57 protein-coding genes (2 of these 57 running past the window's edge) are annotated in these 54,590 nt (G+C 69.1%); 21 read left to right on the top strand and 36 right to left on the bottom strand.

Translation table 11 applies throughout. The features are described 5' to 3' along the window. Positions 1-2,499, bottom strand: partial view of an alanine--tRNA ligase gene (gene alaS / locus EDM04_RS08780; protein ID WP_123621196.1) — the 5' portion only. Its footprint begins 282 nt before the window's first position; 2,499 of the gene's 2,781 nt are visible here — the first part of the coding sequence; it begins with the start codon at positions 2,497-2,499; its stop codon lies beyond the left edge, outside the window. A 172-nt stretch (positions 2,500-2,671) separates the two neighbouring features. On the opposite strand from alaS, the gene EDM04_RS08775 reads away from it, so the two are divergent. Genes EDM04_RS08775 through EDM04_RS08765 form a run of 3 tightly spaced genes read left to right on the top strand, consistent with a single transcriptional unit; the run spans position 2,672 to position 5,100 of the window. Then, on the top strand, positions 2,672-4,540 hold the full coding sequence (locus EDM04_RS08775) for an ATP-binding protein (RefSeq protein ID WP_241154881.1): 1,869 nt from the start codon (positions 2,672-2,674) through the stop codon (positions 4,538-4,540). 51 nt (positions 4,541-4,591) lie between these two features. Next, positions 4,592-4,870, top strand: a complete 279-nt coding sequence (srp19, locus tag EDM04_RS08770; RefSeq protein WP_004049838.1) for a signal recognition particle subunit SRP19 — start codon at positions 4,592-4,594, stop codon at positions 4,868-4,870. Between the two features lie 2 nt (positions 4,871-4,872). Then, positions 4,873-5,100, top strand: a complete 228-nt coding sequence (locus EDM04_RS08765; RefSeq protein ID WP_123621192.1) for a Gar1/Naf1 family protein — start codon at positions 4,873-4,875, stop codon at positions 5,098-5,100. A 1-nt stretch (position 5,101) separates the two neighbouring features. On the opposite strand, the gene EDM04_RS08760 is transcribed toward EDM04_RS08765, so the two are convergent. The 13 genes from EDM04_RS08760 to purE all read right to left on the bottom strand — a co-directional run bounded on the left by EDM04_RS08760 (position 5,102) and on the right by purE (position 16,657). Further along, on the bottom strand, positions 5,102-5,416 hold the full coding sequence (locus tag EDM04_RS08760) for a hypothetical protein (RefSeq protein ID WP_123621190.1): 315 nt from the start codon (positions 5,414-5,416) through the stop codon (positions 5,102-5,104). Positions 5,417-5,516: 100 nt separating this feature from the next. Further along, positions 5,517-7,028, bottom strand: a complete 1,512-nt coding sequence (locus tag EDM04_RS08755; protein ID WP_123621188.1) for an NADH-quinone oxidoreductase subunit N — start codon at positions 7,026-7,028, stop codon at positions 5,517-5,519. Then, the gene (locus EDM04_RS08750) at positions 7,021-8,550 is read right to left on the bottom strand and encodes a NuoM family protein (protein ID WP_123621186.1); all 1,530 of its coding nucleotides are present in this window, start codon (positions 8,548-8,550) and stop codon (positions 7,021-7,023) included. The genes EDM04_RS08755 and EDM04_RS08750 overlap by 8 nt, the downstream gene beginning before the upstream one ends. Beyond that, positions 8,550-10,592, bottom strand: a complete 2,043-nt coding sequence (nuoL, locus tag EDM04_RS08745; RefSeq protein ID WP_123621184.1) for an NADH-quinone oxidoreductase subunit L — start codon at positions 10,590-10,592, stop codon at positions 8,550-8,552. Before nuoL ends, EDM04_RS08750 begins: the two co-directional genes overlap by 1 nt. Before the next feature lies 1 nt (position 10,593). Beyond that, positions 10,594-10,914, bottom strand: coding sequence for an NADH-quinone oxidoreductase subunit NuoK (gene nuoK / locus EDM04_RS08740; RefSeq protein WP_123621182.1), 321 nt, complete (start codon positions 10,912-10,914; stop codon positions 10,594-10,596). Further along, a complete protein-coding gene (locus EDM04_RS08735; RefSeq protein ID WP_123621180.1) occupies positions 10,914-11,270 on the bottom strand; it encodes a hypothetical protein in 357 nt (118 codons plus the stop codon). The genes nuoK and EDM04_RS08735 overlap by 1 nt, the downstream gene beginning before the upstream one ends. Then, entirely contained in the window at positions 11,267-11,533 is a 267-nt protein-coding gene (locus EDM04_RS08730) for an NADH-quinone oxidoreductase subunit J (protein WP_004049822.1), read from the bottom strand. The genes EDM04_RS08735 and EDM04_RS08730 overlap by 4 nt, the downstream gene beginning before the upstream one ends. A gap of 49 nt (positions 11,534-11,582) precedes the next feature. Then, on the bottom strand, positions 11,583-12,044 hold the full coding sequence (locus EDM04_RS08725) for an NADH-quinone oxidoreductase subunit I (protein WP_123621178.1): 462 nt from the start codon (positions 12,042-12,044) through the stop codon (positions 11,583-11,585). Position 12,045: 1 nt separating this feature from the next. Continuing rightward, on the bottom strand, positions 12,046-13,119 hold the full coding sequence (locus tag EDM04_RS08720) for an NADH-quinone oxidoreductase subunit H (RefSeq protein ID WP_123621176.1): 1,074 nt from the start codon (positions 13,117-13,119) through the stop codon (positions 12,046-12,048). Next, a complete protein-coding gene (locus EDM04_RS08715) occupies positions 13,119-14,783 on the bottom strand; it encodes an NADH-quinone oxidoreductase subunit D (RefSeq protein ID WP_123621174.1) in 1,665 nt (554 codons plus the stop codon). The genes EDM04_RS08720 and EDM04_RS08715 overlap by 1 nt, the downstream gene beginning before the upstream one ends. Continuing rightward, entirely contained in the window at positions 14,780-15,478 is a 699-nt protein-coding gene (locus EDM04_RS08710) for an NADH-quinone oxidoreductase subunit B (protein WP_123621172.1), read from the bottom strand. Before EDM04_RS08710 ends, EDM04_RS08715 begins: the two co-directional genes overlap by 4 nt. Next, positions 15,478-15,894, bottom strand: a complete 417-nt coding sequence (locus EDM04_RS08705; RefSeq protein WP_123621170.1) for an NADH-quinone oxidoreductase subunit A — start codon at positions 15,892-15,894, stop codon at positions 15,478-15,480. The genes EDM04_RS08710 and EDM04_RS08705 overlap by 1 nt, the downstream gene beginning before the upstream one ends. Positions 15,895-16,039: 145 nt before the next feature. Beyond that, on the bottom strand, positions 16,040-16,657 hold the full coding sequence (purE, locus tag EDM04_RS08700) for a 5-(carboxyamino)imidazole ribonucleotide mutase (RefSeq protein WP_123621168.1): 618 nt from the start codon (positions 16,655-16,657) through the stop codon (positions 16,040-16,042). Positions 16,658-16,780: 123 nt separating this feature from the next. Here purE and EDM04_RS08695 point away from each other — a divergent pair, with 123 nt between their 5' ends. Beyond that, complete coding sequence (locus tag EDM04_RS08695; protein ID WP_123621166.1) at positions 16,781-18,001, top strand: PQQ-binding-like beta-propeller repeat protein; 1,221 nt, start codon at positions 16,781-16,783, stop codon at positions 17,999-18,001. Here EDM04_RS08695 and EDM04_RS08690 read toward each other — a convergent pair. Next, entirely contained in the window at positions 17,984-18,190 is a 207-nt protein-coding gene (locus EDM04_RS08690) for a hypothetical protein (protein WP_241154880.1), read from the bottom strand. The two genes, EDM04_RS08695 and EDM04_RS08690, sit on opposite strands and share 18 nt — an antisense overlap. An 83-nt stretch (positions 18,191-18,273) precedes the next feature. Between EDM04_RS08690 and EDM04_RS08685 the strand changes: the two genes are divergently transcribed. Together EDM04_RS08685 and EDM04_RS08680 are read left to right on the top strand one after the other, a co-directional pair. Further along, on the top strand, positions 18,274-18,543 hold the full coding sequence (locus tag EDM04_RS08685; RefSeq protein ID WP_123621164.1) for a type II toxin-antitoxin system HicB family antitoxin: 270 nt from the start codon (positions 18,274-18,276) through the stop codon (positions 18,541-18,543). A 1-nt stretch (position 18,544) separates the two neighbouring features. After that, on the top strand, positions 18,545-18,796 hold the full coding sequence (locus EDM04_RS08680) for a type II toxin-antitoxin system HicA family toxin (RefSeq protein WP_123621162.1): 252 nt from the start codon (positions 18,545-18,547) through the stop codon (positions 18,794-18,796). A gap of 18 nt (positions 18,797-18,814) precedes the next feature. Here the strand turns inward: EDM04_RS08680 and purK are convergent, their stop codons facing one another. The 5 genes from purK to aglJ all read right to left on the bottom strand — a co-directional run bounded on the left by purK (position 18,815) and on the right by aglJ (position 24,790). Further along, complete coding sequence (gene purK / locus EDM04_RS08675; protein ID WP_123621159.1) at positions 18,815-20,002, bottom strand: 5-(carboxyamino)imidazole ribonucleotide synthase; 1,188 nt, start codon at positions 20,000-20,002, stop codon at positions 18,815-18,817. 612 nt (positions 20,003-20,614) lie between these two features. Continuing rightward, a complete protein-coding gene (locus tag EDM04_RS08670; protein ID WP_123621157.1) occupies positions 20,615-21,349 on the bottom strand; it encodes a hypothetical protein in 735 nt (244 codons plus the stop codon). Between the two features lie 66 nt (positions 21,350-21,415). Next, positions 21,416-22,585 (bottom strand): cell division protein FtsZ, encoded by a 1,170-nt coding sequence (locus tag EDM04_RS08665; RefSeq protein WP_123621155.1) that lies wholly within the window; start codon positions 22,583-22,585, stop codon positions 21,416-21,418. A 27-nt stretch (positions 22,586-22,612) separates the two neighbouring features. Continuing rightward, positions 22,613-23,776: an AI-2E family transporter gene (locus EDM04_RS08660; RefSeq protein WP_123621154.1), complete on the bottom strand. Its 1,164-nt coding sequence runs from the start codon at positions 23,774-23,776 to the stop codon at positions 22,613-22,615. Between the two features lie 81 nt (positions 23,777-23,857). After that, positions 23,858-24,790 carry an S-layer glycoprotein N-glycosyltransferase AglJ gene (gene aglJ / locus EDM04_RS08655; protein WP_123621153.1) on the bottom strand — a complete coding sequence of 311 codons (933 nt, stop codon included), beginning with the start codon at positions 24,788-24,790 and terminating at the stop codon, positions 23,858-23,860. Between the two features lie 138 nt (positions 24,791-24,928). Here aglJ and EDM04_RS08650 point away from each other — a divergent pair, with 138 nt between their 5' ends. Further along, the gene (locus EDM04_RS08650) at positions 24,929-25,309 is read left to right on the top strand and encodes a hypothetical protein (protein WP_123621151.1); all 381 of its coding nucleotides are present in this window, start codon (positions 24,929-24,931) and stop codon (positions 25,307-25,309) included. 36 nt (positions 25,310-25,345) lie between these two features. Here EDM04_RS08650 and EDM04_RS08645 read toward each other — a convergent pair whose 3' ends face one another. Then, complete coding sequence (locus EDM04_RS08645) at positions 25,346-25,705, bottom strand: response regulator (protein ID WP_123621149.1); 360 nt, start codon at positions 25,703-25,705, stop codon at positions 25,346-25,348. A gap of 166 nt (positions 25,706-25,871) precedes the next feature. On the opposite strand from EDM04_RS08645, the gene EDM04_RS08640 reads away from it, so the two are divergent. The 6 genes from EDM04_RS08640 to EDM04_RS08615 all read left to right on the top strand — a co-directional run bounded on the left by EDM04_RS08640 (position 25,872) and on the right by EDM04_RS08615 (position 30,464). Then, the gene (locus tag EDM04_RS08640) at positions 25,872-26,903 is read left to right on the top strand and encodes a phosphate uptake regulator PhoU (RefSeq protein ID WP_123621147.1); all 1,032 of its coding nucleotides are present in this window, start codon (positions 25,872-25,874) and stop codon (positions 26,901-26,903) included. Positions 26,904-27,005: 102 nt separating this feature from the next. After that, positions 27,006-27,188: a hypothetical protein gene (locus EDM04_RS08635; protein ID WP_123621145.1), complete on the top strand. Its 183-nt coding sequence runs from the start codon at positions 27,006-27,008 to the stop codon at positions 27,186-27,188. Between the two features lie 51 nt (positions 27,189-27,239). Further along, complete coding sequence (locus EDM04_RS08630; RefSeq protein WP_007998354.1) at positions 27,240-27,467, top strand: hypothetical protein; 228 nt, start codon at positions 27,240-27,242, stop codon at positions 27,465-27,467. Between the two features lie 84 nt (positions 27,468-27,551). Next, positions 27,552-27,980, top strand: a complete 429-nt coding sequence (locus EDM04_RS08625; RefSeq protein ID WP_123621143.1) for a CoxG family protein — start codon at positions 27,552-27,554, stop codon at positions 27,978-27,980. Continuing rightward, positions 27,977-28,783: a carbon-nitrogen family hydrolase gene (locus EDM04_RS08620; RefSeq protein ID WP_123621141.1), complete on the top strand. Its 807-nt coding sequence runs from the start codon at positions 27,977-27,979 to the stop codon at positions 28,781-28,783. The genes EDM04_RS08625 and EDM04_RS08620 overlap by 4 nt, the downstream gene beginning before the upstream one ends. Positions 28,784-29,459: 676 nt before the next feature. Beyond that, positions 29,460-30,464: a presenilin family intramembrane aspartyl protease PSH gene (locus EDM04_RS08615; RefSeq protein ID WP_123621139.1), complete on the top strand. Its 1,005-nt coding sequence runs from the start codon at positions 29,460-29,462 to the stop codon at positions 30,462-30,464. 396 nt (positions 30,465-30,860) lie between these two features. Here EDM04_RS08615 and aroA read toward each other — a convergent pair whose 3' ends face one another. After that, positions 30,861-32,264: a 3-phosphoshikimate 1-carboxyvinyltransferase gene (gene aroA / locus EDM04_RS08610; protein WP_123621137.1), complete on the bottom strand. Its 1,404-nt coding sequence runs from the start codon at positions 32,262-32,264 to the stop codon at positions 30,861-30,863. A gap of 140 nt (positions 32,265-32,404) precedes the next feature. Between aroA and EDM04_RS08605 the strand changes: the two genes are divergently transcribed. After that, positions 32,405-32,944: a multiprotein bridging factor aMBF1 gene (locus EDM04_RS08605; protein ID WP_123621135.1), complete on the top strand. Its 540-nt coding sequence runs from the start codon at positions 32,405-32,407 to the stop codon at positions 32,942-32,944. Positions 32,945-32,986: 42 nt separating this feature from the next. Here EDM04_RS08605 and EDM04_RS08600 read toward each other — a convergent pair whose 3' ends face one another. Further along, a complete protein-coding gene (locus EDM04_RS08600) occupies positions 32,987-33,406 on the bottom strand; it encodes a disulfide bond formation protein B (RefSeq protein ID WP_123621133.1) in 420 nt (139 codons plus the stop codon). Beyond that, positions 33,403-34,182 carry a DICT sensory domain-containing protein gene (locus EDM04_RS08595; protein WP_123621131.1) on the bottom strand — a complete coding sequence of 260 codons (780 nt, stop codon included), beginning with the start codon at positions 34,180-34,182 and terminating at the stop codon, positions 33,403-33,405. The genes EDM04_RS08600 and EDM04_RS08595 overlap by 4 nt, the downstream gene beginning before the upstream one ends. A 147-nt stretch (positions 34,183-34,329) precedes the next feature. Here EDM04_RS08595 and tpiA point away from each other — a divergent pair, with 147 nt between their 5' ends. The 5 genes from tpiA to EDM04_RS08570 all read left to right on the top strand — a co-directional run bounded on the left by tpiA (position 34,330) and on the right by EDM04_RS08570 (position 39,635). Continuing rightward, the gene (gene tpiA, locus EDM04_RS08590) at positions 34,330-34,974 is read left to right on the top strand and encodes a triose-phosphate isomerase (RefSeq protein WP_123621129.1); all 645 of its coding nucleotides are present in this window, start codon (positions 34,330-34,332) and stop codon (positions 34,972-34,974) included. A 202-nt stretch (positions 34,975-35,176) separates the two neighbouring features. Then, positions 35,177-37,114, top strand: a complete 1,938-nt coding sequence (gene dnaK / locus EDM04_RS08585; protein WP_206424443.1) for a molecular chaperone DnaK — start codon at positions 35,177-35,179, stop codon at positions 37,112-37,114. 85 nt (positions 37,115-37,199) lie between these two features. Continuing rightward, positions 37,200-38,369 (top strand): molecular chaperone DnaJ, encoded by a 1,170-nt coding sequence (gene dnaJ / locus EDM04_RS08580; protein WP_123621125.1) that lies wholly within the window; start codon positions 37,200-37,202, stop codon positions 38,367-38,369. A gap of 53 nt (positions 38,370-38,422) precedes the next feature. Then, a complete protein-coding gene (locus EDM04_RS08575; RefSeq protein WP_123621123.1) occupies positions 38,423-38,743 on the top strand; it encodes a cupin domain-containing protein in 321 nt (106 codons plus the stop codon). Positions 38,744-38,843: 100 nt separating this feature from the next. Beyond that, complete coding sequence (locus EDM04_RS08570; RefSeq protein ID WP_123621120.1) at positions 38,844-39,635, top strand: AMP-binding protein; 792 nt, start codon at positions 38,844-38,846, stop codon at positions 39,633-39,635. A 27-nt stretch (positions 39,636-39,662) separates the two neighbouring features. Here the strand turns inward: EDM04_RS08570 and EDM04_RS08565 are convergent, their stop codons facing one another. The 5 genes from EDM04_RS08565 to EDM04_RS08545 are packed head-to-tail and all read right to left on the bottom strand — an operon-like array spanning position 39,663 to position 45,874. After that, positions 39,663-40,997, bottom strand: a complete 1,335-nt coding sequence (locus EDM04_RS08565; RefSeq protein WP_123621118.1) for an ABC transporter ATP-binding protein — start codon at positions 40,995-40,997, stop codon at positions 39,663-39,665. Further along, positions 40,990-42,060, bottom strand: a complete 1,071-nt coding sequence (locus EDM04_RS08560; RefSeq protein ID WP_123621116.1) for an ABC transporter ATP-binding protein — start codon at positions 42,058-42,060, stop codon at positions 40,990-40,992. The genes EDM04_RS08565 and EDM04_RS08560 overlap by 8 nt, the downstream gene beginning before the upstream one ends. Then, positions 42,060-43,244, bottom strand: coding sequence for an ABC transporter permease (locus EDM04_RS08555; RefSeq protein WP_123621114.1), 1,185 nt, complete (start codon positions 43,242-43,244; stop codon positions 42,060-42,062). The genes EDM04_RS08560 and EDM04_RS08555 overlap by 1 nt, the downstream gene beginning before the upstream one ends. 14 nt (positions 43,245-43,258) lie before the next feature. Next, the gene (locus EDM04_RS08550; RefSeq protein WP_123621112.1) at positions 43,259-44,233 is read right to left on the bottom strand and encodes an ABC transporter permease; all 975 of its coding nucleotides are present in this window, start codon (positions 44,231-44,233) and stop codon (positions 43,259-43,261) included. A 42-nt stretch (positions 44,234-44,275) separates the two neighbouring features. Beyond that, the gene (locus EDM04_RS08545) at positions 44,276-45,874 is read right to left on the bottom strand and encodes an ABC transporter substrate-binding protein (RefSeq protein ID WP_241154879.1); all 1,599 of its coding nucleotides are present in this window, start codon (positions 45,872-45,874) and stop codon (positions 44,276-44,278) included. Between the two features lie 414 nt (positions 45,875-46,288). On the opposite strand from EDM04_RS08545, the gene EDM04_RS08540 reads away from it, so the two are divergent. Next, complete coding sequence (locus EDM04_RS08540; protein ID WP_123621110.1) at positions 46,289-46,786, top strand: NYN domain-containing protein; 498 nt, start codon at positions 46,289-46,291, stop codon at positions 46,784-46,786. Between the two features lie 34 nt (positions 46,787-46,820). Here the strand turns inward: EDM04_RS08540 and EDM04_RS08535 are convergent, their stop codons facing one another. The 6 genes from EDM04_RS08535 to dapA are packed head-to-tail and all read right to left on the bottom strand — an operon-like array spanning position 46,821 to position 53,052. After that, positions 46,821-48,020 carry a M20/M25/M40 family metallo-hydrolase gene (locus EDM04_RS08535; protein ID WP_123621108.1) on the bottom strand — a complete coding sequence of 400 codons (1,200 nt, stop codon included), beginning with the start codon at positions 48,018-48,020 and terminating at the stop codon, positions 46,821-46,823. Continuing rightward, positions 48,017-48,952: a diaminopimelate epimerase gene (gene dapF / locus EDM04_RS08530; protein WP_123621106.1), complete on the bottom strand. Its 936-nt coding sequence runs from the start codon at positions 48,950-48,952 to the stop codon at positions 48,017-48,019. The genes EDM04_RS08535 and dapF overlap by 4 nt, the downstream gene beginning before the upstream one ends. Then, complete coding sequence (gene lysA / locus EDM04_RS08525) at positions 48,949-50,358, bottom strand: diaminopimelate decarboxylase (protein ID WP_123621104.1); 1,410 nt, start codon at positions 50,356-50,358, stop codon at positions 48,949-48,951. Before lysA ends, dapF begins: the two co-directional genes overlap by 4 nt. Further along, a complete protein-coding gene (locus EDM04_RS08520) occupies positions 50,355-51,194 on the bottom strand; it encodes a 2,3,4,5-tetrahydropyridine-2,6-dicarboxylate N-succinyltransferase (protein ID WP_123621102.1) in 840 nt (279 codons plus the stop codon). The genes lysA and EDM04_RS08520 overlap by 4 nt, the downstream gene beginning before the upstream one ends. A gap of 53 nt (positions 51,195-51,247) precedes the next feature. Next, positions 51,248-52,057 (bottom strand): 4-hydroxy-tetrahydrodipicolinate reductase, encoded by an 810-nt coding sequence (dapB, locus tag EDM04_RS08515; protein ID WP_123621100.1) that lies wholly within the window; start codon positions 52,055-52,057, stop codon positions 51,248-51,250. Then, a complete protein-coding gene (dapA, locus tag EDM04_RS08510; RefSeq protein ID WP_123621098.1) occupies positions 52,054-53,052 on the bottom strand; it encodes a 4-hydroxy-tetrahydrodipicolinate synthase in 999 nt (332 codons plus the stop codon). The genes dapB and dapA overlap by 4 nt, the downstream gene beginning before the upstream one ends. 308 nt (positions 53,053-53,360) lie before the next feature. On the opposite strand from dapA, the gene EDM04_RS08505 reads away from it, so the two are divergent. Next, entirely contained in the window at positions 53,361-54,290 is a 930-nt protein-coding gene (locus tag EDM04_RS08505) for an HD domain-containing protein (RefSeq protein ID WP_123621096.1), read from the top strand. Between the two features lie 46 nt (positions 54,291-54,336). Here the strand turns inward: EDM04_RS08505 and EDM04_RS08500 are convergent, their stop codons facing one another. After that, a protein-coding gene (locus tag EDM04_RS08500; protein WP_123621094.1) for a hypothetical protein crosses the window boundary here: on the bottom strand, positions 54,337-54,590 show its 3' portion. 148 nt of this gene lie beyond the right edge of the window; only the last 254 of its 402 coding nucleotides appear in the window; the start codon falls outside the window, past its right edge; its stop codon occupies positions 54,337-54,339.

Here is a 54,590-nt window from a genome sequence, read left to right as displayed (position 1 = left end):
GTCGAGCCGTTGGATCACCGCGGTGACGCCGCCGACGTCGACCTCCTCGGCGTCGGCGCCGCCGGAGGCGCGAGCCGCCGCCAGCTCCTCTTTGAGCGACTCGATCTCCTTGCCCCGCGCCTTCCACTCGTCGAAGAACCGCTCGGCCGTCTCGGGCACGTCGAGCGGGTCGACGTCGAGCGCGTCGGCGGCGTCGTACAGCGCGTCCTCCGTGCGCTGGGTCGCCTCGATCGCCGCGCCGCCCGCGGCGAACACGATCCGCTCGACGCCGTCCTGGACCGGCTCCGTCTTCAGCACCTTCACCGCGCCGATCTCGCCGGTGCGCTCGGCGTGGGTGCCGGCGCAGGCCTGCACGTCGGCGTCGCCGACGTGGATCAGACGGACGTTCGTTCCCGGCGGGACGCCCCCCTGGTAGAGGTCGAAGCCGTGCTCGGCCTCCGCCTCGTTGCGGTCGGGCCACTCCTGTTTGACCGGCACGTCGTCGCGGACGAGCTCGTTGGCGACGCGTTCGATCTCTTTGACCTGCTCGCGGGTGATCCGCTCGAAGTGGCGCACGTCGAGGCGGGAAGAGTCGATCCCCTTCTGGGCGCCCGCCTGCCGGACGTGATCGCCGAGCACCTCGCGGGCCGCGTGGCCGATCAGGTGGGTCGCCGTGTGGTGCGCGCGGAGCCGGTCGCGGCGGTCGCCGTCGACCTGGCCCTTGACGAACTCCCCCTTGCCCGGGTCGGCGTCGGTGCGGTGGAGCACGACGCCGTCGCGCTCCTGGACGTCGACCACGTCGACGGTCGTCTCGCCGGCCGTGAGCTGGCCCCTGTCGGCCGGCTGGCCGCCGCCCTCCGGGTAGAACATCGTCTGGTCCAAGACCACGTCGTACCCCTCGTCGCGCTCGAACACGTCGAGGACGACCGCCTCGAACTCGGTGCGGCCCTGGTCGTCGTAGAACAGCTTCTCCGTCTCGGGGAGGTCGCCGAAGCGGTCGTCGCGGTCCTCCCCCGCGTCCTCGCCGTCCTCCTCCTCGTGGCGGTCGGCGACGAGCGCGTAGAAGTCGTCGGGCACGTCGACGGTCGCGCCGCGCTCGGCGGCGATGTCGGCGACCATGTCGGGCTGGATGCCGTGGGAGTCGTACAGCTCCAAGAGCGCCTCCGTGGGGATCGGCTCGCCCGTGCCGGCGTACTCGTCCGCGAGCGACTCCACCTTCCGGGAGCCGCGCTCGAGCGTCTTGCGGTACTTCCGCTCCTCGGTGCGGACGATCTCGCGGATCGTGTCGCGGTTCTCGTAGCCGAGCCGCTCGGCCTGCATGTCGACTAACTCGTCGAGCGGGGCGTCGACGCCGACCTCGTCGACGAGCCGCTTCGTGCGCCGCAGCACCATCCGGGCGAGGTAGCCGGTCCCGACGTTCGAGGGGACGATCCCGTCGCCGAACATGTACGCGAGCGTCCGCGAGTGGTCGGCGATCGCGTAGATCGATTCGAGCGGTTCGACGAGCTCGCGGAGCCGGTCGACGTCGACGTCGAGCCGGTCTGCGATCTCGCCGCGGGCGTCCTCCACGTCGTCGACGTCGTCGATGTCGAGCCGACCGGAGAGCTTCGCGGCGCGGTGGACCAGTTCCCGTTCCTCCTCCGTGCGTTCGATCCCCGCGTTCTCCTTCAGGAAGTCGATCGCGTCGGGGTAGACCGCCTCGTACACCGTCGCGGTCCCCTGACTCATCCACGTCCACCGCTCGAGCCCGTACCCGGTGTCGACGATGTACGTGTCCATGAACGAGTACGTGTGCCCGTCCTTCATCTCGTAGTCGCCGTCGGGGTCCCGCTCCATACACATGAAGACGAGCGTCGCCAGCTCGGCGCCCTTGTAGATGACCTCGATCGCGGGACCGGCGTTTCCGCCGCCGACCCACGGGTCCTCGATGTAGGTGATCTCCTCCAGATCCGCGCCCAGACTCTCGAACAGCTCGTCGCAGTACTCGACCGTCTCGTCTTTCCAGTACACCTCGCCGTGGTAGGCGTACTCGCCCTCGTCGACCTCCTCGCGCGTGTTGAACGCGTGGTGGGCCATCATCTCGAAGGCCATCGTGTGCCGGCCCGTCTTGCCGACGTTGTCGATGTCCTGCATCCGGATGCAGGGTTGCGAGATGGTGAGGGGGTTCGCCGGCGGCGGGGTCTGGCCCGACGTGACGAGCGGCTGGAAGTCGTAGATCGACGCCTGCGTCAGGAGCACGTCGTCGCGCCAGCGGTTCGCGGCGACCGGGTACGGGTCGATCCGCTCGTGGCCGTGCTCCTCGAAGAAGGAGAGGAACGCCTCCCGCATCTCCGAGAGGGAGTGGGCCTCCGGGAAGCCCGGATCGTCGATGAAGCTGTAGTCCTCGCAGGGGGGCTCGCCGCACAGTTCGCGGTCGGGGTCGCGCGTCCAGAAGTGCGCGCCACAGGAGGGGCACTCCTTCCGCTCGAACCCTTCCTCCTCGAAGTAGTCGAGGCGGTACTCCGCTTCGAGATCGCTCATTACTGGAACGTGACCCGTGTTCCTCCAAAAGGGTTCCGGGGTGTCTCGCGACCGCTTCGGCCGCGTTCGGGGAGAGAACGCGCCTCTCGCTTCCGACATGTCGGTCCCTACCTCAGAAAAACCGACGACGAGAGGAAAATTTATCCGCGCTCCAGTTGTGTCTATCGGCATCGTGAACACCGAGCCGAGAGGGCGGGCGTCCGTTCTCGTCCTCGCCGGAGACGCGGAGGAGGCGGTCGACGTGGCCGACGCGCTGATCGGGTTCGACGCCTCCTCTGCGACCGTCGGCGACGCCGCCCCTCCGAGGCCCGGCGACGAAGACCTCGCGGCGGCGGACGTGGCCGTCGTCCTCGACGCCGCGGGGCTCGACGCGGTCCGCGAGCGCGACCGGTTCTGCCGCGTGGTCGCACTCATCGACGACCCTGCCTCACCGGTCGCGACCGATCCCCTCGTCGACGCGATCGCGACCGCGCCTGCGGACCTCGACGCGACGCTCCGCTGGCTCGCGTCCCGCGCGGAGCCGGGACTCGACCGGGACGACCCGGCGCGTACGCCGTCGCGGATCGAGCAGCTCAACGCGGAGGTGACCCGGCTCGCGTCGGTCAGATCCGTCGAGGCGGCCCACCGAACCGCGATCGCCGTCGCCGACGAGGTGTTCCCGCGATATCACTGCGTCGTCGGCGTCCGCGACGGGGAGTGGGTCGAACCGATCGCGACCTCGTCGGACGTCTCGGTCGGGGACTGCGACCGCGTCCGCGTCGGTCGGGGCTCCGTCGGGACCGCCGTCGAGACCGGCGAGCCGGTGGTCGAGTCCCGGGCGGCGGAGGCGGTCCCCTACCGGACCCTCCTCTCGCTCCCGGTCGGCGACGACACGGTCCTTCAGCTGGCGACCGACGAGGAGGGGTTCGACGCGGACGACCGGCGGCTGGCGGAGCTGCTCGCGTCCCACGTCGAGGAGACGCTCGACCGGATCCGCACCGACGAGGCGCTCCGGACGGAACGCGATCACCTGCTCGCGCTGTTCTCGAACGTCCCCGACCCGGCGATCGCCTACGACTACGTCGACGGCGAGCCGATCGTTCACCGGGTCAACGACGCGTTCGAGGAGACGTTCGGCTACGACGCCGAGCGCGTGGTCGGCGAGTCCGTCGACGACTTCATCGTTCCCCCCACCGACGATGCCGAGTCCGAGGCCACGGAGCTCAACGAACGTCTCCAGCGCGGCGAAAACGTCAGGCGAGAGGTGACCCGCGAGACCGCGGACGGCCCCAGACACTTCATCCTCCACGTCGTGCCGATCCGGCTCGACGCCGAGAACGTCTCGGGGTACGCTATCTACACGGACGTGACGGACCGGCGCGAGCGCGAGGCGGCGTTGGAACGCCAGAACGAGCGGCTCGACGAGTTCGCGAGCATCGTCTCGCACGACCTTCGGAACCCGCTCTCCGTCGCGGAAGGGTACGTCGACCTCGCGGCCGAGACCGGTGAGCCGGACCACCTCGAAACGGCGGCCGAGGCGCTGGACCGCATGGACGAGCTCGTCGGCGACCTGCTCTCGCTGGCCCGACAGGGGGAGTCGGTCGGCGAGACGAGCTCCGTCTCGATCGAGGCGATCGCGAGGGACGCGTGGGGGAGCGTCGACACCGGCGACGTCGAGCTCGTCGTCGACGGTGACGTGACGATCGACGCGAACGCGACTCGGACGCGAGAGCTCTTGGAGAACGTGTTCCGGAACAGTGTGGAACACGGTCGTTCCAGAGACGGCGGTGCCAGCGACGGCCCGCTTACGGTGCGCGTTGGGAAGGCGGCGTTCCGCGGCGGCGACGGGGAGTCTGGAAACGGCTTCTTCGTCGAGGACGACGGTCGCGGGCTTCCCGAAGGCGAGCGCGACCGCGTGTTCGAGAGCGGGTTCACGACCGAGGAGAACGGGACGGGCCTCGGGCTCGCGATCACGGAGCGGATCGCCGACGCGCACGGCTGGGAGGTGCGCGCGCTCGCCGGCGACTCCGGGGGCGCCCGGTTCGAGTTCAAGACGTCGTGAGCGCGCCGGGGTCCGAAACGACCTTACGCCGCGCGCTCGCCTCTCCGGTATATGGTCGAGAACGTCGTCTATCCCGCGTACTTCGACGCCGACCGATCGCGGTCGGAGGGGCGCCGCGTCCCGATGGACCTCGCGATCGAAGAGCCCACCGTCGACGAGATCGCGAAGGCCGTCCAACAGGTCGGCTACGACGCGGTGATCGAACGCGAGAAAACCTACTCCCGGGAGTTCGAACCGCGAGGCGCGGTGGTCGTCCGAGGCACCGAAGACACCGCGAAAAACGACCTCGTGCAGGCGATCGCCGCCTACCTCGGGGTCATCCGGGAGTGACGATGCGCCGCGTCGGCACCGTCGTCCGGACCGCCGGCGGGCTCGCCATCGCGCGCGCCGAGGCGGGCGCGGAGCCGCCGCGGATCGGCTCGTCCGTGGTCGACGAGTCGCTCGCGACGGTCGGGCGCGTCGTCGACGTGTTCGGCCCCGTCGAGCGTCCCTACGTCGCGGTGACGCCGAGCGACGACGACCTCGCTGCGCTCGTCGGCGGGAAGCTGTACGCGCGCTGACTCAGTCCCCGGCCGTCGCCTCTCCTTCCTCGGCCGTCGCCTCTCCTTCGACGACGGTGAAGTCCTCGATCGTCTTCGTCGAGCGGGCGAGCCGCTCCGCGACGACGAGCTTCTCGGTCCGGTCGAGCCGGTCCCAGTCGAGTTCCGCCGGCGGCGACCCCTCGAACGCCCGGAACTGCTCGTACACCGCCTCGTTGACGAACCGCTCGAACGACTCGCAGTTCGGACACGTCACCGACAGGTGAGAGGTGTCGAACTCGCGAGTCACCGTGTGTTCGAGGCAGTTCAGGCAGCGGTAAGTCCGGGTTCTGCTCACGGTTCGACGGAAGCGGCGGACGCGCTAATACCTGCGGATACCGGAAGGAGAGCCGGGTAGTGAAAGCGGGCCCGAAGCGCCGCGAGGGCGCGTCGGAGCGCTAGAACAGCGCCGACGCCGCGGCCTCGGCGGTCTCGATGACCGGTCCGAAGCCGGGCAAGAGCAGCACGGTCGCGACAGCCGCGAACACGACCGCGGCGTACAGCCCGGTCGGCCGCACGTCGATCGCGTCCAGCGAGCTCGACGACGCGGGGTCGTCGATGAACAGCGCCTTCACGACTCTGCTGTAGTAGTACAGCGAGACGACGCTGTTGACGGCGCCGAACGCCGCCAGCCACAGGAAGCCGTTGTCGATGGCGCCCATGAACAGGAAGTACTTCGAGAAGAACCCGGCGAAGGGCGGGAGCCCGGCGAGCGAGAACATGAACACGGCCATCGCCGTCGAGGCGACGGGCGCGCGCCGCGCGAGCCCGGCGTAGTCCTCGAAGGTCCGGCCGACGCCCCACCGCTCCGCCATCGCGACGAAGAGGAACGCGCCGGTGTTCATGAACCCGTAGACGAGCAGGTGCGCCATCGCGGCGCCCATCACGGCGCCGTTCGCGCCGCCGTCCTGCGACAGCGCCGCGACGCCGATGAGCACGTAGCCCGCGTGCCCGATGGAGGAGTACGCGAGCATCCGCTTGACCTCCTCCTGAACCGCCGCCGCGAAGTTACCGAGCGTCATCGTCACGGCCGCCAAGATTCCGAACGCCAGCACCCAGTCGATGCCGGCGGCGAGCGACGCCCCCACCGGGAACGCCTCGGTGAAGAGGCGGAACGCGACCACGAAGCCGGCCGCCTTCGAGGCGGACGAGAGGAACGCGCTCACGGGCGCGGGCGCGCCCTCGTACGCCTCCGGCGCCCAGAAGTGGAACGGGACGGAGGCGGTCTTGTACGCGACACCACCGATGATCATCACGATCCCGAGACCGGCGACGCCGGCGAGACCGTCGAGCGAGCCGATCCCCTCGGCGACGCCGCCGAACAGAAGCGACCCGGTCGCCGCGTACACCAGCGAGATCCCGAACAGGAAGATCGCCGAGGAGAGCGCGCCGACGAGGAAGTACTTCATCCCCGCCTCGACGCTCCCCCGGTCGCGCTTGAGGTACGCCACCAAGACGTACGACGGCAGCGACACCATCTCGAGGGCGACGAAGACGACCGCGAGGGAGTTCGCGGCCGCGAGCAGCCCCATCCCGGTCGCCGCGAACAGCGTCAGCGAGTAGAACGCCGCCGGACTCTTGTGATCGTGGAAGTAGTCGTGGGCCGCGACCACGACCAGCGCCGTCACGGACGCGAAGATGGCGGTGAAGAACAATGCCAATGTGTCCACCTTGATCGCCTCGGCGAACAGGGTGATCGCGCCGCCGGTGTCGCCGCTCCCGGTGCCGGAAACGACCAACCAGACGCTCGCCGCGAGCGCGGCGAGCGACCCGAGCGCGCCGACGACGGCCATCGAGGTGTTCGACCGCGCGTCGGGACTGATCGTGTCGACTAAAAGCAGCGCGAGCCCGGTGAACGCGAGCAGGAAGACGGGCAACAGCGCCGCTATCTGCGGTAGCGTGTTAACCATTGAGAGTCACCCCCTCGACCACGGGAACGGCGGCGTCACGGATCATCTCGAAGAAGATGTCGGGCGCCACGCCGAGCACGATGATCGCCACCAGAAGCACCGCGAGCGGGGCGACGTCGTGGAACGGCGCGGGACCGACCTCGTAGTCGGTTTCGAGCTCATAGGGCCCGAACAGCGTGCTCTGCATCGCCGACAGCAGGTAGCCGGCGACGATGACGATACCGAACATCGCGAGCGCCGTGAATATCGGCGCGTACGGCAGCGCCGGGGCGGCAAAGGAGCCCACGAAGATGAAGAACTCACCGGCGAAGCCGGCCATCAACGGGAGCCCCATGTACCCGAACGCGCCGGCGACGAGGATGCCCACCGCGACGGGCATCCGGTCGGCCATGCCGGACATGTCGCCGACCATCCGCGTGTGCGTCGCGTTGTAGATGACGCCGACCGCCATGAACATCAGCCCCGAGATGAGGCCGTGCGCGACCATCTGGAAGGTCGCGCCGCCGACGCCGTACTCGGTGAAGGCGATCAGTCCGAGAATGACGTACCCCATCGACGAGACGGAGGAGTACGCGACGATCCGCTTGAGGTCCTTCTGGGCCAGCGCCAACATCGCGCCGTAGATGACGCTGATGACCGCGATGGCCGCGATCGGGATCGCGAGCGCGGACGCCTGGTCCGGAAGCATCGTGAAGTTGAACCGGAGCAGCGCGTACGTCCCCATCTTCAGGAGCACGCCCGCCAGGAGCACCGACACCGGCGTCGGCGCCTCCACGTGGGCGTCCGGGAGCCACGTGTGGAACGGAACGATCGGTACCTTCACCGCGAACCCGAGGAACATCGCGAGGAACGCGCCCATCGCGATCGTCCCGGGAGCGATACCGAACCACGACCCGAGGCCGCCGTCGGCGATCGCTCCCGTGATCTCCGGCAGCGCGAACGAGCTCGCGGAGTCGCCGAGCGCGAACGTCAGCGACATGAATCCGATGAACATCAGCAGCGAGGCCGCGTTCGTGTAGACGAAGAACTTGATCGCGGCGTACTTCCGGCGGGGTCCGCCCCAGATGCCGATGAGGAAGTACATCGGCACCAGGACGGCCTCCCAGAAGACGAACCAGAGGAAGAAGTCGAGCGCGGTGAACACGCCGAGCAGGTTCGCCTCCATGAACAGCATGAGCCCGTAGAACTGGCTCTGTCGGTCGTCGATCGGCGTCCACGCGCTCACGATCGCGAGCGGGACGAGGAACGTCGTGAGCACGACGAGCGGGAGGCTGATCCCGTCGACGCCGACGAACCACGACACGGTCCGGCCGCCGACCTCCAGCCACTCGATCTGGGTCGCGTACGCGATCTCGCCGCCCGTGAGGGCGTTGCCGGCGCTCTCGAACCCGGACCAGAGGTACAGCGATCCGGCGAACGGAAGCAGGCTGAGCGCGAACGCCAGCCGGCCCGCCCAGGCGTTCGGGGCGAGCAGCACGAGGAGCGCGGCCGCGAACGTGAACCCGATGAGGGCTTCGATCATCACAGGAACCACCCCCCGGTCACGCCGAGCGCGAGAAGCAGCGCGACGAGCCCCAGCGTGAGCAGCGTGGCGTACTGCGAGACCACGCCGCTCTGGAGCCGGCGGACCCGACCGCCGCCGAAGAGACTCACCGACGAGACGCCGTTGACGACGCCGTCGATGATTCCCTGATCGAAGGTGTTAGCGCCGCCGGCGACGTCCTCCGTGCGATACGCGAGCCATACCTGCAGTTCGTCCAAGTAGTAGTTGTTGTACAGCACGTCTTTGATCCCGCCGAGCTTCGCCGTGTGCTCCGTCGGCGACGGAACGTTGTAGAGCCGCCAGGCGACCGCGAGGCCGGCCAGCGCCAGGCCGAGCGAGACGACCGCGCCGACGAGGACGGTGCCGACCTCGCCGCCGACGAGGTACCCGCTACTGTACGGCCCGATGTCGCCGTAGTGGTGCGAGGAGAGCCCCTCGATTCCGCCCCAGTGGTTGTCGAGCCAGAGGTGAAGCAGGTCGATCCCTTCCAGTCCGAGGACCTTCTGGACCGGCACCATGTTGATGAAGCCGGTGACGACCGCGAGCGCGCCCAGCACGGTCAGCGGCCCCTTCACGTTCCAGCGAACGGGCTCGGGGTCGCGTGCGGTGTCGCTCCGCGGCTCGCCGTGGAACGTCAGGAACACCATCCGGAAGGTGTAGAAGGCGGTGACGGGCACCGCGAGCAGGCCCATCAGGTAACCGCCGAGCAGCAGCGGGTCGTTGAGCCCGTGGACGAGCGCCTCGTAGAGGATCTCGTCTTTCGACCAGAAGCCGGCGAACGGGAAGATGCCCGCGAGCGCCAGCGACCCGGCCAGGAAGGTGTAGTACGTGACGGGCATCTTCGATTTCAGCCCGCCCATGTCCCACATGTCCTCGTTGTGGTGCATCGCGATGATCACCGCACCGGCGCCGAGGAACAGCAGCGCCTTGAAGAAGGCGTGGGTGGTCAGGTGGAAGACCGCGGCCACGTACCCGCCCGCGCCGAGCGCGAGCATCATGTAGCCGTACTGCGAGATGGTGGAGTACGCGAGCACCTGCTTCAGTTCGTCCTTCACGAGTCCCATCGTCGCCGCGAACAGCGCGGTGAAGCCGCCGATGAAGGCGATCACCGCGAGCGTCGTCGGCGTCAGCGCGTAGAACCCGTACATGCGCGCGACGAGGTAGACGCCGGCCGCCACCATCGTCGCGGCGTGGATGAGCGCGGAGACGGGCGTCGGGCCCTCCATCGCGTCGGGGAGCCACGTGTGCAGCGGGAACTGCGCGGACTTCCCGACGACGCCGCCCAGCACGAGCAGGCCGACGACCGTCAGCCACGTCTGCAGTTCGACGCCGCCGGGCGTCCACGCGACCGACCCGGAGCCGTTGAGCGCGGCGTCGGCGAGCGCGGGGAACGACTCGCTCCCCGCGAACTGCGCGGTGCCGAACGTCGCGATCACGGCGACGACGCCGATCAGGAAGAAGTAGTCCCCGAACCGCGTGACGAGGAACGCCTTCTTCGCCGCCGACGGCGGGCCGGGCTCTCGGAAGTGGAAGCCGATGAGCAGGTACGAGCAGAGCCCGACCAGCTCGAAGAACATGAACGCCATCAGCAGGTTGTCGGCGACGACGAAGCCGAGCATCGAGGCCGTGAACAGGCCGAGCCCGGCGTAGTACCGGGGGAGGCCCGTCTCGCCCTCGTCGTTCATGTAGCCGAGCGAGAACACGTGGACTAGAAGCGCCACGAGCGTCACGATGACGAGCATGAGCGCCGACAGCGGGTCGATCAGGATCCCGAAGGACAGCTCGACGTCCGTCGGTCCGATGCCGCCCGCGCTCGCCCACGTGTAGAGCGTGCGGTTCGCCGCTTCCCCGCCCGCCACCGTCGCGAGCACCCACAGCGAGAGCAGGAACGACCCCGCCGTCGCCGCGATGCCGCCGAAGGCGCCGCCCTTCGGGAGGTACCTCCCGACACCGAGAGCGATCAGGAACGAGAAGAACGGGAGGAGAACGATCGCCGGAACGTATGAGAACACGTCTATCATGTTACCACCTCATCTCCGTTGGAACGGTCACGTCGGTGACGCCGAAGTTGCGGTACAACACGAGGATGATGCCGATCCCGATCGCGACCTCCGCGGCCGCGAGCGCGATGACGAACAACGCGAACACCTGTCCCGTGAGGTCGCCGTAGTACAGCGCGAACGCGACGAAGTTGATGTTCGCGGCGTTCATCATGAGCTCGATGCTCATCAGGAAGTACAGCGCGTCGTTTCGGGTGAGCACGCCGAACAGGCCGATACAGAACACGGCGGCGGCGAGCAGCAGGTACCACTCGGGCGGGATCGAAGAGGCGACGGCGGTCATTACCGCTCACCCCCCTCGCGCCCGCCGTCGGTGAGCGCCTCGCCCACCGCGGCGACGATGGAGCCGTCCTCCTCGCGTTTCGCCAGGTAGACCGCCCCGTCGACGGCCACGTCGAGCGCGACCGCCGCGATCAGAAACGCCGCGAGGAACCCCTCGGCCGGAACCGAGCCGAGCTCGTACTCGCCGAGGTTGAAGAGGGCGTACCCGATGTTGTGGACGATCGACGCGTCGGCCGGAAACGCGGCGACCTCGCCGAAGTCCGCCGACAGCACCGTCAGCGCCAGTACCGCGAACAGGAGTCCGACCGCGACTGCGGGCACGAGACGCCCGCGGCTCCGGGAGTCGTCGTTACTCACGCGCTATTCACCTCCGTTTCCGTGTCCGATCGCGTGAGCATCACGGCGAACGTGACGAGAATCAAGACCCCGCCCACGTAGACGAGGATCTGCATGGCGGCGATGAACTCCGCCTGCAGCATCACGTAGTGCACCGCGACGCTCGTCAGGGCACCGCCCAGAAGCAACGCGGCGTGGAACACGTCGCGCGCCAGGACGACCCCGAGGCCGAACGCCAGCGTGACCGCGGCGAACAGCCCGAACGCGATGGTAGCATAAACCATTGTGTGTGTCTCCTATGAGAGTCCCTTTGAAGATTTCGAGACGCACCCGTTACTGGTAGTCGATCTCGCCGTCTCCCTCCCCGATCCACGCGCCGCGATCGGGGTTCCGGGATTCAAGCGGGTCGATTCCCTTGTACCACGGGACGTTCTTGAGCTGTTCTTTGTTGAACACGAAGTCGTCCTTCGTGTCCGCGGTGAACTCGAAGTTCTGCGTCAGCAGGATGGCGTCGACGGGGCAGACCTCCTCGCACAGCCGGCAGTAGATGCACTGCCCGATGTGGAGGTTGTACTGCTCGCCGTTGCGCTGCTCGTCCTGCACGATCTGGATCGTGTCGTTCGGGCAGACGTTCTCGCACTGCCGGCACCAGATGCACCGCTCCTGGCTGAACTTGTGGACACCGCGGAAGCGCGGGCTGACTTCGGGCGCCTCCTCCGGGTACTCCACGGTGAACGTCTTCCCGTCGAGCGCGTGCTTCATCGTCGTCGCCATGGATTTCATGAGTCCGATCATGTTACGCGATCACCCCCACGATTACGGCCGTGAGCACCAGGTTCGCGAACGACAGCACCAGCATTCCCTTCCATCCGATCTCGATCAGCTGATCGATCCGGACGCGGGGAATCGCCGCGCGGGCCCACTGCGTGAACAGGAAGAAGCCCCAGACCTTCACCACGAACCAGATGAAGCTGATGCTCTCCGGGCCCGGACCGGACGCGCCACCGAGGAACACGACGGACAGGATCGCGCCGCCGAGGAAGATATGGACGAACTCGCCGAGGTAGAACAGAACGAAGTACGCCGAGGAGTACTCCGTCTGGTACCCCCCGACGATCTCCGTCGGCGCCTCGGGGATGTCGAACGGGTTCCGACCGATCTCCGCTAAGTTCGCCGTGAGGAACAGCACGAACGCGAACGGGTTCACGAACGCGAACCACGCCGGGATATCGAACCCGGCGACCGTCGCGAGCGTCTCCGTCTGCGCCCCGACGACGCCGCTTATCTGGAGCGTCCCCGCGAAGATCACGACCGACATCGCGGTGACGATGAGCGGGATCTCGTACGCGAGGTTCTGCGCGACGGCGCGGAGCCCGCCGAGCAGCGAGTACTTGTTGTTCGACGCGTAGCCGGCCATCACCAGCGAGACGGAGGCGATGGAGGCGAACGCGAACACCAGCGCCAACCCGACTTCGGGGTCGGCGAGGTGGATGTTCAGCGGGCCGATCTGGCCCATCGGGATCACGGAGAAGCCGAGCATCGCCGACGCCGGCAGGAGGATCGGAGCGATGTCCCACGTCGGGCGGTCGACTCCCTCGGGGATGATGAGCTCCTTCGCGAGCAGCTGGACCGCCGAAGCCGGGATGATGAGCAGCCCGAAGGGGCCGATCCGGTCGACCGCGATCCGGTCGGTGAACGCCGCCGTGATCTTCCGTTTCGCCCACGGTCCGGCGACGCCGGAGAACGCGAGGATGATGTTGGCGACGACCGCCGCTCCGATCAGCGAGGCGACGACCTCGCCCAGCACGCCCGGGAGGCCGAACGTGTCGACGAGGAACTCGGGGAACAGCTGTGCGGGCGCCGTCCCCATCAGCGGTCCACCTCCCCGAGAACGATGTCCAGGCTACCGAGCGCGGCGACGACGTCGGGGATGTACTCCCCGTTCGCCATCTCCGGGAGCGTCTGGAGGTTCGAGAAGCACGGCGACCGGATCTTGAACCGCGCCGGCTTGTCCGTGCCGTCCGAGCGGATGTAGATGCCGAGCTCGCCCTTCGCGCCCTCGACGGCGCGGTAGATCTCGGTGTCGTCGTCCGGGCGCAGCGTGCGCGGCACGTTCGCCTGGATGTTCCGCTCGTCTTCGGGCCAGTCCTCGAGCAGATCGACGCACTGCTCGATGATCTTCGCGGACTCCTCGACCTCGCGCATTCGGACGAGCAGGCGGCTGAAGTTGTCGCAGCCGTCCTCCGTGACCACGTCCCAGTCGAGCTCGTCGTAGTAGCCGTACGGGTCGTCGCGGCGCAGGTCGTAGTCGACGCCCGAGCCGCGGGCGACGGGACCGGTCGCGCCGTAGTTCTTCGCGACCTCCGGCGGGAGGACGCCGGTGTCGATCGTCCGCATCTGGAAGATCTCGTTGGAGGTGATGAGGTTGTGGTACTCCTCGATCGACTCCGGGAGCTGGTCGAGGAAGTCCCGGGTCTTCGAGAAGAACTCCTCGCGCGGCTCCGGGAGGTCCCAGACGACGCCGCCGAGCCGGAAGTAGTTGAACATCAGCCGCTGGCCCGTCAGGTCCTCCAAGAGGTTCTGCACGCGCTCGCGGTCGTTGATGGCGTACATGAACGTCGCCGTGAAGTCGCCGTTGATGTCGAGCGCGAACGTGGCGAGCGCGAGCATGTGCGCGGCGATCCGAGACATCTCGGCGCCCATCGTGCGGATGACCTGCGCGTACTCGGGGACCTCGATGTCGGCGAGGTCCTCGGCCGCGCGGGCGTACGCGAACTCGTTGAGCAGGCCCGCCGAGATGTAGTCCCAGCGGTCCGGGTACGGCATGATCTGGTGACGGTACGTCCCGTTCTGGGCCATCTGCTCCTCACAGCGGTGGAGGTAGCCGATGTCGGGCTCGACGTCGACGACCTGCTCGCCGTCGAGGACCGTCTTCAGGTGGAGCACCCCGTGGGTCGCCGGGTGGTGCGGCCCGATGTTGAGGAACATCGTGTCAGACTCCGCGTCCTTGTGGTGTTCCTGGAGCGGGTTCGCGTGCTCCGGAAGCGAGGCGATCTGCGGCCGCTCCTGGTCGTAGTCCATCGACAGGGGGTGGCCCTGCCACGTCTCGGGCAGCAGGATCCGGCGCAGGTCGGGGTGGTCGTCGTACTCGACGCCCATCAGGTCGTACGCCTCGCGCTCGTGCCAGTCGGCGGTGCGGAACACCGGTTCGGCCGATTCGGAGACGGGGGTGTCCTTGTCGGCGGGAACGACAATGCTGACCTCCTGGGTCGGATCGTCGAACTTCTTCAGGTGGTAGATCGACTCGTAGCGGTTCTCGTACTCCTGAGCGGTGACCAGCGAGAGGTGGTCGTACCCCGCCTGCTCTTTCAGGATCGAGAGCGTCTCCTGGACGGTGTCGGGCCGGATGACGAACCCGGGCGCGTTCAGGTGGTCGTCGCGGTCGACGACGAGGTCGCCGAGGAGCGCCTCCAGCTCGTCGGGGGTGCGCTCGACGGCGCCGTCGTCGGCGGTGTCTGGTCGTTCGAGGCTCATGGTGAATCAGCGAAGTTGTACCGCATGACGAGTTCGTCCTCGTCGATCTGGTCGGCGAGCTTGTCGACGAGCTCGTCGCGTTCGAGGTCGGAGAACTCCTCCAGCTCGTACGGCTTGACGGTGACGGGGGAGGCCTCGCCGTTGGCGACGCGCTCCTGCAGCTTCACGACGCCGTAGACGAGCGCCTCGGGGCGGGGCGGGCAGCCGGGGACGTGGATGTCGATCGGGATGACCTCCTCGGCGCCCTTGATCACGTTGTACCCCTCCTGGAACGGGCCGCCGGAGATGGTACACGAGCCCATGCCGACCACGAACTTCGGCTCGGGCATCTGGTCGTACACGCGCTTCATCCGCGGCGCGAACTTCGAGACGATCGTCCCGGGGACGATCATCACGTCGGCCTGTCGCGGCGAGGCGCGGGGGACGCCCGACCCGAATCGGTCGAGGTCGTGTTTCACCGCGTAGGTGTGCATCATCTCGATGCTGCAGCAGGCGATACCGAACTGCAGCATGAACATCGAGGAGCCGCGACACCAGTTCAGGAACTTGTCGAACTTGGTGAGGATGAACGGCGAGGAGCCGAACGCCTCTCGGAGGCGGGAGTTAAACCGGTCCCCCTGCCCGGTCATCCGGGCGTCGCGGGTCTCGGTTACGACTTGCGATTCGTCGGTGATGAATGGTTGATCGCTGCTCATTAGTTGAGGTCACGCTCCGTCTTTCGACTCGTCGCGCGGGGACTCCGGGCCCAGCTGATCGCGCCGGAGCGCCACGCCCAGACGAGCCCGATCGCGAGGATTCCGACGAACGCCAACATCGGCCACAGCAGGTCGATCATCGGCACGCCAGCGGCGATCGCCGGGCGGTAGATGACGGCCCACGGGAACAGCAACACGGTCTCGATGTCGAACACGACGAACAACAGCGCGACCATGTAGTACTGGATGTTGAACCGGATCCGCGTCCCGCCAGTCGGGGTCTCGCCGGACTCGTAGGTGGTACTTTTACCGGTCTCAGGCACGCTCGGACGGAGCAACGCCGACACGGACATCATCCCCAACGGGATGAGCACGCCGACGGCCGCCAAGGCGCCGATCGCTATCCAATCGCTCATATAGGTCTCCGTAACGTGCTGGGGTTTGGACCGCCCCCTCATAAGCGTTGAGTCTTCACCGCAACGGCTCCGCGTCGCCGAAAACGGCGGCGAGCGGGTCGGACGGACGATCCGGATCCGGTACCTTCTCGCTTTCCCCCCAGTGCTACGACTCGTCGCGCTCGCGGAACCCGTCGATACCGAGGTCGTGTAGGTCGGCCGACACCGCCGCCACGTCGCCTTTCAGTCCCTCGTGGTACTCGATCAGTCGCTCCTCGATCGCGTCGTGCTCGCGCGCGAGCACCTGCGCGGCAGACAGGGCGGCGTTGAACGACTTGCCGGCGTCGACGGCGACGATCGGGGCGCCCGTGGGCATCCCGATCACGGAGTCGACAGACTTCTCCTGAACCGGGACCCCGATCACCGGGATCGGGTACGCGAGCGACGCGGTCATGTTCGGAAGGTCGGCTGACTTGCCGCCCGCGCCCGCGATCACGACGTCGAGCCCGCGAGCCGCCGCGGTCTCCCCGTAGGCGTACATGAGCTCCGGGGTCCGGTGCGCGGAGACGACGTAGCTCTCGTAGGTGAACCGCGCGTCCGGCGCGTCGTCGAAGTCGGTCTGCTCGGCGAACCCGAGCTCGTCGAGCGCCTCGTACGCGCCCTCCATGACGGGGAGATCGGAGTCCGACCCCATGATGATCCCCACGTCCGGGGTGGTCTCGGGGTCGGCGTCGGCCGCCGCCTCCGCTTCGAGCCGGTCGATCAGGTCTTGAACCGTGGTCATGGGTGTGGGTGACGCGAGGCGGGTTGTAAATCGTGCCGGTCCCGTGTCCGACTATCACGCCGTTGATAGACACCCCGGCGACCGCAAGGCCGAAGGCTCCGGCCGCGGAATCGCGGGACGAACATGCCCTCCAGACGCGCGTTTCTCTCCGGCCTCGGAGCGGCCGGACTGACGGCTACCGCCGGCTGTCTCACCGGGTTCGACGCCGGCCCCGGCGACGACGAGACGTACGACTGGCCGAGCGGCGGCGGCGACGATTTGAACTCGCGGGCGGTGCCGAACGGCGTTGCGCCGCGCGACGACCCGACCGTCGACCGGACGCACGAGTTCGACGGGATTCCCGCCGGTGACCCGGTGGTGACCGACGAGGTAGTGCTTCTCAACATCGGCGTGGACGTGGTCGCGCTCGACCGCGGGGACCTGAGCCGGCGCTGGGCCGTCGCTCCCGACGACAACAGCGCGTTCCGCTACACGGGGGCGCCGGCCGTCGCGGACGGCGTGGCGTACGTCCCGGAGAGCGACGCGCTGGTCGCCCGCGACCTCGACACCGGTGAGCGGCTGTGGGGTCGGGAGTTCGAGTACGTCTTCGGGGAGACGACGCCCCTCGTGGTCGACCGCGGGGACGGCCACCGAGTGGTGATCGGCGCCGGCGAGTACCTCCGGGCGTTCGACGGCTCGACGGGCGAACTGCAGTGGGAGCGCCGGCTCGGTGGGATCGTCCGGCGTGCCGCCGCCCACTCACTGGCGTCGGTGTACGGCGTCGTCTACGCCGCGACCACCGGCGGGGAGCTGTACGCGGTCGACGACGGACGGGTGCGCTGGAACCGGACCGTCGCCGCCGGGATCCGTACCCCGCCGACCGTCGTCGGGTCACGCGGACCGGACGGCGAATCGATACGGGGGTCGGGGGACGTGGTAGTCGGCGCGGGCGACGGGTCGGTTCGCTGTTTCGACGCGACCGGGAAGCCGCAGTGGCGAGCCGGCCTTCGCGGATTCGCCGAAGGGGGCATAGCGGCCGGCCACGGCGGAGTGTTCGCGGTCTCGGCCGGGCGGTTGTACGGGCTGAACGCGGAGAGCGGGAATCACGCGTGGCGGACCGGAATCGGGAACGCCGTTCGACCGACGCCGCCGGCGCTCGTCGGTGACACGATATACGTCGGCGGAGAACGGCTCCACGGGGTCGGCGTCGGCGGAGGCGTCGGCGTCCGATCCGTCCGCGTCGGCGAGACGCGGTTCGAACGCGAGGTCGACGGCGGCGCCAGCTACGTCACGGCCGCCGACGGGAGGCTGTTCGCGACGGTGGCGGCGGAAAACGGTAGCGGGCAGTTAGTGGTTCTTTCCTGAGAGATACGCTCGAAGCAGGTCGCCGTCGTGTAGTCGGTCTGGGGTCCCGTCGAACCACCGCGCGGTGCGGATCTCGCCGGGATCGACCCCCAGCTCAGCGGCGTCGGGAATGCGACCCTCGGCGCGCGCCGCGTAGCTCACGGAGTCGGCCTCGAACGCGACCGCGTCGGCCGGGCGGTCGTCGGGCATCGGTTCGACCGTTGGTCGTCGTATCCGTATCAGTCGTTCGCCTGCCCAACCCTTAACAACGAAATCGCACGAACTCTACCGTAATGGCAAGCTCGACGGAAAACGGGCCGGATCACGAGGGCGAGATCCGGCTGTGGCGAGAGGACGACTGGTGGATCGCCCGGGACGTTGGGACGGGCGTCACGACACAGGGGGAGTCACGAGGCGACGCGCTGGAGAACCTCGACGAGGCCGTCGCGCTTCACAGGGGAGAGGTCGGCCGCGAACCGACCGACGAAGAGCTTCGGGAACTCGGGATCGATCCGGAGAGGAACGCGACCGGAGACGCGAAGCCGCCCGACGCGCTCGAATAGCGTGGCGAGGCGCACGTTCTCCGGACGGGAGATCGTGAAAGTGCTCGTCAACCGCGGCGGCTTCGAGTGGCGGCGGACCACCGGCGACCACGCACAGCTCTACTACGAGCACCCGACGAACGAGGCGGACGAAAGACACGTCACGGTCCCGTTGCACGAGGAAGTTCGAGAGGGAACGCCCAGGAACATCGCAGAAAGCGCGGGAGCACGCGACTTCGACGCCTTCTGCGCGTGGATCGATCGGAACTCGTGAAGATCGACCCGTTCGCGACTACGCGTCCCGAAACGTCAGCGCGTCGCGGAGGTCCCGTGCCCGCGCGAGCAGGGCGTCGCGGTCGTCCTCCGGGGCCGCGTCCGAGTCGTCCCCGTCATCTCCGGGAGTCGCCGTCAGGTGACCCATCTTCCGGAGCGGGCGCGCGTCGCCTTTCCCGTACCAGTGGAGGTCGGCGTCGGGCGCCGCGAGGACCTCCTCGACGCCCGACAGCGTCGCCTCCTGCGTCTCGTCTGTGTCGCCGAGCACGTTCACCGTGACCGCGGGCGCGACGAGATCGGTCGGCCCGAGCGGCCACCCGAGCACGGCCCGGACGTGGTTCTCGAACTGCGAGGTGCGCGCGCCCTCGATGGTCCAGTGGCCGGAGTTGTGCGGCCGGGGTGCGATCTCGTTGACTAACACGTCGCCCTCGCGGGTCTCGAACAGCTCGATCCCGTAGACGCCCCGGCCGTCGAGGACGTCGAGCACGTCGCGGGCGACCGACTCGGCCTCGGCGACGACCGCGTCGTCGGTCCGGGCCGGTGCGACGCTCTCGCGGAGGATCTCCTCGCGGTGGACCGTCTCCGTGACGGGATAAGTCCGCGTCTCGCCGTCGGCGCCCTTCAGGCCCATCACGGCGATCTCCCGCTCGAAGTCGAGGAGCTCCTCGGCCATCGCGGCGCCGCCGACCTCGTCGAGCGCGTCGGCGGCGTCCGCGGGGTCCCGGACCGGGACGTTCCCGCGGCCGTCGTACCCGCCCTCTCGGGCCTTCAGCATGACGCCGCCGAACTCCTCGGCGACCCGTTCGAGCCCCTCGGCGGTGGCGACCGCGGCGAACTCGGGGACGGGGATCCCGGCGTCGACCAGCGCCTCCTTCTGGACGAGCTTGTCCTGAATGGTGCGGAGCGTGTCCGGATCGGGGTGGACGGGCACGCCGTGTTCGGCGGCCGCCTCCGCCATGAGGTCCGGATCGGCTAACTCGATCTCGAAGGTCAGGGCGTCGACGCGGCTCGCCAGCTCGTCGATTCCCTCCGGGTCGTCGAAGCCGGCGACGATCTGGTCGCTGACGACGGGACTGGCCGGACAGTCGGGCGTCGGATCGAGGACGACGACCTCGACGCCGAGCCGCGCGACCGCCTCGCCGATCATCCGACCCAGTTGCCCCCCGCCGACGACGCCGAGCGTCGGTCCCGGTAGCGTGATCGTCATACGCGACGGTACCGGACGTTACTGCATAAATATTCCCACATCGGGTAGTATATTGACCACGATCGTGTTCAGACTTCGCCGCTCTGTTGAAATATCGTTCTGCAGACAGAGTGCAGTATACAGCAGCTGATCGCCGAAGCATCCTTTTTGCTCGATCACGGGAGTGGGTGAAGCAGATCGGTGGCAGAGATGCGGTATTTAAACGATCGTGAGCGACGGCGACGATCGCTTATAAAGAACGATGCGGTGGCGCGCCTGCGAGCGGTCGCCGGTGGCGGCCGCGAGCCAGCCCGCGAGGGACGCGGTGAGCGCTCGAAGAGCGCGAACCGCGAGGCTGGGGAGGTGTGAGGCGCGGGGCGGTTGCGGCGGGAGGGACTCAAAGGGGCAGCCGTGAGGCCGCAGTAGGCGACGTAAGCACCGCAGCGAGCAGCGCGAGCGAGGAGCGCAACGAGCGTACTGCGGCCTCACGGCTGGGGCTTCGGAGGCCGTCACCGCAGCGTCGTCGATCACTTATAAACAGCCGACAGCAACACCACTCGATCACTTATAAACAACCACCCAAACGATCTGCAATACGTACTCCCGCTATCGTTCACAGTCGGTTCCCGGCGCCTACAGCTCGACCGCCGCGAGGTCGCTTTCCAGCTCCGCGACGAACTCGTTGTACGCGTCGACGAACCCCCGGAACGAGTCGGCGTACTCGCGCACGTCGGCCGCCGACGGCGCCTCGTACTGCGAGAGGAGGTAGAGCCCGCCCGATCCGCCGACCCGGAGGTACGAGACGGTCCCTTCCTCCCACTTCAGCTCCCAGCGGTCGCCGTCGACGCGGGCGGTGAAGGTGCCGTAGTCGTCGCCCTCGTATCGGTAGATCTCGCCGGCCATGACCGAGCAGGTGTCGCGCACGCGGTCCAGCACCCGGTCGCGCTCGGCGACGACGCCGTCGGTCGAGGCCGTCTCTGGGAATTCGGCGCTCACGCCGTCGAGGACGCCCGAGAGCGATCGGACCCACTCGTTCCACGCGGCGACGAAGTTCGCGTAGTCGTCGAGCGCGGTCGCCAGGTCGGCGGGCTCCGGCGGTTGTTTCGTCGAGATCACGTACACGTCCGAGCCCGACTTCGGCGAGAACAGCAGGAACTCCAGCTCGCCGGCCTCGTGTTTGACGGTCCACGTCCCGCCCGGCGTCGACAGCTCCTGTCGCCCGTAGTCGCCGCCCTGCAGCTTCGCGAGCTGGTAGGCGATCGTTCCGGCGTGGTCCCGCACGGCGGCGACGAGCTCGTCGCGCCGGTCGGCGACCGCGCCCGCGTCGCGCACGTCGAGGTCGAGCCCGAGGTCGGCGTGGGTGGTCACGGGCGTACTGGGCGCCTCACCCGGTTAACGAGTTCGGGTCGGGAGCGGAACCACACCCACCCGAACTCACGCGATCGACTCCCGGATCTCGCGGACTCGAGCCGGCTCGTCGATCCCCGACCGCACCACCAGCGCGAACACCTCGTCGCCGCCCGGGACCGGGGCGTCGCCGCTCAGGATGGCGCCGGAGCCGGTCTCGTCTTCGAGCCACCGTCGCCCGTCCGCGATCGCCTCGCGGTTGAGCCACGCCGGCGGCCCGCCGACCACGAGCAGGGTCCGGTCGGCCCGCCCGTCCGGCACCTCGACGGTGTTCTTCCCGCGGGTCGCCTTCCGGATCGTCGTCTCGATCGCCGACACCGCCTCGCTCGTGTCGATCTCGGCGGGCTCCGAGGAGCCGAACAGCCCGAGTCCGAACCGCGACCCCGACTCGAGCGGTTCGACCGCCTGCGTCGCGTGGCCGACGGCGGCGACCTCCCCGTCGTCGCCGACCGCTCGGGCCACGTCGCTCGCGTCGAGGACCTGTTGGGGCGTCGAGTCCGCGCCGTCGGCCTCGCCGGCGCCGAACAGCGCCGCGACCCGCTCCGCGACGACCCCGTTCAGCCGGTCGCGGGCGTCGGCGACCGTCTCGCCGGGGCGGAGCCACTCGGCGTTGTCGAACGGGAAGACCGCCGCGCACCGGTCCGAGAGCGCCTCGAGGGTCCGCGCCGCGTTCTTCTCCGCGAGGGGGCGCTCCGGCGGGCGCTCCGCGGAGCCGTCGCCGGTCGCGCTCGAGCGGGGCGAGTCGGAGTCGCCGGGCCGGCCGGACCCGCCGGCCTCGGACTCGGCGGGCGTCGGGAGCAGCCCGACGGCGTAGACCGGCACGTCGTAGAGCCGCGTCAGCTCCTCGGCCAGCGCCGGCGCCACGCCCGCGCCCGCGCCGCCCCCGACCCCGACGACGAGGACGAACGCCTCCGCGAGCGAGGGCTGCTGGTCGTCCATCGCCCGGCCGAGCTCGCTGGCGTGGGCGTCGCCGAGCCGCCGGGCCGCGTGGAGGTCGCCGTCGAGCCCGCCGCCGCCGGCCGCGTCGCCGAAGCGGTACCGGCGGGGCTCGTCGATCGACCGGAGGGCGTCGAGCGCGGCCGCGTCGGTGTCGAACGCGTTGACGCCCCGCAGGAACCGGTCCCCGTCGCTGTCCGTCGCGAGCCGGTCGGCGACCCGGCCCCCGGCGCCCCCGAGACCGATGACGTGTACACGCATACGTCACCCCGGTCGTCGAGCGGGGGTTTATCTTTTCGGCTCGGAGATGTCCCTGCTCGAAACCCGCCGACTCGAACTCGCCGATCCGAACTCGTCGAGTTGCCGCTGTCCGCGCGGGATCTCCGGACCGACCTCGTCGGGGTCGCCGCCGAGCAGCCGTATCAGGGCGGTGTCGGCGAACGTGAGCGCCAACACGAGCACGATCGGCGCGAGGAACAGCCCGTGGAACCCGAACACGACCGGGCCGAAGATGTACGCCAGCATGAGCAGCCCGACGTGAGTGGTCTTCCCGCTGAAGTACGGCCGGAGCACGATGTCGGGGATCGTGTCGACGACGACCGCGGCGACGACGAGGAACCCGACGACGTACGCGAGCGTGGCGACCTCGTCGCCGAGGACCGGCGGGACCGCGGTCACCGCCGCGAGCGGGACGTACACGATCTTCATTCCGATCACGGGAATCAGGCTGGCGATTCCCGTGAGAGCGCCCGCGAGCGCCGGGTAGGGGACCTCGACGATCTCGGGCGCGACCACGTTGTAACCGGTGTAGGTCACGACGGCGATGATCGAGATGGCGATGACGTTGAGCAGGTTCCCGTACAGCACCGCCTCCAGCTCGGCGTCGGCCGTCTCCAAGTACTCGCGGACGACGGCGTCGTCGTCGAACGTGAGCAGCCACTCGTGGAACTTCGAGCCGTCGAGCAGCAGGTAGTACGTGACGACGATCGTGATGAGGAGGTTCAACGCGAGCGCCGAGAGCACGCCCGCCAACAGCCCCGCTTGCTCGGAGGCGAAGTCGATGAGCGGGTCGAGCTGGCCGGACTGGTACGCCTGCATGATCCCGTCGAACGTCGGGTTCGAGAGCGCGGCGAGGTCGCCGACCCACGAGTTCTCGGCGCCGACCGTCTCGGCGACCGGGTACTGCTCGATGAACCGACGCGCCTCGATCAAAAGGAGGAGCACGGTGTAGCCCAAGAGCCCGATGAGCGGGACGCCGATCAGCGACAGCGAGGCCACCGCTCTGACGCGAGCGGGGAGGTGGAAGCGTTCGAGCCGGTGGAAGAGGCGTCGAGTCGAGTAGTAGAGGAAGACGGCGACCGTGAGCGGCGCGACGAACCGGTAGGCGATGAACCCGACGAGCACCGCGATGACGAGTCCGAAGAGGGCGATGACGAACCGCTTTTCGTCCATAGCGGTTCCTCTTCGCGGTCCGTCATAAACCATGGGGCTCGGTCGGTTTGGAGGGCGGAGGGGGAGAGGAGAACCCGTCGCCTACCGGTCCGAGCCGTCGTCGATCGAACGCTCGTAGTGCGCCACCTGCTCGCGGTGGAGCGAGAGGATCATGTCGGCGAGGAATCCGAAGATCAGCAGCTGGATCCCCAAGATCGCGGCCCCGACGGCTCCCATCGTGATCACCTCGTGGGTGATCCCGTTGGCGAACCAGTCGTAGAGCACGTAGCCGGTCATGAGCGCCCCGGCGCTCGTCGAGATCGCGCCGAGACTGCCGAAGTAGAACAGGGGGTTGTTCGTCTTCGCCTTCCGGTACAGCTCGAGGAAGATCACGCCGCCGTCGCGGACGGGGTGGAGGTTGGTGGCGGAGCCGCCGGGGCGCTCCCGATAGGTGATCGGGACGACCGCGACCGACTGCCGGTTCTTCACGCACTCGACCGCCATCTCGGTCTCGATCCCGAACCCGTCGGCGGTGAGGTGGAGCCTGCTGAACGACTCGCGCGTGAACGCCCGGTAGCCGGAGAGGATGTCTCCGTAGTTCTCGCCGTGGATGACGCGGAACGCGAGGTTGATGAGCCGGTTGCCGATCCGGTTCAGCCGCGTCATCGCGCCCGGGCGCATGTCCGCGAACCGGTTCCCGATGACGTGGTCCGCCTCGCCGGACAGCAGGGGATCGAGCATCGCGTCGGCGTCGTCAGCGTCGTACGTCGCGTCCGCGTCGGCCATCACGACGTAGGACGCGTCGACGTGGTCGCGGACCGCCTCTCTCACGGCCTGACCCTTCCCCCGTCCGGACTGCTCGACGACGCGCGCGCCCGCCTCTCGGGCGGCCTCCCGCGTGCCGTCCGTCGATCCGCCGTCGATGACGAGGACCTCGTCGAGTCCGGCATCGCGGAACGACTCGACGACGCGCGCGACCGTCTCGACCTCGTCCATCGTCGGCAGCAGGACGCAGACGTCGTCGTACTCGCTCATTACGCGGTCGATATCGGGGGAGTCGCTAAACTCTGTCCTTCCGGGTCGGGACCGGTCCCCCGCAGACCGATGGACCCCCGGCCCGTCGGTTCTGCGAGCACCCATACGCTCATGTACCAGACGATCGATCGTGGTAGCATGACACATCCACCGGACGAGCGCGTCGAGGAGTTGCTCAGCGCCGCGCGGACCGCCACCGGCGACGAGCTGCGGAGCCTCACGTACTTCACCGAGGAGGACGTCGAGCAGCTCTACCTCCGCAGCGACCTGAGCCGGACGGCCGACCTCGTCGGCTTCGCGGAGAGCGAGCGACACGGGTTCCACGCGCAGTCGCTGTACGCCGACACCCAGCTCGGCGAGTACCGGTTCACGGTCCGCGTGTTCGAGAACGGCTACCTCACGCGAGTCATCAACGACGGGCACGGGATCTGGGTGACGACCGACTCGATGGACATCGACCGCTTCGAGGAGCTCGCGAGCGCGCTCGCGTCGATCCTACGGTCGTTCGATCCGGCGTGAGGGAGTCGGCCCGCCTCCGCCACGACCGCGAGCCGCTCACTCGAAGTGGCTCCGCATCTCGGGGACCAGCTCGTCGGCGTCGACGGGCTTCGTGACGTAGCCGTCCGCGCCGGCCTTCACCGCCTCCATCATCTTCTCCTGCTGGTCGACGCTCGTGCACATCACGATCACCGCGTCGGGCCAGCGGTCCTTGATCGCGGCGGTCGCCTCGATCCCGGTCATCTCCGGCATGACGACGTCCATCGACACCGCGTCCGGTTCGTACGCTTCGAACAGCTCCACCGCCTCCGCGCCGTTTTCCGCCTCGTCGACCACCTCGAAGGGCCCCTCCAGCGCGTCCCGGACGACGGTCCGCTGGAACGAGGAGTCGTCGACGACGAGCACCCGCTCGGTCATACCTGTCCGTCGACGGCTGAACGCCATAAGCGCGCGGATCGACCCGCAACCGGTGAAGGGCTCTCTCCTCCCTCGTCGACGATGCCGAAGAACACCTTGTATATTCGACGAAGCGTATAATGAACATAGGAACAAGGTTAAGGTGGATCCCGCGGTATTCTTGCGCATGGAAACGCGGAAAGTCCAGCGGTTGGGGCCGTCGACGCTGGCGATGACCCTCCCCGCGGAGTGGGCGAAGGAGCACGGCGTCAACAAGGGCGACGAGGTCTCGCTGCGGATGGGCGGCAAGGGAACGCTCACGGTCCTGCCGGAGTCGGTGAGCACGGAGGAGTCGGAGGCCGTGATCAACGCGGACGCGCTCGACGCGCGCTCGCTCGAGCGCGCCATCGTCGCGCAGTACGTCCTCGGGCGGCGCGTGATCCACGTCCGCAGCGAGGGGACACTCGACAGCGAGCACATCAACGCCGTCTACAAGGCCGAGACGCAGCTGATGGGGCTCGGCGTCATCGAGGAGACGCCCTCGGACATCTCGATCCGGTGTTCGGTCGACCCGGAGGACTTCACCCTCGACAACCTGCTCGAACGGCTGGAGAACACGGGTTCGACGATGCGCGGCGAGGCCGTCAAGGCGCTCGCGCACGGCAACCCCGACCTGGCCCAGCGCGCGCTCAATCGCGAGCGGCAGGCGAACAAGATCTTCGTGCTCCTGCTCCGGCTCATCTTCACGGCGTACCAGAACCCGAACCTCGCCCGCGCGGTCGGGTTAGAGGAGGGGTTCCCGCTGATCGGCTACCGCTCGGTCGCGAAGAACCTCGAGCTCACCGCCGACAACGCGGAGGACATCGCCGACATCGTGATGGAGGCGGAGGGCCACACGCTCGACGTCGACAGCGCGACGATGCGACAGATCCGGGAGTTCACCGATCAGGTGGACGAGCTGACCGCGCTGGCGGTGCGGGCGGTCGTCGAGCGCGACTACGACCTCACGGTCGAGTGCCGGGAGCTGTTCGCCCGGCTCGAGGACCGCGAACAGGAGATCCTCGGGGAGCTCCCGAGCGACCTCGACAACGACACGCTGTTAATGACCCGCGAGGTGCTCGTCAGCCTCCAGCACACCGCGGAGTACGCGATGCGGAACGCCGAGATCGCCGCGAACCTCGCGCTCAACGAGGAGTCGGAGCACGTCGAGATCATCTGACCGCTCGATCGGCACCCGACCGCTCGATCGGCACCCGACCGCCGTTTCGAGTCCGAGCCCCCGCTTCGCATGAACTAAGTAGCCGCCCGCAAAGCGACGGATATGAGCGAGGCATCCATCGAGTCTGACATGGACGTCGGCGTGGCACTGGCGTTGGGCGCGATCGCGGTCGTCGGCGCAGTGGTGCTGTTCGGCCACCCGTCGCAGATCGGGAAGGCGTGGGGCTTCGGAGCGGCGTTCCTCTTCGCCCTCTGTTCGGTCGTCGCCGTACAGGTCTACGACTAATCGCGGGCCGGACGAGTAACCGTTAAGGACGTTTGACGCCTACTTCGGCGTATGAGCGAGTACACCGAGGAGGAGCAGCGCATCCTCGCGTACCTCACGGACAGCGTCACCCGTGGCGAGCGGTACGTCCGCTCGAAGACGATCGCCGACGCGATCGGCCTCACCGCCAAGCAGGTCGGCTCGCGGCTCCCCCGGCTCGCCGAGAAGTCCGACGACGTGGACATCGAGAAGTGGGGCCGAGCGCGGTCGACGACGTGGCGCGTGACCCCGCAGGGCTGACGCGATCTCGCTTCCGCGCTCCCGACTCTTCCCCGCCCGTCCGACTCGCGTGCTTTTAACTCCCGCAGTCCCGAACGGGAGCGTATGACCGTCCGAGTCTCCCGGACGTTCGAGTTCGACGCCCCGCCCGAGGACGTGTGGGCGTTCATCTCGGACGCCGAGCAGCGCGCAGGGGCGATAAGCGTCGTCGACACCTTCGAGGTACACGGCGACGGGCGAGTGACGTGGCACGTCGCGCTCCCGATCCCGATGATCCGATCGACCATCTCCGTCGAGACGGAGGAGGTCGAGCGCGAGCCGCCGAGCCGAGTGAAGTTCGTCGGCAAGTCGAAGGCGTTCCGCGTCACCGGCGAGCACACGATCACCGAGACCGACGGCGGCTGCCGGCTGGCCAACGAGTTCGTGGTCGAGGGGAGGTTGCCGGGCGTCGAGTCGTTCTTCGAGCGCAACTTCGACGCGGAGCTCGACAACCTGGAGGACGCCCTGCGCGCGTCGTTCGGAACGACCGCATGAGGCTCGCCTGCGTCCAGCTCGGCGTCGAGGGCGGCGCCGTGGAGGACAACGTCGCGGCCGCGATCGAGGCGGTCCGCGAGGCCGCGGCCGACGGAGCGGACCTGGTCGTCCTCCCGGAGCTGTTCGACGTGGGGTACTTCGCGTTCGAGTCGTACGCCCGCGCGGCGGAGGGCCTCGGCGGCGACCGGCTGGGCCGGTTCGCCGCGGTCGCCGCCGCGGAAGGCGTCAACGTGCTGGCGGGGACCGTCGTCGAGGACCTCGCCGCGTCCGCGGCCGACGGGATCGACGCGCCGGCCGACGAGGGGCTCGCGAACACGGCGGTGCTGTTCGACCGGAGCGGGGAGCGCCGGCTCGTCTATCGGAAGCGCCACCTGTTCGGCTACGGCTCCGAGGAGACGAGCCGAATGGTCCCCGGCGAGCGGGAGCCGGTGGCGGAGATCGATGGCGTTCGCGTCGGCGTGACGACCTGCTACGACCTCCGGTTCCCCGAGCAGTTCCGCCGGATGGCCGAGGCGGGCGTCGACTGCGTGCTGGTGCCGAGCGCGTGGCCGTATCCGCGCGTGGAGCACTGGCGCACGCTCGGCCGGGCGCGGGCGATCGAGAACCTGGCGTACGTCGCGGCGGTCAACGGGAGCGGCGCGTTCGACGGCGACGCGCTCTGCGGCCGAACGACCGTCTACGACCCGTGGGGGACGACGCTGGCGTCGGCGGGCGAAGAGCCGACGGCCGTGACCGCCGAGATCGATCCGAATCGCGTGGCCGCGGTGCGCGAGGAGTTCCCCGCGCTGCGCGACCGGCGGTAACCCGTGCTGCGCGACCGGCGGTAGCTTCGGACCGTCTCATTTATACGGGAGAAGCGCCAAGGAGACATTGCCGAAGTCCGACGCTTTTCTCGTTGGAGTTCGGCGACAAAACCACGCGCCCGTCCCGACCACTTCGGGCGGCGACGCCGCTGACAGCCCGGGGGTCCGCTGTTCGGCCGCCGCCCGTCCGCCTCCCGTCCGTCTCCCACCGCTTGACCTTCCCGTCGCCTTTCGCCGCCGGTTCTCCGTTTGCCACTCGACTTCGCCTCTCGCCGCCTTCGCTTCTCTCCCCCTTTCCGAACCACTCACAGCCGCGGTCTCGCGTTCCGAGGATGCGCGTTCGTACTCGCGCTCGCATCCGCCGTCGACGACGACCGTTCGGACTTTTCAGGTATCAAAATGGATAATTCGGACGATAGCTACTTATCCCGGTCAGGGTAGCACGTAAACGCCGCGGACGAAACCGGCCGGCCCCACCCCGTCTACGGGCGGGCCGGTCGGAGACTCGCTTCCACCGTCCGTCGTCCGTCGGCTTTCGGGCTCGGGTCCACCCGCTCCCACACCGTACCCGAACCCGTTTCTCGGCACCGACTCGTGCTTCTGTAGCGTCGGATTCGGTTCCCCGACCGAGCCGAAGCGCAAGGACGAAACCCTCGGATCCCGAACCGACGGTCGAATGTTCCCCCGCGAGTACCGCGGCGTCGCCTTCGTCGTGGGCCTGTTCCTCGTCGTTCAGCTGGGCGCGCTGGCGCTGGTGCCGGAGTTCGCAGAGAGCGGCTATCAGGCGGTCGAGAACCCCGAGAACCCGACGAACAGCCTCGTGTACATCGCCGCGATCATCGCCATGACGGGGCTGATGCTCGCCGCGTTTCGCTACGACCTCGATCAGGGGATCCGGCTGCTGATCGTCGGCGTCTCCGCGTGGCTCTCGTGGTACGTCTTCTCCGCGGTGGTGTCGCCGCTCGCGGCCGCGGTGCCCGCCGTCGCGGTCGGCGTCGCCCTCCTCGCGTACCCCGAGTGGTACGTGATCGACACCGCCGGGGTGCTGATGGGCGCGGGCGCGGCGGGGCTGTTCGGCATCTCCTTCGGACTCCTGCCCGCGCTGTTGCTGTTGGCCTTCCTCGCGGTCTACGACGCGATCTCGGTGTACGGCACCGAGCACATGCTGTCGCTCGCGGAAGGCGTGATGGACCTGAACATCCCCGTGGTGCTCGTGATCCCGCTGTCGCTCTCGTACTCGCTTCTGGGGGAGGAACCCGAGTCGGACGCTGAGGGTAGCGACGGCGGTGAAGACGCCGACGACGATGACGCCGATGCCGATCCCGACGACCCGGCCGAGGAAGGCGCCGACGTCTCGGAGCCGACCGACATCGAGGACCGCGACGCGTTCTTCATCGGGCTCGGCGACGCCGTGATCCCGACGGTGCTCGTGGCGAGCGCGGCGACGTTCTCGCCGGCCGCGGCCCTCGACGTGCCGCTGATCGGGATCAACGTCCCCGCGCTGCTCGCGATGGTCGGCAGCCTCGCGGGGCTGATCGTGCTGATGAGCTGGGTCATCAAGGGGCGGCCGCACGCCGGGCTTCCGCTCTTAAACGGCGGGGCGATCGGGGGGTACCTGATCGGCTCCCTCGTCGCCGGCGTCCCGCTGATCGAGGCGGTCGGGCTCGGCGGATTCTTTTAAGTCGGCGTTGGTGTCGTTGTCGATCCCTTATAAGCGATCGGTGACTCTGCGGTGAACACCTCCAAAGCCCCAGCCGGGAGGACTCGCGCGGCTCGCTGTCGTTCGAAAGGCGCGAAGCGCCTTTCGTGATGACGAGAGAGCTTCGCTCTCTCGAACCACGCGCTTCAGTCGCTCGCTTCGCTCGCTCCTTGCAGTGCTTGCGTCGCCGTGCTTCGTCCTCCCGGCTGCCCCTTTGAGTCCCACCCGACGGCACCGCCCCGCACCTCACGCCTCCCCAGCCTCGTCGGCCGCCCTTCGCTTCGCTCGGGCGACCGACTCCCTCGCGCGTGCGAGTCGCGCCCACCGGGCGCTCCTCGGCACGCGCCACCGCACCGCCTTTATAAATTCCGCCGAGCGCTACTCGCTCGCGCCGTCGCGCTCGACGGTCATCCCGAGGTCGGCCATCGCGTCGAAGAAGTCCGGGAAGGAGACGTCGACGTGCTCGCCGCCGCGGATCGTCGTCGTGCCCTCGGCGACCAAGGCGGCCACCGCGAGCGACATCACGATCCGGTGGTCGGCCCGGCCGTCGACGCTCGCGCCGCGGAGGTCGCTCTCGGAGCCGTGGACCGTCAGCGTGTCCTGCTCCTCGGTCGTCTCGGCGCCCAGTTTCTCCAGTTCCTCGGCCATCGCGGCGACGCGGTCCGTCTCCTTGTACCGGACGTGCTCGCAGTTCGTAATCGTGGTGTCGCCGTCGGCGACCGCGCCGAGCGCGGCGATGGTGGGGAGGAGATCGGGCGTGTCGCCCACGTCGACCTCGACGCCAGACAGCTCGGAGCGCCGGACGGTGATCACTCCGGCCTCGCGGTCCCACTGAACGTCCGCTCCCATGCGCTCCGCGATCGCCACGATCGCGGAGTCGCCCTGCGCGCTCGGCACGGCGCCCTCGATCCGGACCGACTCGCCCGGTTCGGCGGCGACCGCGCCCGCGGCGACCAGGTACGAGATGGAGGAGAAGTCGCCGGGGACGGTGTAGCTCCCGCCCGCGGGCGCGTACGACTGCCCGCCGTCGACGACGAAGCCCGCCGCGCCGGCCGCGCCGTCGAGCGCGTCGCCGGCGTCGTCGACCGGGATGGCCTCGATCCCGAAGTCGTCGAGCAGTTCGAGCGTGATGTCGACGTACGGGGCCGACTTGAGCGGGGTCGTCAGGTCGACCTCGATCCCCGCCTCCGTGACCGCGCCGGCCATCAGCAGGGCGGTGACGTACTGCGAGGAGACGTCGCCGGGGATCGCGACCCTGCCACCCGCGAGCGGCCCGGCGATCACGAGGGGGGCCTGCCCGTTCCCGCGGGTCGACTCCGCTCGCACGCCCAGATCGCCGAGGGCTTCGAGGAGGGGTCCCTGCGGGCGCGAGCGGAGGGAGCCGTCACCGGTCAACACGGTGGTCCCGTCCGCGAGCGCGGCCGCGGCGGTGACGAGCCGCATCGTCGTCCCGGAGTTCGCGCAGTCGATCACGTCGTCGGGGACGGCGGGGCGGCCGCCGAACCCGTCGACGGCGAGCGCGTCGGCGTCGTCGGGGATGAGCGCGTCATCGTCGTCGACGGCGGTCTCGGACTCGGGGTCGGAGCCGGGTCCCGGCTCGACCGCGCCGCCGAAGGCGGTCACGGCGCGGGCGGTCGCCTTCGTGTCCGCGGAGACGAGGGGAGAGCGCACGGTCGCGCCGTCGCTGTAGCCCGCGGCCAGCAGCGCGCGGTGGGTGTAGCTCTTCGAGGGCGGCGCGCGGGTCGTCCCCCGCACGGTCGAGGTGGTGACGTGAACGTCCATACCTCCCCTGCCGCCCGCGGCGACAAGTGGGTACCGGCCGCGGCACGATTCTGCGGGGGATTCCGCGGCGTGGGGGGGTCGACTCAGCGACCGACGTCCGCGGCGTACCCTTTATACCACCGGGAGCGCTAGCGTCGCGTATGCCCCAGTGTGAGATGTGTGGCGCCGACGAGGCCTCGCTGACGACGACGAAGGTCGAAGGCGCCGAGCTGGAGCTGTGCAGCTCGTGTACGGACTTCGGCACCGAGGTCCGCGACGAGTCCACCGGCTCCGGCGGCAGCAAGTACTCCACGAGTTCGAGCACCGGGAAGTCCTCCGGCTCGTCCGGTTCCTCGGGCGGATCGTCCGGCTCGTCCGGTTCGTCGGGCGGCTCGACGCGCCCGCGCGACATGTTCGACGACATGGACGAGATCGCCACCGACTACGACGACCAGATCCGCAACGCCCGCGAGTCCCGCGGGCTCAGTCAGGAGGAGCTGGCGAACCAGCTCAACGAGAAGGCGAGCCTCATCCGGAAGCTGGAGCGCGGCGACACGCTCCCGACCGACGACATCCAGCGGAAGCTGGAAGGCGCGCTCGACATCTCGCTGGTCGAGGGCGACTCCGTCGACGACGCCGACTGGGACAGCGGCGACGCCGGGACGATGACGCTCGGCGACGTGGTCAAGCGGAAGGACTGACGGCCGGACTCGTCCGCGACCGCTCTCTCATTCTCCCGCCGATCACTCCCGTCCGCTCTGCGCCCACGTCCAGACGAGGAGGACCGCGAGCAGCCCGAACGCGACGAGCGAGAGGTTCGGGATCGAGAGCCCGAGAACCGGGCTCTCCCACTGAACGGCCGCGCACGGACCCCCCAGCGCGCACTCCGTCAGCGTCGCTTGGAGGTACGAGTGGTAGACGGCGAGGACTCCGCCGATCCCCACGAGCGGCAGCGCGGTTCGGACGACTTCCGGTCGCCTCTCGACGGTCGCGACGCCGAGCACGACGACGAGCGGGTACATGGCGATCCGCTGGTACCAGCACAGGTCGCAGGGCGTGAGCCCCAGCCCGAGGCCGAACCAGAGGCTCCCCGCGGTCGCGACCGTCGCGACGAGCGTCGCGGCCGACAGCCGGAGCGTCGTCTCCGAGGGCTTCCCGGTCACACTGCCTCTCCGCCGTCGTTCACCGCTCCCGAGCCGCCGTATCGCTCGGTCAGGTAGTCGATGATGTAGTCGACCGTCTCGGGGTCGTAGCTCCAGAATCCGTAGAACTCGCCCGGGGCGCGCTCCTCGGCGAGCAGCGCGCACTTGGCGTCGTCGTACCCGCCGCCGTCGTACGCGACGAACCACGTCTCCCGGATCTCGGCGGTCTCGCCGACGTGGACGGTGTAGTGTTCGACATCGGGCGCGTCGCCCTCGTCGGCGGCGTACGCGTGCACGTCGAGCCGCTCTTTCCCGCCGAGAAGGTCGTAGGTGTCCGCCTCGCCGGTGAGCACGTCGAGCGTCTGGAAGCCGGCGTGGAGCTCCCCGTCGCCGACCCGCCACGCGCGGTCCTCGATCTCGCGGGACGCGGCCACCATGTCCGCGCGCGAGTAGGAGGCGAACATCGTCTCGTCGAGGTGGTCCAACACCGGTCCACCGACGCGGCCGCCGCTCGGTTCGCCGGTTCCGGCCCCGCCGGCTCCCGGCTCGCTTTCGCCGCCTCCCGGCTCGCCTCGCCCCGGCAACAGCTCGTCGACGGTCACGGCCGCGACGAACTCGCCGTCGCGCGCGAGCACGGCGAACCCCTCCGGGCCGGCGGCGGTCTGTTCTTCGACGACCCGGATGTTGCGGTCGGCGAAGTGCTCCCGGAGCTCCTCTGCGATCCCCGGGTCGGCGTTGAAGACGGTCAGCGTGGCCTCGTGAGCTTCCACGCCGGCGATGAGCTCGATGAGGGACATCCCTTGCCGGACCCACAGGTGCGGGGTATAAGGTCGTTACTGCTTTCGAGGTCGCGTCGGGCACCGGTTTCGGGACCCGCGAGAAATCCGCAGCGGGAGCGTCGCCGGAGTATGAAGCTATTTGCGCCGCGGACCCCCAGTGCGGGTATGTTCATCCTGGTGAACCTCAAGGCGTACCCGTGCGATCCGATCGAAGTCGCGACCGCCGCCCGCGACGTCGCCGAGGCGTCCGGCGCGCGGATCGCGGTCTCGCCGCAGGCCGCCGACGTCGCCCGCGTCGCCGACACCGGCGTCGAGACGTGGGCCCAGCACGTCTCGCCGAACGCCCACGGATCTCACACCGGCTCGACGCTCGCCGAGGCCGTCGCCGACAACGGCGCGGAGGGGACGCTCGTCAACCACTCCGAGAACCGCCTGAAGCTCGCGGACGTCGACGGCTCCGTCCGCGCGGCCGAGCGCGCCGACCTGGAGACGATCGTCTGCGCGAACAACCCCGCGCAGGTGGGCGCGGCCGCCGCGCTCGGCCCCGACGCGGTCGCCGTCGAACCCCCGGAGCTCATCGGCGGCGACGTCTCCGTGTCGACGGCCGACCCCGGGATCGTCGAGGACGCGGTCGCGGCCGCCGAGGCCGTCGACGAGGACGTGGACGTGTTCTGCGGCGCCGGCGTCTCGACCGGCGAGGACGTGGCCGCCGCCGGCGACCTCGGCGCCGCCGGCGTCCTGCTCGCCTCTGGCGTGGCGAAGGCCGACGACCCGGAGGCGGTGCTGGAGGACCTCGTCAGCGGGATCTGAGCCCTCTTCGACGGCGATCGGTCCCGAACCTCCCTCCCCGGCGACCGGACCGAGTTGCTGCGCTTGCGGATCGGTATAAAGACATCGGTGAGACGCGTTCACACGATCACGGAAATCGCAAGACTGCGGCGGTTTCGACTGTTCGACGAGATCGCGCCGTCTAGTAACCTTTAACCGACACAAGCCGGTACATTTGACCAAGATGGCGAGCAACAAGATCCTCGGTATCGACCTCGGTACCACCAACTCCGCGTTCGCGGTGATGGAGGGCGACGAGCCCGAGATCATCGCCAACGCGGAAGGCGACCGGACCACTCCGTCGGTCGTCGCCTTCGCCGACGACGGCGAGCGCCTCGTCGGCAAGCCCGCGAAGAACCAGGCCGTCCAGAACCCCGACCGCACGATCCAGTCGATCAAGCGGCACATGGGCGAGGACGGCTACACCGTCGAGATCGGCGACGAGGAGTACACGCCCGAGCAGGTCTCGGCGATGATCCTCCAGAAGATCAAGCGCGACGCCGAGGAGTACCTCGGCGACGACGTCGAGAAGGCGGTCATCACCGTCCCCGCGTACTTCAACGACAAGCAGCGGCAGGCGACCAAGGACGCCGGCGAGATCGCCGGCTTCGAGGTCGAGCGCATCGTCAACGAGCCGACCGCCGCCTCCATGGCGTACGGCCTCGACGACGAGTCCGACCAGACGGTCCTCGTGTACGACCTCGGGGGCGGCACGTTCGACGTGTCGGTCCTCGATCTGGGCGGCGGCGTCTACGAGGTCGTCGCCACGAACGGGGACAACGACCTCGGCGGCGACGACTGGGACGAGGCGCTCATCGACCACCTCGCGGAGGAGTTCCAGAACAACCACGGGATCGACCTCCGCGACGACCGGCAGGCGCTCCAGCGGCTGAAGGACGCCGCCGAGGAGGCGAAGATCGAGCTGTCGAACAAGAAGGAGACCACCGTCAACCTCCCCTTCATCACCGCGACCGACAGCGGTCCGGTCCACCTCGAACAGTCCGTCACCCGCGCGACGTTCGAGAACCTCACCTCCGACCTCATCGAGCGCACCGTCGAGCCGACCGAGCAGGCGCTCTCGGACGCCGACTACTCCAAGTCCGACATCGACGAGGTCATCCTCGTCGGCGGCTCCACCCGGATGCCGCAGGTCCAGGAGAAGGTCGAGGAGCTCGTCGGGCAGGAGCCGAAGAAGAACGTCAACCCCGACGAGGCGGTCGCGCTCGGCGCGGCGGTCCAGGGCGGCGTGCTCTCCGGCGACGTCGACGACATCGTCCTGCTGGACGTGACCCCGCTCTCGCTCGGTATCGAGGTGAAGGGCGGTCTCTTCGAGCGGCTCATCGAGAAGAACACCACGATCCCGACCGAGGAGTCGAAGGTGTTCACCACGGCCGCGGACAACCAGACCTCCGTCAACGTCCGCGTCTTCCAGGGCGAACGCGAGATCGCCGACGAGAACGAGCTGCTCGGCGCGTTCCAGCTCTCCGGCATCCCGCCGGCGCCCGCCGGAACCCCCCAGATCGAGGTCTCGTTCAACATCGACGAGAACGGCATCGTCAACGTCGAGGCCGAAGACCAGGGCTCGGGTAACACCGAGTCGATCACCATCGAGGGGGGCGTCGGCCTCTCCGACGAGGAGATCGACCAGATGCAGGAGGAGGCCGAGAAGCACAAGGAGGAGGACGAGGCCCGCCGCGAGCGGATCGAGGCCCGCAACGAGGCCGAGACGTCGATCCAGCGCGCCGAGACCCTCTTAGAGGAGAACGAGGAGGAGCTCGACGACGACGAGCTCGTCGCCGACATCGAGGCGGCCATCGAGGACGTCGAGGAAGTCCTCGAAGACGAGGACGCCGAGACCGACGAGATCGAGTCCGCCACCGAGGCGCTCACCGAGGAGCTCCAGGAGATCGGCAAGCAGATGTACGAAGGGCAGGCCGCGCAGGCCGGTCCGGGCGGCGCGGGCGGTGCGGCCGGCGCCGGTCCCGGCGGCATGGGCGGGATGGGCGGCGCTGGCGGCCCCGGTGGTGCGGCAGGCCCGGGCGGTGCGGGCCCGGACGGCGACGACGAGGAGTACGTCGACGCCGACTTCGAAGACGTTGATGAGAACGACGACGAGGAGTAGCGCCGACCCTTTCGGTTCGCGGCGTCTTTCGGACGCGCCGCTTAACACGACCCAGCCACGAACGACACACCAACGAACGTAACGCATGAGCGAGAACTTCTACGACGTCCTCGGGGTATCGCGGGACGCCAGCGAGGAAGAGATCAAGAAGGCGTACCGCAAGCAGGCCGCCGAACACCACCCGGACGTCAGCGACGACGACGACGCCGAGGAGCGGTTCAAGAAGATCCAGAAGGCCAAGGAGGTGCTCACCGACGAGCAGAAACGCCAGCAGTACGACCAGCTGGGCCACGACCGCTTCACGGAGGCCGACAAGCGCGGCGCCACCGGCGGGGGCGGTCCGGGCGGCGCGGGCGGCCCCTTCGGCGGGGCGGGAGGCGCCGGCGGCGCCGGCGGCTTCGAGGACATCTTCAACCAGTTCTTCGGCGGCGGCGGGCGCGGCCGCGGCGGTGGCGGCGGCGGCGGCAACCGACCGCGTCAGGGACAGGACCTCCGTACCGGGCTCACGATCGATCTGGAGGAGGCGTTCGAGGGCGCGACCAAGGAGGTCACGCTCACGCGACCGACCGAGTGCGACACCTGCGACGGCGCGGGCCACCCGCCCGACGCCGACGTGGAGACCTGCTCGCAGTGTAACGGGCGCGGGCAGGTCCAGCAGGTCCAGCAGACGCCGCTCGGTCGCGTCCAACAGACCTCGACGTGTCCCCGGTGTGAGGGCGAGGGCGAGCTGTACAGCGAGGACTGCGCAGACTGCGGCGGCGACGGCGTCGTCCACGAGGAGGCGACGCTCTCGGTCGAAATTCCGGCGGGGATCCGCTCGGGACAGAGCCTCCGGATGGAGCGCGAGGGCGCGCCGGGCGAGAACGGCGGGCCGAAGGGCGACCTGCTGATCGAGGTCGACGTGGACGTCGGCGACCGGTTCGACCGCGACGGCGACGACCTCCGGGTGAACGAGGCCGTCTCCTTCCCGCAGGCCGTCTTCGGCGACACCGTCGAGATCGAGACCGTCGACGGCAGCGTCGAGATGGACGTGCCCGCCGGCACCCAGAGCGGCGAGACGTTCCGCCTCAAGGGGAAGGGGATGCCCCGCCTGCGTCGGCGCGGGCGCGGCGACCTCTACGTCCAGGTCGGGGTCGTGGTTCCCGACTCGCTGAACGAGGAGCAGCGCGAGGCGCTCGAGGCGTTCGCGGAGGCCGGCGGCGAGGACGTCGACGTGGGCGGCGGCTTCTTCGAGAAGCTGAAGAGCTCCTTTTAAACATCGCCTTCGCCGACCCGTACCTTTTCCGCAGTTCGGCTCCTTTCGCGGGTATGGGCTACGACGCGACCGCCTACGACGACGTCGAACCGCGCGCTCCCGGCATGTACTTCCTCCGCGACGCGCTCGACTGCGAGGCGCTCGGCGTCACGGTCGTCGAGGCCGACGAGGGCTGGGAGGGGATGGAACACGACCACGCCGAGGACGGTCAGGAGGAGGTGTACGTGCTGCTCCACGGCGAGGCGACGCTCACCGTCGACGGCGACCCCGTCGAGCTCGGCCCCGGCGACGCGGTCCGGGTCGACGCCGACTCCAGCCGCGATCTGGCCTTTTCCGCCGACGGCTCGAAGATGGTCATCGCCGGCGCGCCCTGAGCGTCCCTGCCGACCACCGGCTTCCGATCCCCGACGCGCGGCTCGCGCCGCCCGAGAGCGCCTCCGCGTTTTTAAGTCTCGCCCGCCCCGAGTTCCGCGTATGGACGTCGTCGGCGACTTGCTCGCCCGGGACCGACGGAGCCGCGAGACAGCGCTCGTCACGGCCGACGGGCGCGAGCGCACGTACCGCGACCTGATCACCAACGCGTACAAGGCCGCCAACGTGTTGCGGTACCTCGGCGCCCGCGAGGGGTCGACCGTCGCCGTCGAGCCGACGCCGGGGTTCCACACGACGCTCGCCTTCCTCGGCGCCGCGGGGCTGGGTGCTCCCGTCAGGTTCGATCCCCCGGCGGGAATCGAACGGGGCGACCGCGTGGTGCTCGTCGGCGTGGCCGACGAGTCGACGGTCGAACCGGCTCCCGGCACGAAGCTCGTCGCCTTCGGCGGCCCGCCGGACCGCCCCGAGACGACCCACTGGGAGCAGGAGCTGTGGAGCGAGAACCCCGCGATGCCGCCGAGCGACGTCGGTCCCGAAACCACCGCCGCCCTCGGGTCGACCCGCGAGTTCAGCCACCGCGACCTGTGTTCGCTGGCCGAGGTCGCCGTCGAGGCGACCGAGATGGACGAGGGGACGCGGGTGGTCCTCCGTCGACCGTTCTCCGATCCGCCGGCCCTCGCGGCCGGTCTCGTCGCCCCGCTCTCCGTCGGCGGAACCGCGGTACTCGCGCCGCCGAACACCGACCGCGACGCGGGTGACGGAGACGACGCGAGCGATGCGAGCGACGGGCCGCGCGGCGACCTGGCGGTGGCTCCGGCGGGCGTTGCGGTTCCGGAACCGCGGCGGCTCGACCCCGCGACGCTCGCGTCGAGAACCGAGTCGGGAACCGAGTGAGCCCCCCCGAACGGGAACGCGTCCGGATCAGTCGTCCGCGGGGTTCGGCTCCGCGGACGCCCGCCCTTCGTGCCGGAGACAGGCGGACTCGTGATCGGGGCCGTGAACCGTCCGCGCGGGCTCCGTCTGCGCGCACGGCGTCGTGATCGCGTTCGAGAGGATCTCTCCCGCCCGTTCGTCGTCGTCCTGCAACAGGAGTCCGATCGCCTCCGAGAGCGTCCGCTCGAGGTCGGGGTCGTCGACCGTCTCGCCGATGTCGAACTCCCGGCGGAGCTCGGCCCGAACCTCGGATTCCGCCGGAGCGGTCTCGCCGGCGGCGACGTTCTCGCGGACCTGTTCGACGTCGATCTCGCCGGCGACGACGCTGTCGCGGAAGTTCAACAGCCCCCGCCAGTCGTCCTGGTCGACGTCGACGCCCTCGGGCTGGATCACCTTGTGACACCGCGTGTGGAACCGACAGCCGCTCGGCGGGTTCGTCGGGCTCGGTACGGTTCCCTTCAGCTCGATTCCTCCGACGCTCGCACGCGGGTCCGGCGTCGGGATCGACGACAGCAGCGCCTCCGTGTAGGGGTGTTGCGGGTCGGAGAAGATTCCCTCGACCGGCCCGATCTCGACGATCTCGCCGAGGTACATCACGGCCACGCGGTCGCAGATCTGCCGTATCACGGACATGTCGTGGCTGATGAAAAGCAGCGAGAGCCCGAACTCCTCCTGTAAGTCGTCGATGAGCGAGAGGATCTCCGCTTGGATCGACACGTCGAGGGCGCTCACCGGCTCGTCGGCGATGATGAGGTCCGGGTTCAACACGAGCGCTCGGGCGAGCGCGATCCGCTGCTTCTGCCCGCCGGAGAACTCGTGGGGATACCGGTCGAAGTCGTTCGCCGAGAGCCCGACGCGTTCGAGCAGGTCCTCGACGATCGCGCGACGCCGGTGACGGTCGCTCATCCCGTGGACCTTCAGCAGTTCGCCGACCGCGTTCCCGACCGACATCCGCGGGTCGAAACTGGAGGAGGGGTCCTGGAAGATCATCTGCGCGCCCCGGCGGAACGCCTTCAGTTCGTCGTCGTCGAACCGCGTCACGTCGTTGGGATGCGTCCCGTCGGGGGTCCGCGCCGCCCCCTCGCGACCGTTCCCGTTGAAGACGACCTCGCCGGCGGTCGGCTCCTCCAGTCGGATGACGGAACTCGCCGCGGTCGACTTCCCGCAGCCGGACTCGCCGACGAGCCCCAGCGTCTCGCCCGGCGCGATGTCGAAGCTGATCCCGTCGACGGCGCGGGCGGCGCCGACCTGTCGGTTGAAGACCCCCTTCCGGATCGGGTAGTGCTTCTTCAGGTCGCGCACCGACAGCAGCGGCTCAGTCATCGGCGGGCCCCACTCCGCTCTCGCCGCCCGTCGGTCCGGTCTCGTCGCCGTTAGCGGGTCCGAACTCTTCACTTCGGACGACCGAGGGACTCCCGCCCGGCCCGTAGTGGACGCAGGAGACGCGCTGTCCCGGCGCGACCTCGATCTCCTCCGGCTGGCCGCCGGTGCGACACGCCTCCTCGGCGTACTCGCAGCGCGGCGCGAACCGACAGCCGTCCGGCGGGTCGTGCGGATCGGGGAGCGTGCCCGGGATGCCGCCGCCGGTCCCGCCGAACTCCGGTAAACACTCCAGCAGCTGCTGGGTGTAGGGGTGCGCCGGGTTGTCGAAGATGTCGAGCACGCCGCCGCGCTCCATCACCTTCCCGGCGTACATCACGACGATCCGGTCGGCGATCTGCGCGACGACGCCCAGGTCGTGGGTCACGAAGAGGATCCCCATGTCGAACTCGTCTTGGAGCTCGTCGAGCAGCTTCAGGATCTGCGCCTGCACCGTCACGTCGAGCGCGGTCGTCGGCTCGTCGGCGATCAGCAGGTCGGGGTCGCCGACGAGCGCCATCGCGATCATCACGCGCTGCTTCTGCCCCCCCGAGAACTCGTGGGGGTAGTCGTCGAACCGCGAGCTCGCGTTCGCGATCCCGACGCGGTCTAAGAGGTCGACCGCCTTCGCGCGGGCCGCCTCGTCGGAGACGTCCTGATGGATCTGGAGCGCCTCGGCGATCTGCCACCCGACGGTGTAGCAGTGGTTCATCGCCTCTTGCGGGTTCTGGAAGATGTGTGCGATCTCGTTGCCTCGGATCTCCCGGAGCTTCGGCTCGGGAAGCGACAGCAGATCGCGCCCCTCGTACCGGACGGACCCCTCGACGTGTCCCGGCGGGGTCTTGATGATCTTGGTGATCGACTCCGTCGCGACCGTCTTGCCGGACCCCGACTCGCCGACGATACAGACGGTCTCGCCGGTGTCGACGCTGAAGTCGACCCCGTCGACCGCGGTGAGCGTTCCGTCGTCGGTGCTGAACGTCGTCGTGAGGTCTTCGACCTCGAGTAGCGGTTGATCGCTGGACATTATCCGTTCTCCGCCTCCGCTTCGGGGTTCAACGCGTCCAACAGCGCGTCGCCGAGGAAGTTGAACGCGAGGATGGTCAGGAACAGCACGATACCGGGCGCCAACACGATCCACGGGGCGAAGGAGAGGTCGCTCCGACCCGCTGAGATGAGCTGCCCCCACGAGGGGACCGACGAGTCGCCGATCCCGAGGAACGCGAGCTGCGCCTCAGCGAGCAGGAAGCCGGGAATAAGCAGCGTGAGCTGCGTAATGATGCTGCTCGCCACGTTCGGCACGACGTGTCCGCGGATGACTCGATACGTGCTCGCGCCGCTGATGCGGCTCGCCTGGATGAACTCCTCCTCGGAGATCGACAGCGACTTGCTACGGACGTACCGCGCGGTGCCGCCCCAGCCCAGGATCGAGAACACGACGATGAACATCCCGAGTCCGGCCCCGTAGATGTACAGGATGAGCAGGAACATCAGGAACGTCGGGAACGAGAGGATGATGTCGACGAACCGCATCATGACCTCGTCGACCCAGCCGCCGGCGTACGCGCTCAGGGTCCCGAACGAGATGCCGATCGCGGCCACGATCGTCGTCGTGATGAAGGCGATCTGCATCGTCACCGTCATCCCGTAGATGATCATCGTGAACACGTCCTTCCCGCCCTGGGTCGTCCCGAACGGGTGCTGCCACGTCCCGTGACACCGCCCCTCGATCACCTCGCCGACGCACGTCGCCGGCGTCGTGTCGACCACGGAGGTGAACACCGGCGGCTGGTAGGCGACGAGGAGGTCCTGTTGCGGGGCGCTCACGAGGAGCGGGCCGAGGAGCCCGCCGACGAACACGATCCCGAGCCAGACGAGGCTCACGACCGCCGGCCGGTTCCGCTTGAACTCCTCCCAGTAGTACCGCGTCATCCGCGGGTTCTGTAACAGCGGCAAGACGAGGAACCAGACGAAAAGCAGCAGCGTGAACACGAAGAAGTAGTCGATCGTCTCGAGGTTCCGCTCGAGGCCGACGAACTCGAAGGTGGCGGTCCGCCTGCCGAGGAACTGCCACTCGTAGAGCCCCAACAGGACGAGCGGGATCGCGGTCGCCAACATGCCGAGCGCGTTGACCGACAGGTCGAACCGCCCGGACCGCGAGAGGTCGTTCCAGTCGACTTGATCGAATCGTTCCGGTTTTTCAGTTGCCATCGTTCTCCGTTGTGTTACCTGTCATCGTAGCTGATCCGCGGGTCCAACACGGTGAACACGATGTCCTCGAGGAGGTTCCCGATGACGGCGACGAACGTGAAGAACAGCGTCGTCCCCAACACGAGGTTCGTGTCCTGTGCGAGCAGTGCCTCGTAGGTCAGTCGGCCGAGCCCCGGTATCCCGAAGACGACCTCGACGAGCAGCGACGAACCGATGAACAGCGCGAGGAGCTGTCCGACGAGCGTCGTCGAGAGCGGCACGAGCGTCGGCCGCATGACGTGGTAGGCGTACGCGCGGAGGGGCGAGACCCCCTTCGCCTTCGCCGTCTTCATGAAGTCCGCGTTCTGGAACTCCGCGGACTCGTTCCGGGAGACCCGCATGACGGCGCCGATCGACCCGGTGACCAACACGAACACCGGAACCGCGAGCTGGATCGCGTTCTCGACGCTGAACACCGGAACGCCCGTGTCGTAGACGATCGGTATCACCTCCAGCCACACCCCGAAAACCAGCAGGAGAATGATCCCGAAGAAGAAGTTCGGGATGGCGTAGCCGAAGAAGGCGAACGCGGTCGCCGCGTGGTCCTTCCAGCTGTACATGTTCGCGGCGGAGTAGACCCCGACGAGCGGCCCCAAGATGATCGTGAGGATCGTCCAGGGAACCGAGTACTGCACGGTGTAGTACAGCGCCTGCGTGACCGCCTCCATCACGGGCTGGCTCCGGCTCTGCGACCAGCCCCAGTCGAGCGTGTACACGCTCTGGATGTAATCGAGGTATCGGACGTGGAGCGGCTGGTTGAGCCCGCGGAGCTCGCGCACCCGCTCGGCGGCCGCCGCCGGGTCGCCGCCCTGGAGCGCCGCCTGCGTCGCCGCCCGCTGGACGGCCGGGTTCGGGGCCGCCGCGAGCAGCAGGAACGTGACGGTGACGATGATGAGCGATACCACTGCGGCCCAGAGAACCCGAGCGGTGACGTACCTTCCAAATCCCATGTGGTGTCTGAAACGGTGAGGTGAGAACGGGGTGGTTCGCTGTTACTCGTCTCCCGGGTAGAACTCGGACCAGCGGGGCTGCCAGGTGAAGTGCGGCTCGGCGAGCCCGCGGTAGACCCCGTCGATGAGGTCCTGCTTGCTGATCGCCGCCGCCAGCGCCTGACGGAACGGGACCAGCTGGAAGAGGTTCCCCGGACCGGCGTTCCACCCGTTCGCGCGCTGGTTCACGGAGATGATCGTGTTGTACGGCGTGGGGACCTGCAGGACGTCGACGTTCTCGTCTTCGTCGTACGACTCGTACTGCTCGGGCGGGATCGCGGCCGAGTCGGCCTCGCCGGTCTCGAGCGCGCCGAGACGCGACGCCTGCTCCTGAACGACGCTGATCGAGGCCTCCTCGAAGAGCGGTCCCTCGGAGAACAGGTCGGGCCCCTCGTCGATGTCGCGGAGGTAGTACTCGTCGTTTCGGGTGTACTCCGTCCCGGATCCGCGGTTCCACTCGGTGAGCTCGAACGCGCCGAGGTTGCCGGCGAACTGGAGCTCCAGCAGCTCCTCGTCCTGTTCGAGTCCCTCGACGTCCTCCTCCTCGACGTACGGCTCCACGAGGTCGCGCGGGATCGGGTACAGGAGCGGGTCGTACGTCTGGGGCCACAGCAGGTTCGGCGACTCCAGCGTCGCCTCGAACTGGAACTCGCCCGTCTGTTCGACCTCCACGCCGTCCCAGCTGGTCGACGCGGCGGTGTTCGCCCACTCCGACTGGTGGAGCTCCTGAACGAGGTAGACGAAGTCCTCGGCGGTGACCTGCCCGTACGGCTCGCTGAACTGGAGGTTCTCCCGCACGTCGAACGTCCACACCTCGCCGTCCTCGGTGGACATGTCGTACAGCAGCGGGAAGTACTCCTGATTCTCGTCGAAGGTGTACCCGGGGTCGAGCGCGCGCTCGATCGCGGTCCCCGCGCCGTTTTCGGTGTTGTATAGCGGGTTCAGCGTGGTGAACCGCGCGGACGTGACGGTGTCGTACGAGCCGCTCACGCTCTCGTCGCCCTCGTACCACGCGGGCAGGTCCCAGCCGTTCGAGAAGTTCTCGGTCGGCCCCTCGAGGTCGGGGTTGTAGCCGACGAGGTCGTCGCTGAACAGCAGGGTGACGTACGGCTGCTCGCGGGCGAGGTTCTCGAAGATCTCGACGAACGACTCACGGAGTTCGTCTCGACTCGACGCCTGCCGCGCCTCTTCGAACAGCCCCTGCACGTCGAACTGCGGGTAGTAGCCGACCGGGTTGTAGAACGGGGTGGCGCCGTCGAAGAACACCTCGTTCGTGAGCGGGTTGAGCGGATAGGTGTTCAGACCGAACACGATCGACATGTCCCACGGCTCGTTGCTCGTGGCGGATCGGGGACCGGGATTCGTCGGTGCCGGGCTCTCCCACTCGACCTCCTCGCCGTTGACCGTGTCGGTCCCGCCCTGGGGGTCGGCGGTCCAGTACTCGTTGTTGAACCGCGTGCCGTCGATGGCCTCGACGACGACGTTGATCCCGAGGTTCTGACCGAGCTCCTGGGCGATGAAGTCGGCCGTCAGCTGCGAGGTCTCCTGTCCCGCGCTGTGGTAGATGTCGATCTCGACCTGGTCCCCGTCGGGATTGACCATCGTGTCCCCGTCGAAGCCGTAGTCGTACTCGGACTCCTCGAACGCGCGACGAGCCAGCGTCCGCGCGACGTCCGATCCGTAGAGATCGTCGACCCCGAACCGCGGGAAGTCGGGGATCTGGAGGTGCTGCCGTCGCTTCCGTCATTGCCGTCGCTTCCGTCGCTTCCGTCCCCGCCGTCGCCGCCTTGGTCGGAACAACCGGCGAGCGTCGCGACGCCGGCGATCCCGAGCGCGGAGAGCCATTGCCGCCGACCCATGTGGCGGCCGTCATCGTCGATTCCGTCTGTGTGTCGCCGTGACATACAACCATGCAACAAGTGAACATACAAAAACCTTCAGATAGTCGAACATGCGTCGTAACCCGGTCGACAAACGGATCCCAAAACCCCTAACCCATCGGAGCAAACGACGCGTATGACCGAAATTCACCCCGATCAGCGCGTCGCCGTGCTGGCCGACTCACAGAACCTGTATCACTCCGCACAGAGCGTGTACTCTCGAAATATCGATTACTCCGGACTGCTCGAAGCGGCGGTGAACGACCGATCGCTCGTGCGGGCCATCGCGTACGTCATCCGCGCCGACTCGCCGGAGGAGGAGAGCTTCTTCGAGGCGCTGCGCGACATCGGCTTCGAGACGAAGATCAAGGACATCAAGACGTTCGCCGACGGCTCGAAGAAGGCCGACTGGGACCTCGGGATGAGCCTCGACGCCGTCTCGCTCGCGAGCCACGTCGACACCGTCGTCCTCTGTACCGGCGACGGCGACTTCGCCCGGCTCTGCTCGCACCTCCGCCACGAGGGCGTGCGCGTCGAGGCGATGGGCTTCGGCAACTCCGCCGCCGACGAGCTGATCGAGGCCGCCGACGACTTCGTCGACCTCGCCGAAGAGGAGGAGACGTTCCTGCTGTAGCGGGCCGAGCGTCCCCAGCCGTCTCCCGCCGACGCTACGCGTCCCCGAGCAGCGCGTCGATCGCCCGTTCGACCGTCTCCGCGGCCGCCTCCACCTCGCGGACCCGGACGTACTCCCGCTCGGCGTGCGCCACCGCCCCGGCGTCGTCCGCGAGGTCGCCGGGACCGAACACGACCGTCGGCGCCGGCGCGAAGTAAGACGCCTCGGTCGCCGCGCCGAAGGGACGGACCGCGCCGCCGCGGTCCGCCGGCAGGCCCGTCGACTCGCCGGACGCCCGGGCGGCGTTCGCGACCGCTTCCACCAGTTCGTGGTCGGGATCCGTCGAGAACGCCTCGAAGAACGGCGACTCGCGGTCGGTCAGCGCGACCGCGACGCCGACGTCGTCGGGAACCCGCGCCCGCACCGCGTCCGCGAGCGACGACCGGAATCCCTCGGCCGTCTCCGGCGGGACGCTCCGCCGGTCGACGGTGATCTCGCAGTCGGCGGGCACCTGATTCGTCGCGCCGCCGCCCTCGATGACGGTGGGCGTGAGCTTCGGGGGGCCGAGCTGGGGGTGGTCGCCTGCGTCCTCGTCGAAGGTTCGGACCGCCGCGAGCGCGCCCTCGGCGGCCGCGACCGCGTTCGCCCCCGCGAACTCCGCGGCGTGGGCGGCGGTCCCCGACAGCTCGACGGTCCCCTGAAATCGCCCCTTCGCGGCGGTGCAGGCGTCGAGCCCCGTCGGTTCGCCGACCAGGAACAGGTCGCCGTCGAGCCGGTCGTCGGTCCCCGGCAGCTTCCCGGTCAGCGCCGCCGCGCCGAGCGACAGCGACTCCTCGTCCGGGGTGAGCGCCAGCGTGAGCCGCCCGCGCTCCGGGTCGGCGGCGAGGAATCCGGCGAGCAGCGCCGCGAGCGGCCCCTTCGCGTCGCAGGATCCGCGGCCGCGGATCACGGCTTCGGGAGCGCCACCGGCGTCTTCCGAACCGCCCCGCTCGTCATCGCGGGCGTCCCCGCGCTCGAACGGGACGTGCGGCGTCACCGTGTCGAGGTGGGTGTTCAACACGAGGTGAGGTCCCTCCTCGGGCGCGTCCGAGCGCTTCTCGGCGAGCACGCAGCCGCCGGCGACGACCTCGCACTCGATCCCGAACCGGTCGAGCGTCTCGACGACGAACGCGCGCGCCTCGTCGACCGACTCGCGGGAGGGTATCCGGACCGCCCGCTCCAAAAAGGAGACCGGGTCGAACGCCGCCTCGGTCATCGCGGGTCGGCGGGGAGCGTCCCCTCGTACTCGCGGGCGACGGGACCGGTCAGGGTCGCGTGGCCGCGGTCGGGGACCGTGATCTCGAGCTCGCCGCCCGGGGGACGGGCGACCGCGGAGTCGCCGTCGATCAGGCCGAGTCGGCGGGCGACCGCGACGGTCGCGACCGCGCCGGTGCCGCACGAGCGGGTCTCTCCCTCGACGCCGCGTTCGAAGGTGCGCTGGTCGACGACCGCGGGACCCTCGCCGGACCCGTCGTCGACGACGCTCGCGAGGTTCACGTTCGCGCCCTCGGGGAAGACGTCGGCGTGGCGGACCGGCGGCGCGACCGCGTCGAGGTCGACCGCATCGATTCCGTCGGGGTCGTCGCGGCCGCCGTCGACGAACGCCACCGCGTGCGGGACCCCGGTGTTGACGGCGGTGACGGTCAGTCCCTCGACCGGCTCGTCGATCAGGGGTTGCTCTCGGGCGAGCGGGACCCGCGCGGGGTCGAACGTCGGCTCGCCCATCTCGATGGTGGCCGCGGTCGCGTCCGCGTTCACGGAGGCGCGCCGGGTGCCGGCCTGCGTGTCGATCATGAACTCGCGGTCGCCCGTCCGGTCGTGTGCCCACAGCGCGACGACGCGGGCGCCGTTGCCGCACATCGTCGCGGTGGAGCCGTCGGGCTGGACCAGCGTCATCACGACGCGAGTGGGGTGAAAGCGCTCCTCGACGCTGAGAAAGAGGACGCCGTCGGCGCCGCGTCGCCCGGTGGATTCCCCGTCTCTCCCGGCGCCGGCGCCGAAGTCCGCCCCGTCGACGCCCGTCTCGCGGTCGCAGTGAGCGCGCGCGAAGGCCGCGCGGTCGCCGACGCCCTCGGCGTCCGCGTCGACGACGATGAAGTCGTTGCCCGTGCCGTGGTACTTCTCGAACGGAACGGCGTGAGTGCTCATCGGTCTCCCCCCGTCACCGTTCCCGTCCGCTCGACCGTCGTCAGATCGCCGAGCGTCTCTCGGCGGCGGACGACCGCCGCGGTCCCGTCGTCGAGCGCGACCTCCGCCGGCCGCGGTCGTGAGTTGTATTGGTTCGCCATCTCGTATCCGTACGCGCCCGCGATCCCGACCGCGAGGAGGTCCCCGCGAACCGGGTCGGCGAGCGCTCGGTCTCTACAGAGGGTATCGCCGGTCTCACAGATAGGTCCGGCGACCGTGACAGGGGTTGCCGACCGGTCGGCGGGGGCGGGGGCGTCGCTCCCGTCCACCCCCTCCGCCCCGCCGAGGTTTCGGATCGGGTGGTAGGCGTCGTACATCGCCGGGCGCAGCAGGTCGGTCATCCCGGCGTCGACGCCGACGACGCGCTCGTCCGGCGTCGGCTTCACCGTGTTCACGCGCGTGAGCAGCACGCCCGCGTCGGCGACGACGTATCGCCCGGGCTCGATCGCGAGGTCGACGCCCGCGGGGAGCGGGGCGACCGCCTCCCGCGTCGCCTCGGCGACCGCCGGCAGGTCGAGCGCCGGGGCGTCCTCCTCGTAGGGGACGCCGAAGCCGCCGCCGACGTCGACGTACTCGATGTCGAGGAGATCCGGGGGGCCGTCCCCGTCCGGGTCGCCGCCCGCGTCGCCGTCGTTCGGCTCCGCAAGTTCACGCGCCAGCTCGCCCATCCGCGCCACCAGCTCGCGGTGGCTGTCGAGCTGGTCCGAGTCGATTCCGGAGCCCGCGTGCGCGTGGATCCCGACCACGTCGAAGCGCTCGGCCGCGTCCCGCGTCGCCTCCGCGGCCCGGTCGTAGGGGATCCCGAACTTCGCCGCGCCGCCGGTCCGGACCTTCTCGTGGTGGCCCGCGCCGACGCCGGGGTTCACCCGGACGCAGACCCGCCCGTCGTAGCCGCGCTCGGCGAGGCGGTCGAGGGTGTCGACGGCGCCGACGGTAATGGTAAGATCGGGCTCCGCCTCGGCGACGCCGGCGACGTAGTCGAGGTCGCGGGCGGGCGGGTTGACCGCGGTGTAGTGGAGGCGGTCGCCGCCGAAGCCGGCCGCGAGCGCGCGGTCGACCTCTCCCGCCGAGGCGCACTCGGCGTCGAGGCCGGCCTCGCGGACCGCCTCCAGCACGGCCCGACCGGTGTGGGCCTTCACCGCGTACCGCACGTCGGCGTCCGGGAAGGCGTCGCGTAAGCGCTCGCAGTTCTCGCGGACGCGGTCGAGGTCCTGCACGTAGAGGGGGGTCCCGTGCTCGGCCGCGAGTTCGGCGAGCCGGTCGGCGCTCCAGTCGCTCACGCGCCGGACCGAGGGGTTGTCGTCGGCGGTCTCGCCGTCGGTGGGTCCGGCGGTCCCCGGCGTCTCCGCCGCGTCGCGGTCGCTCATTCGCGGAGCGCGTCCTCGCGCCGCGTCGCCTCCAGCGTCTCCTCCTCGACGTGGGTGGCGACGACCGCGGGCTTGTACGCGCCGCCCTCGAAGAGGTCGTGGTCGCCCACGGACGACTCCACCATCCGGGTGAACGCCCGGCGCTCGGCCGGGAGGCGGCCGTAGATCACGTCCTCCTCGACGAGGTCGTAGACGGGGATACGAGGCGTGAGCAGGGTGTTCTCGCCGACGATCGAGTTCTCGCCGACGCGGAAGCCCGAGGTGACCCGGCAGCCCGCGCCGAGCGAGACGCCGTCCTCGATAATGACGGGCGCGTCCTCGACGGGTTCGAGGACGCCGCCGATCAGCGTGTTGGCGCCGAGCTTGACGTTCTCGCCGAGCTGGGCGCAGGAGCCGACCGTGTCACACGAGTCGACGAGCGTCCCGTCGCCGACGTACGCCCCCATGTTGACGAACGAGGGGCTCATCATGATGCAGTCGTTCCCGAGGTACGCGCCCCGGCGGATCGCCGTACCGTCCGGCGTGTTGCGCGTGCCGCGCTCGCCGAGGTCGGCGGTATCACGCAGCGGGAGCACGTCGTGGTAGGTGACGCCGCCGTACTCGCGCGCCTCGGTCTCGCGCAGACCGAAGTTGAGCAGGATGCCGCGCTTGACCCACTCGTTGGCCTCCCACGAGGTCACGTCGTCGCCGGTCTTCTCGGCGGCGCGGACCTCGCCGGCCTCCAGGGCGGCGAGGAACTCGTCGATCACGGCGGCGTCCTCGTCCGTCGCGTCGGCGGCGGTCAGCCCGTCCTGGTAGCGGTCCCACAGATCGGATACGTCGGCTTCGAGCGTCATTGACTGGTGTATAGATGAGTGTCGGTATTTATGCGTCGATGTTCGTATGCGTATCAGGCATCCGCAGCCGCGTCCAACACGTCGCCGAACCCGTACCAGCCGGGCTCGCGGTCGGCGAGCCAGTCGGCGGCGTCGAGCGCCCCCTCGGCGAACACGCCGCGGTCGCCGGCGCGGTGGGTGAGCTCGATCGACTCGCGGTTCCCCGCGAACAGCACCTCGTGCTCGCCCGTCACGTCGCCCGCGCGCCGCGCGTGGACGCCGATCTCGTCCGACTCGCGCGGCGCGTCGCCCTCCCGCCCGTGGACGCGCCGATCGAGGTCGTCGCGGACCGACTCCACGTCGTCGAGGATCGACTTCGCGGTGCCGGAGGGCGCGTCCCGCTTGGCGTTGTGGTGCGTCTCCGTCAGCTCCACGTCGTAGCCGGGGAGCGCCGCGGCGGCCTCGCGGACCGCGCGCCGGAGCGCGGCGACGCCGCGCGCGAAGTTCGACGCCTTGAGGACCGGTACCGACTCGCTCGCGCCCCGGAGGCCGTCGACGTGCGCGTCCGCGAACCCGGTGGTTCCCGTCACCATCGGGACCCCCGCGTCCGCGCAGGCCTCGGCGTACGCGACCGCCGACTCGGGCCCGGTGAAGTCGACGAGCGCGTCCGGCTCCGCGGCCGCGAGCAGTTCGTCGAGGCGGTCGGCGTCCTCGACCGCGACGCCCGCGACCGGGTCGGTCGGCGTCCGGTTGACCGCGACCGCGACGGCGACGCCCTCGCGGTCGGCGGCGGCCTGTATCACCTCGCGGCCCATCCGACCGCCGGCGCCGGTGACTGCGAGTCGGAGGTCGGCGTCGGCCGAGTCGTCCGCGCCGCCGCTCATTCGGCGCCCCCCGTCGAGGGCTCGACGGTCTCCGGAGCGACGGCGCCGGGCGCGCCCTCCTCGTACTCGGCCAGCAGCTCGCGCAGGACCCCGCGCCGCTCCTCGGAGAGCCGCGAGAGCGGGGGGCGCACGGCGGGGCCGCCGCGCCCGCGGATGTGCATCGCCTCCTTCACCGGGATCGGGTTCGTCTCGGCGAACAGCTCGCGGACGAGCGGCGACAGCTCGTGGTGGATCGCTCGCGCGCGGTCGTAGTCGCCCGAGAGCGCGGCGCCGACCATCGCGCAGGAGCGCTCCGGCTCGACGTTGGCGACGACGCTGATGGTGCCGGTGCCGCCGATCGAGAGCACGGGGAGCGTGAGCCCGTCGTCGCCGGAGAGCACGGAGAACGCCTCCTCGCGGGTGCGCTCGATCACCTCGCTGATGAGGTTCAGGTCCCCGGAGGCGGCCTTGTACCCCTGGATGTTCGGGTGCTCGGCGAGCTCGACGGTCACGTCGACGGGGATCGACTGGCCCGTCCGGCTCGGGACGTTGTAGACGATCTGCGGGAGGTCCACCTCGTCGGCGATGGTGCGGTAGTGCTCGAGGAAGCCGGCGGGCTCGGGCTTGTTGTAGTACGGGGAGATGAGGAGGAGCCCGTCCGCGCCCGCGTCGGCGGCCCGTCGAGACAGCGAGAGCGCCTCGGCGGTGTTGTTCGAGCCGGTGCCGGCGACGACGGGGATGTCGTCGACGGCGTCACGGACCGTCTCGATCACGTCGACGTGCTCGTCGTGGGTCATCGTCGCCGACTCGCCGGTGGAGCCGACGGGGACGACCCCGTCGACGCCGGCGCGCTCGAGGTACCGAGCGTTGGCGGCGAGCTGCTCGTGGTCGACCTCGTCGCCGTCGGTGAACGGAGTCGTCATCGCCGGGTAGACGCCCTCGAAGGGCTCGTCGGTTCGGTCTCGCTCGCTCGCGTTTCGTGCGTCGTAGGGTGTCGTGGTGGTCGTGTCTGTCATGGGTGCTGCGGTGAGTGCGGATCGGTCAGCGGATCGGTGCGCGCGAGTCGGGGGTCGTCCGGGACGGGGTCGCCACTCCCGCCGGCGGACGGTTCACGCGCGTTTTTTCGAGAAGAGCCGCGTCGCTGCCGGCGTCGGCGAGCCGCGTTCGGACGCGGGTCGGGTCACACCACGGTATGCGCCTTTGGCTCGCTTATAGATTGCGCCTCGGACGGAAAATTGCGGTCCGCGCGACCGATCGGGCCTCCGTTTCCCGATCACTAACCACGAACACCCTTTTAAGAACTCGCCGCGTTTTCACCGATCTCATGAGCGATTCTCCCGACACCGACTCCCCCGACGGCGACGGCGACCCCGCCGGATCCGACCCGGTCGACGCCGAGGCCGACCCCGCCGACGCCCTCGACGACGACATGGACCCGGACGGCGACCCCGACGCCGATCGGCACGAGTACCACCCCGGACAAGCACACGCCTTCCCCGACGACCGGCTCAACGAGATGCTCGACCGGATCGACTCGAACACCGAGATCGCGGCGTACCTGGAGGCCCAGAACGTCAACCCCGTCGACCGGAAGGGGTACAACGACCACGGGACGAAACACGTCGAGATCGTGCGCGACCGCGCGCTCCGGCTGTACGACCTGCTGAAGGCCGGCGGCGTCGAGTTCAACGGCGCCCGCCAGCAGGGGCTCGACGAGGCCGACGAGCCGGTCATCATCGCGCTCGCGGCCACCCTCCACGACATCGGGCACGTCGTCCACCGCCACGACCACCCGTACTACTCGATCCCGCTCGCGGCCGACTTCCTCGACGACTTCCTCCCCTCCTTCTACGACGTTCCGGGTCAGGTCCGGGTCAAGGCCGAAGTGCTCCACGCCATCCTCTGTCACCACACCGAGGAGCAGCCGCTGACCCGGGAGGCCGGGGTCGTCCGGATCGCCGACGGCCTCGACATGGAGCGGGGTCGCTCGCGGGTCCCCTACGAGGAGGGCGGGCGCGGGATCAACACCGTCTCCTCGCAGGCGATCGAGCGCGTCTCGCTGCGCGAGGGCGACGACATCCCGGCGGAGGTCGAGATCCGCATGAACAACGCGGCCGGCGTCTACCAGGTCGACTCCCTACTCAAGGCGAAGATCGACGGCTCGCTGCTGGAAGACCAGATCCGGACGATCGCGATCAACACCCACCGCGACGACGACGGCAACGGGACGATCGTCGACCGGATCGAGCTGTAAGGTAGTTTGGCAACCGATCCAATCGGTTTCATTACGATTGGTACATCTATTTCATGTCTTCCAAGATCGAATGGCCAATCTCAATCGTATCTAAGACCGTTCGAATCCCATCACGATCATGAACAAGAGATCGATTGGCATGCATTACTTTATTTCTTACAGAGGATATTGTCGAAAGCAGGTCAACATCATCTTTTGAGTCAAACCCACAACTCTGTACAAAGTATTCATTTGAGTCAGAAGATTCTAAAACCCTCTCCATTTCTGTTAGATTCATACGTTCGGATATATGTAGATCAA

Source organism: Halorubrum sp. CSM-61, assembly GCF_003781945.1.
GTDB lineage: Archaea > Halobacteriota > Halobacteria > Halobacteriales > Haloferacaceae > Halorubrum.
Note: the sequence above shows the minus strand (reverse complement) of the source record. Positions and strands in the feature narration are given on the sequence as shown.

What these genes read in the sequence shown, in the direction of transcription:
- purK (WP_123621159.1), bottom strand. Translation starts at nt 20,002, where the DNA reads ATGACGATCACGCTACCGGGACCGACGCTCGGCGTCGTCGGCGGGGGG.
- EDM04_RS08595 (WP_123621131.1), bottom strand. Translation starts at nt 34,182, where the DNA reads ATGTCCCTCATCGAGCTCATCGCCGGCGTGGAAGCTCACGAGGCCACG.
- EDM04_RS08705 (WP_123621170.1), bottom strand. Translation starts at nt 15,894, where the DNA reads ATGAGCGATTGGATAGCGATCGGCGCCTTGGCGGCCGTCGGCGTGCTC.
- EDM04_RS08710 (WP_123621172.1), bottom strand. Translation starts at nt 15,478, where the DNA reads ATGAGCAGCGATCAACCATTCATCACCGACGAATCGCAAGTCGTAACC.
- nuoL (WP_123621184.1), bottom strand. Translation starts at nt 10,592, where the DNA reads ATGATAGACGTGTTCTCATACGTTCCGGCGATCGTTCTCCTCCCGTTC.
- EDM04_RS08685 (WP_123621164.1), top strand. Translation starts at nt 18,274, where the DNA reads ATGGCAAGCTCGACGGAAAACGGGCCGGATCACGAGGGCGAGATCCGG.
- EDM04_RS08570 (WP_123621120.1), top strand. Translation starts at nt 38,844, where the DNA reads ATGGACGTCGTCGGCGACTTGCTCGCCCGGGACCGACGGAGCCGCGAG.
- EDM04_RS08720 (WP_123621176.1), bottom strand. Translation starts at nt 13,119, where the DNA reads ATGGGGACGGCGCCCGCACAGCTGTTCCCCGAGTTCCTCGTCGACACG.
- aroA (WP_123621137.1), bottom strand. Translation starts at nt 32,264, where the DNA reads ATGGACGTTCACGTCACCACCTCGACCGTGCGGGGGACGACCCGCGCG.
- EDM04_RS08660 (WP_123621154.1), bottom strand. Translation starts at nt 23,776, where the DNA reads ATGGACGAAAAGCGGTTCGTCATCGCCCTCTTCGGACTCGTCATCGCG.
- EDM04_RS08695 (WP_123621166.1), top strand. Translation starts at nt 16,781, where the DNA reads ATGCCCTCCAGACGCGCGTTTCTCTCCGGCCTCGGAGCGGCCGGACTG.
- EDM04_RS08555 (WP_123621114.1), bottom strand. Translation starts at nt 43,244, where the DNA reads ATGGCAACTGAAAAACCGGAACGATTCGATCAAGTCGACTGGAACGAC.
- EDM04_RS08520 (WP_123621102.1), bottom strand. Translation starts at nt 51,194, where the DNA reads ATGACGCTCGAAGCCGACGTATCCGATCTGTGGGACCGCTACCAGGAC.
- EDM04_RS08650 (WP_123621151.1), top strand. Translation starts at nt 24,929, where the DNA reads ATGACACATCCACCGGACGAGCGCGTCGAGGAGTTGCTCAGCGCCGCG.
- srp19 (WP_004049838.1), top strand. Translation starts at nt 4,592, where the DNA reads ATGGTCGAGAACGTCGTCTATCCCGCGTACTTCGACGCCGACCGATCG.
- EDM04_RS08765 (WP_123621192.1), top strand. Translation starts at nt 4,873, where the DNA reads ATGCGCCGCGTCGGCACCGTCGTCCGGACCGCCGGCGGGCTCGCCATC.
- EDM04_RS08665 (WP_123621155.1), bottom strand. Translation starts at nt 22,585, where the DNA reads ATGCGTGTACACGTCATCGGTCTCGGGGGCGCCGGGGGCCGGGTCGCC.
- dapB (WP_123621100.1), bottom strand. Translation starts at nt 52,057, where the DNA reads ATGAGCGGCGGCGCGGACGACTCGGCCGACGCCGACCTCCGACTCGCA.
- EDM04_RS08730 (WP_004049822.1), bottom strand. Translation starts at nt 11,533, where the DNA reads ATGGTTTATGCTACCATCGCGTTCGGGCTGTTCGCCGCGGTCACGCTG.
- dnaJ (WP_123621125.1), top strand. Translation starts at nt 37,200, where the DNA reads ATGAGCGAGAACTTCTACGACGTCCTCGGGGTATCGCGGGACGCCAGC.
- EDM04_RS08605 (WP_123621135.1), top strand. Translation starts at nt 32,405, where the DNA reads ATGCCCCAGTGTGAGATGTGTGGCGCCGACGAGGCCTCGCTGACGACG.
- EDM04_RS08560 (WP_123621116.1), bottom strand. Translation starts at nt 42,060, where the DNA reads ATGTCCAGCGATCAACCGCTACTCGAGGTCGAAGACCTCACGACGACG.
- EDM04_RS08565 (WP_123621118.1), bottom strand. Translation starts at nt 40,997, where the DNA reads ATGACTGAGCCGCTGCTGTCGGTGCGCGACCTGAAGAAGCACTACCCG.
- EDM04_RS08540 (WP_123621110.1), top strand. Translation starts at nt 46,289, where the DNA reads ATGACCGAAATTCACCCCGATCAGCGCGTCGCCGTGCTGGCCGACTCA.
- EDM04_RS08535 (WP_123621108.1), bottom strand. Translation starts at nt 48,020, where the DNA reads ATGACCGAGGCGGCGTTCGACCCGGTCTCCTTTTTGGAGCGGGCGGTC.
- EDM04_RS08625 (WP_123621143.1), top strand. Translation starts at nt 27,552, where the DNA reads ATGACCGTCCGAGTCTCCCGGACGTTCGAGTTCGACGCCCCGCCCGAG.
- dapF (WP_123621106.1), bottom strand. Translation starts at nt 48,952, where the DNA reads ATGAGCACTCACGCCGTTCCGTTCGAGAAGTACCACGGCACGGGCAAC.
- purE (WP_123621168.1), bottom strand. Translation starts at nt 16,657, where the DNA reads ATGACCACGGTTCAAGACCTGATCGACCGGCTCGAAGCGGAGGCGGCG.
- EDM04_RS08575 (WP_123621123.1), top strand. Translation starts at nt 38,423, where the DNA reads ATGGGCTACGACGCGACCGCCTACGACGACGTCGAACCGCGCGCTCCC.
- EDM04_RS08505 (WP_123621096.1), top strand. Translation starts at nt 53,361, where the DNA reads ATGAGCGATTCTCCCGACACCGACTCCCCCGACGGCGACGGCGACCCC.
- EDM04_RS08630 (WP_007998354.1), top strand. Translation starts at nt 27,240, where the DNA reads ATGAGCGAGTACACCGAGGAGGAGCAGCGCATCCTCGCGTACCTCACG.
- EDM04_RS08645 (WP_123621149.1), bottom strand. Translation starts at nt 25,705, where the DNA reads ATGACCGAGCGGGTGCTCGTCGTCGACGACTCCTCGTTCCAGCGGACC.
- EDM04_RS08715 (WP_123621174.1), bottom strand. Translation starts at nt 14,783, where the DNA reads ATGAGCCTCGAACGACCAGACACCGCCGACGACGGCGCCGTCGAGCGC.
- dapA (WP_123621098.1), bottom strand. Translation starts at nt 53,052, where the DNA reads ATGACAGACACGACCACCACGACACCCTACGACGCACGAAACGCGAGC.
- EDM04_RS08615 (WP_123621139.1), top strand. Translation starts at nt 29,460, where the DNA reads ATGTTCCCCCGCGAGTACCGCGGCGTCGCCTTCGTCGTGGGCCTGTTC.
- lysA (WP_123621104.1), bottom strand. Translation starts at nt 50,358, where the DNA reads ATGAGCGACCGCGACGCGGCGGAGACGCCGGGGACCGCCGGACCCACC.
- dnaK (WP_206424443.1), top strand. Translation starts at nt 35,177, where the DNA reads ATGGCGAGCAACAAGATCCTCGGTATCGACCTCGGTACCACCAACTCC.
- nuoK (WP_123621182.1), bottom strand. Translation starts at nt 10,914, where the DNA reads ATGACCGCCGTCGCCTCTTCGATCCCGCCCGAGTGGTACCTGCTGCTC.
- aglJ (WP_123621153.1), bottom strand. Translation starts at nt 24,790, where the DNA reads ATGAGCGAGTACGACGACGTCTGCGTCCTGCTGCCGACGATGGACGAG.
- EDM04_RS08725 (WP_123621178.1), bottom strand. Translation starts at nt 12,044, where the DNA reads ATGATCGGACTCATGAAATCCATGGCGACGACGATGAAGCACGCGCTC.
- EDM04_RS08755 (WP_123621188.1), bottom strand. Translation starts at nt 7,028, where the DNA reads ATGGTTAACACGCTACCGCAGATAGCGGCGCTGTTGCCCGTCTTCCTG.
- EDM04_RS08550 (WP_123621112.1), bottom strand. Translation starts at nt 44,233, where the DNA reads ATGGGATTTGGAAGGTACGTCACCGCTCGGGTTCTCTGGGCCGCAGTG.
- EDM04_RS08690 (WP_241154880.1), bottom strand. Translation starts at nt 18,190, where the DNA reads ATGCCCGACGACCGCCCGGCCGACGCGGTCGCGTTCGAGGCCGACTCC.
- EDM04_RS08620 (WP_123621141.1), top strand. Translation starts at nt 27,977, where the DNA reads ATGAGGCTCGCCTGCGTCCAGCTCGGCGTCGAGGGCGGCGCCGTGGAG.
- EDM04_RS08635 (WP_123621145.1), top strand. Translation starts at nt 27,006, where the DNA reads ATGAGCGAGGCATCCATCGAGTCTGACATGGACGTCGGCGTGGCACTG.
- EDM04_RS08545 (WP_241154879.1), bottom strand. Translation starts at nt 45,874, where the DNA reads ATGGTCAATCCCGACGGGGACCAGGTCGAGATCGACATCTACCACAGC.
- tpiA (WP_123621129.1), top strand. Translation starts at nt 34,330, where the DNA reads ATGTTCATCCTGGTGAACCTCAAGGCGTACCCGTGCGATCCGATCGAA.
- EDM04_RS08750 (WP_123621186.1), bottom strand. Translation starts at nt 8,550, where the DNA reads ATGATCGAAGCCCTCATCGGGTTCACGTTCGCGGCCGCGCTCCTCGTG.
- EDM04_RS08640 (WP_123621147.1), top strand. Translation starts at nt 25,872, where the DNA reads ATGGAAACGCGGAAAGTCCAGCGGTTGGGGCCGTCGACGCTGGCGATG.